Raw genomic sequence first — 57,671 nt, forward strand, 5'->3', positions numbered from 1 at the left:
GCCATGGCCCGGGGGATTGCCACCTGGCTGCCGCGCTGCCCCACCTGCCACCGCTCCAACCACCCACGCTCCTCGCGCAGCCCACCCGATCTCCCCGTCCACCCGTCGGGGCCCTGACGCAGTAGTGATACCGGGCCACCCATCAGTAGGAATGATACATAGAACCTGTTAGGTAGGGTCTACCAATGGGCCTCTCCCGTTCCGAACAGATGTCGCGGATCCGCGGCCGAGACACCTCTCCCGAGCGTCTGCTCCGGTCGGCGCTCTGGCGGGCCGGACTGCGCTTCCGCCTGCACACGCGAACTACTCATGGAAGGCCCGATGTGGTCTTCCCCAGGCACAAGGTTGCTGTCTTCATCGATGGCTGCTTCTGGCATGGGTGCCCCAAGCACTATGTGCGCCCGCGAACGCGTGACGAGTTCTGGTCCTCCAAGCTTCGAGAAAACGTCGAGCGGGACCGCCGACAAACGCTCCTCCTCGAAGAAGGTGGCTGGCGCGTCTGCCGCTTCTGGGAGCACCAGATCTTCGAGTCCCTCGCGGAAGTAGTCGAGTGGGTCCGCCAAGCACTCCAGGACGGAGAATGGACTCCATCCGCATCGTGGAGGGTCGTCCAGGTCATCCCACAGGTCGGCGAGGGCGACATGGAGCAGCGCTGGATGGAGGAACTTCGAGACGCCACCGAGACTCGAACCGTGGTCGGACGACGGAGCACGAAGAAGTGGAAGAGGCCATGAACTCCGGGCCGAAGCAGCAGATCAAGAAGTGGGATGGCCGGAGACCCTACGGTATAAGTCCGGACGGCATGGCTCCAGGCATCAGGGCGAAGCTGGATAGGATCGGGAGAGGAGAGCCGCTGCGGCTGCTGGACCTCTTTTCCGGGTGTGGGGGCCTCACGCTCGGCTTCGTCAGCGCGGGCTGCGTCAGCGTTGGAGGAGTCGAGATCGACGCGCATGCCGCCGAGTCACACGCGTTGAACTTCCACCCGCTGAAAGATCGATCAGCGGCTCCCTGGCACGCGATGTCCAAGGACATCCTGCAGCTCAAGCCCAGCTCGCTGAACCATCTGCTGAAGCGTCCCCCAAATGAGGGGGTCGACGTGATCGTCGGCGGTCCGCCCTGCCCTGCCTTCACACGCGTCGGCCGGGCGAAGCTCCGGGAAGTGTTCCAGCATCCCGAGGCCTTCAAGCAGGACCCCCGGGCAACGCTCTATGTGCAGTACCTGCAGTATGTCCAGGCGCTCAAGCCCCTGGCGCTCGTCATGGAAAATGTCCCCGACATCCTCAACTGGGGTGGGCACAACCTCGGGGATGAAATCTGCGAGTCGCTCAAGGCCATGGACTACCGCTGCGCATATACACTCCTGAATGCGGCGAGCTACGACGTTCCGCAAATGCGCGAACGGTTCTTTCTCGTCGCAGTCCACAAGGAGACCAGGAGCGACCCCAGCTTTCCCGTGCCGACGCGGAAGGTGGATTTTCCACGGGGCTATTCCAGCAGCCGCAATGTAGCCCTCAAGAACGTCCTGGCGCAGTCCTCGGACAAAGGGTCCTGGTATGTCGCACCGCCTGCCGCCCCAGCGAACGCACCTCCCGCGGTGACAGTCGCCGAGGCCCTCGCGGATTTGCCCGAATTGACGGATCATCTCCACAACAGGGATCGTCGTGGCGCGCGTCACCTCAACGGTCGTGTGCCCCATACCACGGCCCCGCACAGCGCCTTCGCACGACTGATGCGGGAGTGGCCAGGATTCGAGTCCGACGGTTTTCTCAGGGATCACGTCACCCGCTGCCTGACCAAGCGCGACTACCGGCTCTTCGAAGCCATGGAGCCCGGGGAGGACTATCCGAAGGCACATGTGCGAGCCACGCAGTTCTTCGCACAGGAATTGGAGAAGCGACGGAGATCGGGTGCTCGCCTCACAGAGGGCTCACTTGAGTACGAGGAGCTCAAAGCCGCATTCGTTCCGCCGTACAACCCCGGAAAGTTCCCCAACAAGTGGCGCAAGATGGCCGCCGATGAGCCCGCCAGAACGCTGATGGCTCACCTGGGCAAGGATACCTACAGCCACATCCACTACGACTCAGGTCAGCAGCGAGTGATTTCGGTGCGTGAGGCTGCGCGCCTCCAGTCCTTTCCCGATGGGTTCCGCTTCGCCGGAACCATGAACCCCGCTTTCCGACAGATCGGCAACAGCGTCCCACCACTCCTGGCCTGGCACATCGCGGACGAACTACTCCGTAGCCTGGGCATCACCCCGAAAGCGCGGCCGAAGCTCTCGGAGGATCCCCGAAAGACACAGGCCAAAACCCGCGTGGCGTAATGACGCCGTAAAGAACTGCAGGAGCGGCTCCAGCGCGCCCCTATGAACTGGCATCGACGGGAGCGCGGCCGTCGCTAGCGTGCGCGGCGTTGCTGGGCACTTAGAAGGATGGACGCCGAGCACCGCAGACGTCCTCTGGCGTATCGACCAGCCAGTGGTCCTGGTGGCCTCGATGTTGCGCATCCGGATCCAGCTATCACCCCGTGGCTCCATGAGCGACTCGCCGCAGAGAAACTGCGCGAGGACCATAACCTGCCTGCGCGAGGACCATAACCTGCCTGCGCTCGGGGCCACAGGCCTGGGCACCGCTGAGCTGCTGCTTGGTGCCAACACAGTGCCAGTCGCGCGTACGGCAGTTCGCGTCCTCCCGGAAGCACAAAAAACAAAGGCCCTGGAATCCTCAGCTTTCGCCAAGAACTCCAGGGCCTTCGATGGTCGGGGCGACAGGATTTGAACCTGCGACCACTTGCACCCCAAGCAAGTGCGCTACCAGGCTGCGCTACGCCCCGGCACTGCTGCTGCCGTGAAAGGGTGCGCCCTTATGCCCCCACATGACGTTCAGGTCAAGCAAGAGCAGCAGGGCACCGTCCAAAAAACTCACCCTTCCATGTCCTCCATTCCCTCTTCGTCGAAGTCCTCGCCACGGGCCTCGGCCGCGTCGGCGGCGGCTTCCTCCCGGGCGTCGATCTCCGCGTGATCCTCCGGCGGCGCCTCACCGTTCAGGGCGCTCTTCAGCACCTGGCTCGGCCGGAAGGTCAGCACCCGGCGCGCCGAGATCTCGATCTCCTTGCCCGTCTGCGGGTTGCGGCCCACGCGCGCCTTCTTCTGGCGCACCTGGAAGTTGCCGAACCCGGAGATCTTGATCTTGTCCCCGCGCTCCAGGGTCTCCTTGAGCGTGTCGAACACGAGCTCCACGATTTCGGCCGACTCCTTCTTCGAGAAGCCGACCTTCTCGTAGACACCCTCGATGATGTCCGCCTTCGTCATGCGAATCCTCGGGAAGCCCTCGGGGCTGAACGCCGGGCACTGTTGCAGCCTTCCCAAAGACGTGTCAACCCTCTGACTTCATTCAGGAATTCAGGCGCGCAAGGCAGCCCCCAGCCGCTGCTTCACCTCATCCACGATGCGCTGATGCGCCTCGTTGACCTCCACATCGGTCAGCGTCCGCTCGGCCGAGCGGTAGCGCAGCGCGTACGCCAAGTTCTTCCGACCCTGGGGAATCTGCTCACCGGTGTACACGTCGAACACCTGAGCGTCCTCCACCAGCGGCTTGCCCACCTCCAGGATCACCCGACGCACCTCGTCGTTGGGCAACTCCAGCGGCACCACCACCGCCAGGTCCCGCAGCACCGCCGGGAAACGCGGCAGCGACCGGTACGCCGGCACCAGCTTCGAGGCCGCGTACAGCGGCTCCGTGTCCAACTCGAAGACGAACACCCCGTCCGGCAGGCCCAGCGCCTTCGCCACCCGGGGGTGCACCTCGCCCACGTGGCCCAGCACCGTGCCGTCCGCCGCCTTCACCTGCGCCACGGCCTTCGGGTGGTACGCCGCTGGCCCCGCGGGCACGTACGTCACGCCCTCCACGCGGAGTGCGCCCAGTAGCCCCTCCACCGCCGCCTTCGCGTCGTAGAAGTCCGCGCGGGCATCCTTGTGCGTCCAGCTCCGGCCACCACCGCGCAGGCCCCACACCAGACCCGCCACGCGAGGCACCTCGCGCGCCGCCGGACGCTGCCCCTGCCCGCCTTCCGCGTCCTGGAAGTAGGCCCGGCCCGTCTCGTAGATGGCCACCGCCTCCACCTGGTGCCGCACGCTGCGGGACAGGTTCTCCAGCAGGCCCGGCAGCAGGCTGGTGCGCATCACCGACTGCTCGGTGCTCAATGGATTGAGCAGCGCCACCGGCTTCTCCGCCCCACCCAGCACCTCCAGGCTGCGCGGCGCGACGAACGAGTAGTTCACCACCTCGTCGAAGCCCGCCCCGGCCAGCGCCTGACGCATGCGGCGCTCGGCCTCGGCATTCGCGGGCTCCGGGGCCAGCGTGGCCAGTCCCCGCGGGAGCGTCGCCGGAATGTTGTCGTAGCCGTAGATGCGCGCGACCTCCTCCAACAGGTCCTCCTCGCGCTCCACGTCGACACGGGCCCGAGGCACCTCGTACGTCGCCTGCCCCGTCCCCTCCTCCACCGCCTTGAAGCCCAGCGCCTCCAGGATGCGGCGGACCTCCTTCTCCGCCACGGCCACGCCCAGCACCTGCTCCACCCGGGCGAAGCGCAGCGTCACCTTCCGAGGCGGCTTCGGCGCCGGGTACACGTCCACGCGGCCAGGAGCCACCGTGCCCCCCGCCAGCTCCGCGATGAGCTGTGCCGCCCGGTCAATGGCCGGCACCACGGCGTCCATGTCCGCCCCGCGCTCGAAGCGGTGCGATGCCTCCGTGTGCAGCCCGTGCCGCTTCGACGAACGCCGCACCGTGGAACCCTGGAAGTTCGCCGACTCCAGCACCAGCCGCCGGGTGCCCTCGGTCACCTCGCTGTCGCCGCCGCCCATGACGCCAGCGATGGCCTGCGCCCGGTCCTTGTCCGCGATGACCAGGTCATCCACGTCCAGGACGCGGTCCTTGCCGTCCAGCGTCTTGAGCTTCTCGCCGCGCGTCGCCGTACGGACGACAATCTCCTGACCGGCCAGCTTCTCCAGGTCGAAGGCGTGCAGCGGCTGCCCGTACTCCAGGTTCACGTAGTTGGTGACATCCACCACGTTGTTGATGGCGCGCACCCCGGCCGCCTTCAGCCGGTCCTGCATCCACTGCGGAGACGGGCCAATCTTCACGTTCTCCACCACGCGCGCCACGTAGCGCGGGCAGCGGTCCGGGGCCTCCACGCGCACCTTCACCTGCTCGGCGGCGGGCGTGCCCGACTCCGCGGGCTTCGGCTGGGGCACCTTCAACGCGGAGCCCGTCACCACGCTCACCTCGCGCGCCACGCCCAGGTGGCTGAGCGCGTCCGGGCGGTTCGGCGTGACGTTCACCTCCAGCACCACGCCATCCAGCCCCACGGCCTCCGCGATGGGCGTGCCCACGCGCGTGTCCGCCGGAAGGATGAGCAGGCCGCTGGACTCCTCGCTCAGGCCCAGCTCCTTGGACGAGCAGAGCATGCCGAAGCTGTCCACGCCGCGCAGCGCCGCCTGCTTGATGTCCATGCCGTTGGGCAGCTTCGCGCCCACGGTGGCCAGCGGCACCTTGTCGCCCACCTTGAAGTTCTTCGCGCCGCACACCACCTGGAGCAGCGCCGTCCCGCCGATGTCCACCTGCGTGACGGACAGCTTGTCCGCGTTGGGGTGCTGCACGGACTCCTTGATTTGCGCCACCACCACGCCGCGAAGGGCTTCCGCGGGGCGCTCCATTCCCTCAATCTCCAGGCCCGCGGCGGTCAGCTTGCGCGCCAGCTCGTCCTCGGACGGCGGCAGCGCCACGTAATCGCCCAGCCACTTCACCGAAATCTTCACAGGTCCACCCTCTTCATCAATCGGCTGGAACACGGGGGCCCACCAGCGGCCCCCTGGAATCTCAGAACTGCTCGAGGAACCGCGCGTCGTTCTCGAACATCATCCGCAGGTCGTCGATGCGGTAGCGCAGCATGGCGATGCGCTCCACGCCCATGCCGAACGCGTAGCCCGTCACCTCGTTCGGGTCATACCCGGCGGAGGTGAAGACGTTGGGGTGCACCATGCCGCTGCCCAGCACCTCCAACCACCCCGTCTGCTTGCAGATGCGGCAGCCCTTGCCCGCGCAGTTCGTGCAGGTGATGTCCACCTCGGCGGAGGGCTCCGTGAAGGGGAAGAAGGACGGGCGGAAGCGCGTGCGCGTGTCCGAACCGAAGAACGCCGTCACGAACGCCGCCAACGAGCCCTTCAGCTCGGCGAACGTCACGCCCTTGTCCACCAGCAGGCCTTCCACCTGGTGGAACATCGGCGTGTGCGTGATGTCCGAGTCGCGCCGGTACACCCGGCCCGGCATCACCGCGCGGATGGGCGGCTTGCGGTTGAGCATGTACCGCACCTGCACCGGGGACGTGTGCGTGCGCAGCAGCGCGGAGCTGTCCGCCTTCTTCGCGTGGCCCAGCGTGGCCTCGTCCACGTAGAAGGTGTCCTGCATGTCCCGCGCGGGGTGGTCCTTCGGCAGGTTCAGCGCTTCGAAGTTGAAGTAGTCCAGCTCGATCTCGGGGCCGCTGGCCACGTCGAAGCCGAGCCGCGAGAAGGTCCGGACAATCTCCTCCATCGTCCGCGACACGGGGTGCCGGCTGCCCAGCGCCACGCCGCGTCCGGGCAGCGTCACGTCCAGGCCCGGGCCCTGAAGCTGGGCCTCCAGCGCGGCCGCCTCGGCGCGCTCCACGGCCTCGGCGAGCAGCTTCTCCAGCTCCGCCTTCACGCTGTTGGCCACCTCGCCCAGCGAGCGCCGCTCGTCCGGGGGCAGCTTGCCCATGCCGCCCAGCACGCCGGACAGCTCACCCTTCTTGCCCAGGTAGCGGACCCGCAGTGCTTCCACCGCGGACAGCTCCGACGCGCCGCCAATCTCCCGCCTCGCGGACTCCGCGAGCGCCAGCAACCGATCCCGCATGGACTTCCGCCTCCGTTCCAGTTCCCCGCGCGCCCTTGGCGCCGAGGCAAAAAAAAGGGCCGCCCCAGAGAGGCAGCCCGTTCAAACATCCGGACAGGGTGGCCAGCTTCAGCCCACCACCCCACCCGTTCTGTCTCCAGCCTTGCGGGCTGGATGTGTCTCAGGCCGCCTTCGCGATGTTGGCGACGGCCGCAAAACCCGACGGATCCGCGATGGCCATGTCGGACAGAACCTTGCGGTCCAGGCCGATCTTCGCCTTCGCGAGGCCCGCGATCAGCTTCGAATAGGAGAGGCCCACCGTGCGGGCGGCCGCGTTGATGCGGACGATCCACAGGCGACGGAAGTCCCGCTTGCGCTGCATGCGGTCGCGGCTGGCGTAGTCCAGCGCCCGCTCAACCGCCTCGTTGGCGCGCTTGTAGCAGTTCTTCCGACGGCCGCGGTAACCCTTGGCCAGCTTCAAAATCCTATTACGACGACGACGGGCCTTGACACCCTTCTTCACGCGCATGACTGCCTCACTTCGGACTGCGTAGTTTGGAAGCCCCCCGGCGCAGGCTTACCGCCGCTCCGACGAGGCCACGTTGTCCCTGACTTCAGAACCGCGAAATCAGCCCCCGTAGGGGAACATCTCCTTGATGACCTTCTTCGCGTCCATGTCGCGAAGGTGGCCGGTCCCGCGGTTGCTGCGCTTGGACTTCGGCGTCTTCGAGAACGTGAAGAGGTGCTTCGCGAAGGCCTTGCCGTGCTTGACCTTGCCGCTCTTCTTCACGTCAAAGCGCTTCTTCGCGCTGCTGCGGGTCTTCAACTTCGGCATCGTCCTGATCCTTCCATGCCCCGTGCCGTTGGACTTGAGCGGCAGGTGCGAGAACTCTCGAAAATTGGGGAACTTGGGCAGGCTCCCCTCGAAAGTGCGCAAAGATACTTAGGTGCAACAGGGAGTCAAGGCCCGTCAGCAAGCCAACAGGCGTCCTGAACTCCCGATCACGGCAGGGCCGCTTCCTTCGCCAGCAGGGCCTCGAAGTCCGTCACCTTCATCGTCTTGAGGTCCTCGCCGCCATACCGCCGCGGCGACACGCCCTCGCCCGACACCTCGTTGTCGCCCACCACCAGGGTGAACGGCACCTTCTGGAGCTGGGCTTCGCGGATCTTCGCGTTCATCGACAGGCCGCGCTCGTCGAACTCCACCCGGTAGCCCTTCGCCCTCAAGGAGTCCCGAACCTTCCGAGCGTAGTCGTTCTGCCGGTCCGCCACCGTCACCAGCACCGCCTGGATGGGGGCCAGCCAGGCCGGGAAGGCGCCGGCGAAGTGCTCGATGAGGATGGCCGTGAAGCGCTCGAACGAGCCGAAGATGGCGCGGTGGAGCACCACGGGGCGGTGCTCGGCGTTGTCCTCGCCCACGTAGGTCAGGTCGAAGCGCTCGGGCGCCAGGTAGTCCAGCTGCATGGTGCCCAGCTGCCACCGGCGGCCGATGCTGTCCGACACCGCGAAGTCGATCTTCGGGCCGTAGAACGCGCCGTCACCCGGGGCCAGCTCGTACTCGAGGCCCAGCGACTCCAGCGCGGCCTTGAGGCCGCCCTCGGCGCGATCCCACAGGGAGTCATCGCCCAGGCGCTGCTCGGGCCGCGTGGATAGCTTCACCGCGTAGGTGAGGCCCACCGCCTTGTAGACGTGGTCCAGGAGCTTCACGAAGCGCCGCACCTCGTCGGTGATCTGCGCCTCCGTGCAGTAGATGTGCGCGTCGTCCTGCGCGAACTGGCGCACGCGCGTGAGGCCGCCCAGGGAGCCCGCCGCCTCGTTGCGGTGCAGCACGTCCTGCGTGTGGTAGCGCAGCGGCAGGTCGCGGTAGCTGTGCTTCTTGAAGCCGTAGAACAGGTGGTGCGACGGGCAGTTCATCGGCTTGAGCGAGAAGTCATGCTCCCCCGACTCGCTGTCGAGCACGAGGAACATGTTCTCCTTGTACTTGCCCCAGTGGCCGCTGGTCTCCCACAGCCCCTTGTTGAACATCAGGGGCGTCTTGATCTCCACGTAGCCGTCGTTCTGCGTCAGCTGACGCATCCAGTTCGACAGCGTGGTGTAGAGCGTGGTGCCCTTCGGGGTCCAGAAGGCGGAGCCCGGCGAGTACGGGTGGAAGTGGAAGAGGTCCAGCTCCTTGCCCAGCTTGCGGTGGTCGCGCTTCTTCGACTCCTCGATGCGCGTCAGGTACTCCGCCAGTTGCTTCTTGTCGAAGAAGGCAGTGCCGTAGACGCGCTGGAGCATCGGGTTGCGGTGGTCCCCCCTCCAGTACGCTCCGCTGGAGGAGAGGATCTTGATGATGCCGATCTTCCCCGTGCTGGGCGCGTGGGGCCCCAGGCAGAAGTCCACCCAGTCACCGTGCGTGTAGAGCGTCAGCGTCTTGGCGCCCTTGGCCGCGATGTCCTTGACGATCTCGACCTTGAACTTCTCGCCCTTCTCCTCGAACAGGCGCACGGCCTCGTCCATGGAGATTTCGGTGCGGACGAAGGCCATGTCCCGCTTCAGCTCGGCGTTCGCCTCTGCCTCGATCTTCTCCAGGTCCTCGGGCGTGAAGGGCTTCTCGCGGAAGAAATCGTAATAGAAGCCCTCCTCCGTCGCGGGACCGATGGTCACCTGCGTGCCCGGGAAGAGCTTCTGCACCGCGCTGGCCACCACGTGGGCGGCGTCGTGGCGGATCAACTCCAGGGACTCGGGGCTCTTGGGCGTGAAGATCTGCAGCTTCACGTCCTCGTCCAGCTTGCGGGCCAGGTCCATGTCCTGGCCATTCACGCGCGCGAAGAGGGCGGCCTTCGCCAGGCCGGGGCCGATGCTCTCCCGCACGAAGTCCGCGATCGTGGTCCCCCGGGCCGTCTGCTTCTGCGAGCCGTCGGGGAGCGTCACCGTGATGATGTCGGACATGCGAACCTCGGAAAAAAAACGGGCGGCAGGCTCTTTTAAAGCCGTGCCGCCCGCTGAAGTCACTCTTTGATGATGGGTCGTAGTGGGATCGAACCACTGACCCCTACCGTGTCAAGGTAGTGCTCTACCGCTGAGCTAACGACCCGTTGCAGCCGCTTCGGTGGCGCGGGGAATAACAGCGGGCTCCCCCAACTGTCAAGCAAACACAGAAGGGTTCTTCAACTCTTCCCGCGCGCCTTCGGATCCGCCGTTTCCAGCAGCGTGTGGACCCGGGACATGACGGCGTCGAACATCGCCGGGGTCAGCCGCCCCGTCTGCGTGTTCTGCTGGCTGACGTGGTAGCAGCCCAGCAGCGTCCGGCCGCCCGGCAGGCGCAGCTCCGCCCCATGCCCGAACGCGGGCCGAGGCGACGGTACCTCCATCCCCTGCCGCGCCAGGGCCACGAGCGCGGCGTTCCAGCCGATGGCCCCCAGCGCGAGCATCACCCGGCCCGGCAGCAGCGCCAGCTCGCGATCCAGGAACGGTGCGCAGCGGGCCAGCTCCTCTGGGAGGGGCTTGTTGTCGGGCGGAGCACAGCGCGCCGCCGACACGATGAAGGCGTCCTTCAGCCGGAGCCCGTCATCCCGGTGCTCGCTGAGGGCCTGATTCGCGAAGCCCGCGCGGTGCAACCCGGCATAGAGGAAGTCGCCCGAGCGGTCTCCGGTGAACATCCGCCCCGTCCGGTTCGCCCCATGGGCCGCCGGCGCCAGCCCGACGATGATGAGCCGGGCCTTGGGGTCTCCAAAGCCGGGAACGGGCAATCCCCAGTAATTCCAGTCGCGGTAGGCGCGGCGCTTTACTCGCGCCACCTCCTCCCGCCACTCCACCAGCCGGGGACAGGCCCGGCAGTCGGTGATCTCCTTGTGTAGCGACTCCAGCTTCGTCACGGCGACTTGGGCTCCCCCGTGTAGAGCCGCGTCCGGCGGTAGCGCTCCACCACCACGCTCAGGACCACCTTGAGGATGGCCGCCACCGGCACCGCCAGCAGGATGCCCACGAAGCCGAACAGCTCACCGAAGGCGAGGATGGCCAGGATGATCGCCACCGGCGCCAGCCCGACCTTCTCCCCCACGATTCGCGGGGTGATGACGAAGCCCTCCAGCATCTGCCCGATGACGAAGGTGGCCGCCACCGCCGCCAGTTGCCACGGCCCCTGCCACGACAGCATGAGCCCCACCAGCGACAGCACGATGCCCACGCCCGTGCCCAGGTACGGCACCATGTTGCCGAAGCCGGCAATCACCCCAATGACAATGGCCATGTCGATGCGCGCCGCGGACAGGCCCGCCGCATAGATGACCGACAGCACGCCGCCGACGATGAGTTGGCCGCGCACGAAGGCGGAGAGCACCTCATCCACCTCCGCGAAGCGCCGGCTCACCAGTCCCACTGCGCGCCGGGGCAGCAGGTCCTTCACCATGCCCATCAGCCGGGGGTAGTCCTGCAGGAAGAAGAAGGCCAGCACCGGCACCACCGACAGGCCCAGCAACGTCACCACCAGCCGCGCCGTGTTGCCCGCGAAGCTCGCCAGGATGCGCGCCGCCGCCGGCCCCGCGCTCTGGACCAGCTCTGACGCCTGCTTTCCCAGCTCGGTGGTGCGCTGGCGTACCAGGTCCGGCAACGAATGCCCCACCAACCCTTCCACCTTCGGCACCACCTGGGTGCTCGCGCGGTGGAAGAAGTCCGGCAGCTTCGACGCCTCCTCCCGGAACACCGGGATGAGGTACAGCACCGCGCCGACCAGCATCAGCGTCCCCACCGCGAAGACGAGCGTCGTCCCCCACGTGCGGTCCAGCCGCCGCTTCTCCAACTCGGTGACGATGGGATTGAAGATGTACGCGCCCGACAGTGCGAGCAGCACTGGCACCGCCACTCCGCCAAAGACGGAGAGCAGCGCGAACACCAGCCCCAGCGAGCCCACCATCACCCCCGACCACCACAGGTCGATGCGCCGGGCGTCCGTCTCGGACAGGGCATTCTCGGCCACCGCCACGGGCTCGGCGACCCGCGCACGGGCCGGCTCGGCCGCGGCCTTGTCCTGGCCACGCGGCGGCGGCACCTCGTGAAGCAAGGGGGCGGACCGAGCCGGCGGCGGTACGGCAGCGGCGGCGGGTTTCACGGCGGCGGGGGAACGACCTTTCCTGCGGCGTCCGATGGCGCTCTCCTCTTCAGTCCCAGCTACGGCGGCGTCATGTCCTGATTGCACTTCACGAAAGCACAAGAAACGGGCTTTCGTGGAGGCCCGCCCGCTTTACACCCAGCCCGGCGTCACTCCGAACCACCGGCCTTCGGCCCAGAGGCGCGGAGCTGGATGGTCAGCCGCGCGCGGGCCCGGCTGGGCTCGAAGTACGTCGTATAGGGCCAGTACCCCTGCTTCTTCACTTCAATCTCGTGCAGGCCGCTGCCCACTCGCAGCGCCTTGGGGGAACCCGAGAAGTCGCTGCAGAGCCCCTGCCAGACGCCATCTAGATACACCTCCGCGTCCACGGGCTCGCAGAGCAGTGCCAGGTTGCCGCTGGGATTCTGGGCTTCCGCCATCAGCTCGCGGGCCTTGAGCAGGGACTCGGGCTCCTGACGCTTCGCACACCCAGCGAACGTGGACACCATCACCAACAGCAGAACCTTCCGCATCAGCTGGCCGAGGACCTCGAAGTCACTGCGTGACGATCACGACCCGGCCCTCGGCCAGGAAGCGCGTGTTGGCCTCGACGAGCGCCTTCGCATCCTCCGAGGCGAGCACCAGGTCGGAACCTTTGGAACCCTTGGCCTTCACCACCAGGGGCTTGTCCCCCACCAGCGAGGCCTTCTTCGCCGCATCCAGGCTCTGGAACCAGGCGGCCACGGCCGTCGCGGCACGGCGCTCGCTGGCCAGCGCCGCCGCGCCGTAGAGCGCCTTGCCGCTGTCATCCAAGAGGCGGGGCGCCAGCACGGGCTGCACACCGAGCCCTCGCGCATCTACCACCAGGCCTGTGTACTTCTTCGCGCCCGCGCCGTTGATGGCGATGACGGTGTCCGCGGCGGGCGGCGCGAACAGCGACGCGGTGAGGGCCGACAGCGGCACCTCCACGTCAATCTCCACGCCACTGTCGGAGAAGAACCGCCGGGCGACGACCTTGTAGCCGCCCATCGCGGCCTCCACTCGCTTGCGGACGTCGTCGCGGGCCAGCTCGTCCGCCACGGTGCGCCCCGCGCTGATGTGGAGGCGCCCGGCCTGGTCCATGAGATTCTGGACGGCGGATCGCTTGGCGATCCGCTCGGCCCCTAGCCGGGCCTGTCCGGGGTTGGAGGCCTTCAGGTCGGGAGCACCCACTCCCGTGGCCCGCAGAACCTGCCCTTCCCAATTGACGCCCGGTGCCCCCGGTGCCGTTTTCTCGGCGGCGACGGTGGGCTTCGGGGCCTTCGCTTCCTTGCCCTGGCCGAACGCGGTCAGTGGCACGGCCAGCAATATCCCCCACAGCGAGTGCCTCACGGGAAATCCTCCAGCCCCTCGTCCGACGTCGCGGGTCGTGTCAGGGCAGAATGGCTTCCCATTCAACGGGCCTGCTTCCGGGGAAGTCAAGGCAGGCCCCTGCGGCACGGCGGGTATGCGTCAGTTCTCGTTGCCGTGACGGTCGACGTAGGCGTCGATCATCTTGCGGTGACGATCGGTGAGCAACGTGAAGCGCACACCCGAGCGCTCGCGCTTGGCCCCCAGCTCGGCCCACTCACGGACCACTTCACCCTCGGCGTAGATGATCTCCTCCGAGCCCGGGAGCTGGAACTGGAGGCCGATGCGCTTGGCCTCGTGCTGAGGCTCGAGCAGCCGGGCGAGGCTCAGCCCTTCCTGGCTGATGTCCGCGGCCCGCGACATGTACGGCACGCCACCCATGTACTTGTTCAGGTAGATGTCGAGGGGCGCCCGCTTGTTCTTCCGCTTGTCGCTCATGGCTTCTTCGCCTCCGGTCAGGTGGTGCAACAGGTTGCTCCGGGGGTGAAGCAACCTGGATGCAGGGTAGAGGCGCGCGCCGAACGCGCAAGAAAACGGACGGCGCGCGGAGGACTCGCGCGCTTGCTGTGCTTCCTCGATGAATTCTTCGCGCGGGCTTGTGTCTTTCGAGCACGCGGCCGCGCTCTATAGTGCGCCGGTTCTCATGAAAGGTGGATGCATGCGATCGATGTGGACGGCGGCCCTGGTGTTCGCGCTCGGCGCGACGGGCGCCCAGGCGCAGGACTCGAAGTCGGCGAAGAAGCCCGCGGCCAAGGCCGCACCGGCGACTCCGGCCGCCGCGCCGGCGGCGCCCGCTGCGCTGTCCGAGGAGGACCAGCAGACCCTCTACACGCTCGGTCTCTCCATTGGCCGTGATTTGTCCCTCTTCGCGCTGTCGCCCGAGGAGTTGAAGGTGCTGCAACAGGGCCTGTCCGACGGACTCGGTGGAAAGACGTCCGACATCGACCCGAAGGAGCAGGCTCAGCGGATTCAGGCCTTCGCCAAGAGCCGGCAGGCCCTTGCGGGCAAGGCCGCGCTGGAGCGCGCCGCCAAGGAGCCCGGCGCGGAGGTGCTTCCCTCCGGCGTCATCTACAAGCAGGTCCAGGCGGGAACCGGCCGCAGCCCGCGCGCCGTCGACACCGTCAAGGTCCACTACGAGGGCCGGCTGGTGGACGGCACCATCTTCGACACCTCCGCCCGCCGTGGAATCCCCGTCGAGTTCCCGCTCAACGGCGTCATCCCCTGCTGGACGCAGGGCGTGGCGAAGATGAAGGTGGGCGGCAAGGCGAAGCTCACCTGCCCTGGCAACACCGCCTACGGTGAGCGGCCGCCCTCTGGCTCGCGCATCCCGCCCAACGCCGTCCTCACCTTCGACGTCGAGCTCATCGACATCCCCGGCGACACGTCCCGGCAGCCGTAGGTCAGCGACTCAGGGCGGCCTCGGCGGCGCGGATCAGCGGCTCCGCGCTCACCGGGGCCCCGGTCGCATGAATCATCCACTGGTCCGGCGTCACCGAGCCGTAGGTGGCCATGCGTTCGAACTCGGCGCCCAGCGGTCCCTTGCGCTTCAGGTGCTCTTCAATCTGGAACGCGATGAGGTGGCCCAGCGGATAATCGGGCAGGTAGAGCGGATAGCTGATCATGTGGCTGTAGACGGCCAGCAGCGTGCTCCCCTCCCCGCCCAGCACCGGCGCGAAGTACTGGTTCCACACCTCGCGGGCAATGCCCACCACCGCCTCGCGAAGCTGCACGGGCGTGGCATCCGGGTGCGCGTACATCCAGTGCCACACCGACATGTCCACCAGCGCGATGCCCGCGCGCTCCCACGTCTGCCACAGCTCGCCGAGCACCCGCTCCCGCTCGCTCGCCGCGTCCGGCTTGCCCAGTCCGAGCAACTCCAGGTCGCGAGACTGGAACACGAAGGCCAGCGCCTCCGTGAAGGCGTTGTTGGGCACCCCCGCGAGCAGCGTGTGGTCCACGCCGTAGAGGCTGAACACCTGCTCCACGTTGTGCCCCAGCTCGTGCACCGCGATGTTGTAGCCCTTGTAGTCCATGCCCCCCTTCTCCACGCGCGTGCGCAGCCGGGGGAAGTCGCCTCGCCGAAGCGCCGGCTGTGCGTGCCCCGCTCCGCGCGACGCGTCCACGCGAATTCGCTCCGCCAGCCACGCGGCCTTCGCCTTCGTGAAGCCCATGCCCTGGAGGATGCGCGGCAGGTCCTTCGCGAACGCCTCCGCCGTGGGGTAGCGCTTGCGCGTCAGCGCATCCAGTTCGGACTCCTTCCGCTTGCCGCCCGGATTGAAGCCCGAGTACCAGAGGTCCTGCGGCTCCAGCTTCCGGCCCAGGCGCGCTTCAATCTCCTTCGCCACGCGCGGCACCAGCGGTGACTCCAGCACCTGTGTCAGCAAGGCCCGGACGCGCGCCTCAGGCAGCTCGCGGCCCAGCTCGAAGCTCCGGGCGATTCGCGTGGGTGCCACCGGCACGTAGGGGTCCGCCTGACGCGCCGCATGGAAGGTGGCCAGCAGGTGCGTGTAGCGCGTGTCCGGCTCCGGCGACGCATCCGGCTTCGTCGTGCGCGCGGGAGCATCCGCCTCCACCGTCTGCGGCGGCGCCACCGTGACGGTGTTGGTGAAGGGGTCCCAATCCAACCGCGGGTTGTCGATGACGGCCGCGGGAATCGTCTGCGTGATGATGCGCTCCATCACCTGGACGATCATCCGCTGCTTCAGCGCGCCCGTCGCCGCGTCGGAGTAGTCACCCTTCAGCTCGTCACGCAGGTTCCAGTGGCTGATGAGCCGCAGCCCCTTTGGGAAGGGGCGCCGTCCCTGCGCATCCACCAGGTGATGCATCCAGATGTTGTATTCGGCGATGTACAGGTTGGCCGCGGCGATGGCGCGCGAGGACGCCTGTTCAATCTCCGCGGGGACGCGCTGGTTGAAGCGCCCGGCCAGCCGCGTCTCGGCCCACTGCCGCCGCGTCCATGACGGCCCCTGCTCCACGCGCTCCGCCAACGTGGTGAGCGGGAAGTTGAGCAACACCACGAACCCCACGCGTGCGCGGAACAGGTCCGTGGTGACGTGGGCGGCCGGATCATACGCCGCCACCAGGGGCTCCACCGGCAGCAATGGCCCCAGGTCCAAATCCGTGTACCACTGAAGCTCGCGCCCGATTTCGTACAGGTGCCCGTCGAGCTGCTCGAACAACCGCTCCAGCCGCTGGAAGGTCGCGTCGAGCGCGTTCGGATCGGACAGGAACTGTTCACGTGCGAACGCCGCGAGGTCTCCGTCCTCCGGCCGCCACATCGCCGCCACCTGCTCCACGCCCCGCTCAATGCGGGCCCGCTGCGCCTCGCCGTGCCGCGTCACGAGCTCCGCCTTCAGGGCCGCCGCGTCGAACGTGGACGTCATGGCGGTGGGCTCCTTCTCCGGGACGTTGGCAGGGAGTGGTGCCTTGGACGACGCGGCAGGGAGGGCGGCCGGGCCCGTGCTCGACGGCACGACTGGTGTGGTGGAGCAACCCAGCGCGGCGAGAACGGGCAACAGACAGACGCGTGAGCGGCGGAACTTCGTCGACAAAGGCACGGAGCGCTCTCCAGAAAGCACGAAGGGCCCGACCCCGTGGGGCCGGACCCTCATGATGCAAGAAGCAGTTCGAACGACGCTCGGCTCAGGCCGCGCGGACGTTCTGCGCCTGCAGGCCCTTGGGGCCACGGGTCACTTCGAACTCCACCTTCTGACCCTCCTGCAGGGTGCGGAAGCCATCCATGTTGATGGCCGTGTGGTGGCAGAACACGTCCTCACCACCACCGTCCTGCGTGAGGAAACCGAAACCCTTCGCATCGTTGAACCACTTCACGGTACCAGTAGCCATTTGCTCTCTTCTTCTTTCGTCACGGACGCGAATATCCGCCGTCCGGTCCTACGAGCGAACCCGCCTAGACGGCTGCAATTTAAGCGTGGCCGCCCGGCGCGTCTACTCCAGACCGTCACCAACCGCACTTCTGGCCCTTGTTCTGCGCCTGGAGCCAGGTGCGGAGCGGGCTGAAGTAGTCGAGCAGCGGCGTGGCATCCATCTGCCGGGTTCCCGTCATGGCCTGGAGCGCGTCGGGCCACGGCTTGCTCGCACCCAGCTCCAACATGGCCTGGAGCCGCTTGCCGGCATCCTTGTTCCCATAGATGGAGCACTCGTGGAGGGCGCCCTTGTAGCCAGACGCCTCGCAGAGCGCCTTGTGGAACTGGAACTGGAGGATGCGCGCCAGGAAATACCGCGTATACGGAACGTTTGCAGGCACGTGGTACTTGGCCCCCGGGTCGAAGTCCTGCTCCGAACGGGCCACCGGCGCGGCGACGCCCTGGTACTTCTCCCGCAGCGTCCACCAGGACTTGTTGTAGTCCGCCGGCTGCACGCGGCCGGAGAACACCTCCCAGCGCCACTGGTCCACGAGCAGACCGAACGGCAGGAAGGCAATCTTCTCCAGCGCGTCCTTCATCTGAAGGTTGATGAGGTTCTTCTCGTTCTTCGGAACGGCCTTCAGCAACCCCGCCTGCTGCAGGTAGCCCGGGGTGATGGACAGCGTGAGCGCGTCACCAATGGCCTCGTGGAAGCCGTCGTTCGCGCCGGCCTGATAGAGCACCGGGAGCTGGTAGTAGTACGTGTAGTAGTAGTTGTGGCCCAGCTCGTGGTGGATGGTGACGAGGTCCTCCTCCGTGGGCTTGATGCACATCTTGATGCGCAGGTCGTTGCTGAAGTTCACGTCCCAGGCGCTGGCGTGGCAGACGACGTCGCGGCCTTCCGGCTTGGTGAACTGCGAGCGCTCGAAGAAGCTCGGCGGCAGCTCCTTGAGACCCAGCGAGGTGAAGAACTTCTCACCCAGCTTCACCATGCGCATCGCGTCATACTTCTGCTGCTTCAGCGCCGCGTCCACGTCCAGGCTGGCCTGTCCGGGGAAGGGCTCCACCAGCGGGTAGATGTTGTTCCACTCCTGCGCCCACATGTTGCCCAGCAGGTGCGCGGGAATCGGCTTGCCGTCGGGTACCTTGTCGGCGCCGTACTGCTTCGCCAGACGGCCGCGCACGTAGCAGTGCAGGTCGTCATAGAGCGGCTTCACCTGGCCCCACAGGCGCTGGGCCTCGACCTCGAACTCGCCCGGCGACATGTCATACGCGGAGCGCCAGAGCGTGCCCAGGTCGTTGAAGCCGATGTCCTTCGCGCCCTCGTTGGAGATGGACACCAGGCGCTCGTACAGCGGCCGCATGGGACGGGCCACGGAGTGCCAGCCCTGCCACGCGTCCAGCAGTTCGTCAAAGTTGCGGCTCTCCGCGATGACGTCGGACAGCACCTCCAGGTCGCGGCACTTCCCCTTCCCGTCCGGCCCGCAGTACTTGCCCTTGCCGTAGAGGCCCTCCAGCTTCGCCGCCGTGGCGGCCAGCTCGGACCGCCGCTCCGCGTCCGACGGCGCCGGCAGCGCCTGGGACACCTTGAGCAGGTGCAGCATGCGCGCGGTGTCCGCGTCCAACGTCAGGCCCTCGAAGCGCCGCGCCTCCTTGATGGCGCCGTTGACGTAGGCCAGCACCTCTTCGTTGACGAAGGCGGCGTTCTGCTCGGTGTCATCGGTGATGTACGTGGACTTGATCCACTCCGCGGTGGCTTGCTTCGTCCACAGGCTCTTGAGGTCCGCGTTCACCTTCTCCGCGAAGGCCTTCGCCTCTGCCGGCGAGGGCTGCGACGCGGCGGCGGGAGACTCGGCGGGCGTGGGCGCCTCGCGTGTCACTTGCGAATCCTGGGCACACCCCAGGAAGGCGGGCAGCACCATGACCGCGGCCGCACGCAGGAGGGAATTCAGGGGACGTTTCCGGTTCATGGCCGCGGACCGTAGAAGAACCCGCGACTGTTGACACTCCGAAACTGGGTGGTCCCCCTCCCGGTTCGGCACTGGCTCTGCCCGGCCGGGTACCGTGCGGGCGCTCCATGCCCGGCCTCCCGTGTCGCCCCACGGCGTTAAACCTTCACCCCATGTTGCTCGGACACATGAAGGCCCCCCACTGGCCCGCATCCGAAGAGGCGCTGGCGAACGCTCGTGACTTCTTGATGACGCTGAAGGATCGCCACGTCGTGGTGGCGCCCCACCCCAGTGTGGACGGGCTCGCCGCAGGGGCGCTGATGCTCCGCGCGCTCCAGGCCATGGGAGCGCGGGTCAAGGCGCAGGTACCGGCCAAGGGCGAGCATGCCCTCTCGCCAACCTTTCAGCAGCGCCTCCGCGCGGCACAGCCCGACGCATGGGTGGTGCTCGAGATGTCGTCGGATGCGATGGACGACTCCGTCGCTCCGCCGGGCCTCCCCACGCTCATCGTGGCGCCCCAAGCGGCCCCCGCTGGCAAGGCGGGCACGACCGTGCTCTCCGCACGGGGATTGGAGCCCGCGGTCAGTTGCAGCCTGCTCACCTACGCGCTCGTGTCGCCCTGCGTGGTGCCGGGCCCGTTGGAATGGCTGGCCGTCCTGGGGACCGTGGCGGACCAGGGCGTGGATGCGCCCATTCCCTTCCTCAAGGACGCCCTCCGCCGGGCGGGGCGCACCGCCGTGACGGAATCCGTGGCCTTGCTGAACGCGGCCCGGAAGTCCTCCCGGTACGCGGCACCGCTGGCGTTGGGAGTCCTCCTTCGCGCGGGCAGCGCCACCGATATCACCCGGGGCAACGTCCCTGGCGTCGACACATTGCATGACTGTCGACTGGAGGTGCAGCGCGAGGTGCTGAGGTGCTCGAAGACGCCACCGCGCATCGCCAGTCCCGTGGCGCTGTTGCTGTTCAGCTCGGAGGCCCAGGTCCATCCGCAGGTCGCGGTGCGCTGGGCCCAGCGACTCCCCGAGCACATCATCATCGCCGCCAACGCGGGCTACCTGCCGGGCCGCGTGGACTTCGCCGTTCGCAGCCGGACGCCGATGGAGCTCGGAGGGCTCCCGTTCAACGCAACCGGAGGCAGCCTCTCCCGGGAGGACTTCCTCCGCTTCGCCGCCGGACTGGGCTTCAAGGGCCTGCGCGACATTGACGTGGAGCGGCGGGGCGCGTTTCCCGGCTGATGCGGTATGACGCGGCCGTGATGCCACGCCCGCTCCTCCCCCTCCTGACAGTCCTCGCGCTCGCCGGCTGCGGCGACACTGCTCCCGACGATGCCGACGCCTGCGAGCGGTTCAGCTTTCCGCTGTCGGCGCCGAGCCCCTCCCACCACCTCGACACCTGCTCGAGCGAAGGGTGTGGCAACGGAGAGAATCCGCCCAACTCCGGCCTCCACTGCGGCAGCGTGGCCCCGTGCGGGAGCGCCTCCGAGCCCGTCTCCCCCTGCCTCTATGTCCACAACCTGGAGCACGGCCACGCGGTGTTCCTCTACAACTGCCCGGATGGCTGCCCGGACGAAGTCGCCAAGCTCGAAGCCGCGGCGGCGACAGCGCCTCGGGGAGGCAATGCCGTCCGCCGGGCCCTCGTCGCGCCGGATCCCACGCTTCCCCGGCGCGTTGCAGCGATGCTGTGGCGCCGGACGTACCTGACGGACTCCGCGGACCCCGACGCCCTTCGCTGCCTGCTGCGGCTCCAGGACGTCGACGCGCCGGAGCCGAGACTCACCTGCCCCGCGCCCTGAGCCGCACAACCTCCTCGCGCGATGTCGAACAGGTGAGGAGGTGAAAGGCCGCGGCGCGTTCCTCCGTGAACCCCGCCAACTCGCCCAATCATGACAGGAGGTGTCAACAATCCTCCGTAGGCTCGCCCCTCGTATGGACATCCCCCAGGAGGCAGGCATGCGGGACATGAAGGATTCACTGAAGGGACGCGTGGCACTGGTCGCGGGCGGCACGCGAGGAGCAGGCCGGGGCATCGCGGTGCAGCTCGGCGCGGCGGGCGCCACCGTCTACGTCACGGGCCGGACGACACGGGCCCAGCGCTCGGAGCAGAACCGGCCGGAGACCATTGAAGAGACCGCCGAGCAGGTGACGGCGGCGGGTGGGCTCGGCGTCGCCGTGCAGACGGACCACCTGGTGCCCGAACAGGTCCAGGCCCTGGTGGAGCGCATCGATGGGGAACAGGGCCGGCTGGACGTGCTCGTCAACGACATCTGGGGCGGCGAGTCCATCTTTGAGTGGAACAAGAGCGTGTGGGAGCACTCGCTCGACAAGGGGCTGCGGCTGCTCCGGCTGGGCGTGGACACGCACCTCATCACCAGCCACTTCGCCCTGCCGCTGCTCATCCGCCGCCCGGGAGGGCTCGTGGTCGAGGTCACCGACGGCACCGCCGACTACAACGCGACGAACTACCGCATCTCCACGTTCTACGACCTCGCGAAGGCCTCCGTGCTCCGGCTGGCCTGGAGCCAGGCTCGAGAGCTCAGGCCCCATGGCGCCACCGCCGTCGCGCTGACGCCGGGCTGGATGCGCTCCGAAGGCATGCTGGAGCACTTCGGCGTCACCGAGGCGAACTGGCGCGACGCGACGGTGAAGGAGCCCCACTTCGTCATCTCGGAGACGCCGGCCTATGTCGGCCGAGCCGTGGCCGCGCTGGCATCGGACGCGGACAAGGCCCGGTGGAACGGACAGTCCCTGTCCAGCGGCCAGCTCGCACGCGTCTACGGCTTCGCGGACCTGGATGGCAGCCAGCCCGATGCCTGGCGCTACGTCGTCGAGGTCCAGGACGCGGGCAAGCCCGCCGACGCCACTGGTTACCGGTAGACACTGCCCAGGGTGGGTCTTCCTGGACCACGGCTCGGGTGCTATTGATTTTCTCGCAATACTCGTTTTGCGGCCATCCCTGTCCGCGACACCCCCTGCGAGGAGACACCTTTGAGACACCTGAGAACCTCGGTCCCCGTGGCACTGCTGGGCCTCCTGGCGGCGTGCGGCGGCCCGGTGGAATCGCAGCCCGAAGTCGAGATCGCCACCACCGAGTCCGCGCTGAACTGCGACTCGATGAGCCGGGCCGTCCATCACCGCATCAAGCCGGCCAACGAAGACAGCCTCTACACGCTCAACGCGAACGAGGCCGCCAACGCCGCCACCACCTGGGGCTACACGGAAGACCGGGGCGTGGCCTTTCTCGCCGCGGCCTCCACGGGGACGGGGCTGTCCCCCGTCTACCGCATCTACAGCCCTAGCCGGCAGGAGCACTTCTGGACCATCGATGAGGCCGAGCGGAACGACCTCATGCAGAACGGGGGCTACACGACGGACGAGAACGTCGGCTTCTACGCGTCGAAGACGGCCGCCTCATGCCTCGTTCCGGTGTACCGCTTCTCCAACACCACGCTGCGCAAGCACCGCTTCGCCATCACCGAGGCCCAGCGCGACGCGCTCGCCTCCACCGGCTGGGTCAACCAGGGCATCAAATTCTACGCCGCCCCGGAGTCCGCGCCGCCGGTCGACACGAAGTTCACCTTCGCCGTCATCCCCGACACACAGAACGAGGTCCTCACCACGCCACCCACGCGACTCACGCACCGGCTCCAGTGGCTGGTGGACAACCGGAGCTCGCTCGACCTGCGCTTCGTGCTGCACACGGGCGACGTCGTGAACTGGGACACGCCGGACCACATCCAGTACGTGCGCGCCAGCGAGGCCACGGAGATTCTGGACGCCGCCGGCCTGCCCTACGTCTACGCCATTGGCAACCATGACACCGCGGCCGTGTGCCCCGGCGGCAGCGCCTGCCCGGGCAACGTCAACGCCAACTTGCGCGACACCACCACCTTCAACGCGCACTTCCCGCTCACGCGCTTCACCGCGCTGGGGGGCGTCTACGAGCCGGGGAAGATCGACAACTCCTACCACACGTTCTCCGCTGGCGACCTGGACTGGCTCGTGCTCAACCTGGAGCTGTGGGCCCGCACGGGCGCCGTGGACTGGGCGAAGACGGTGCTGGCGCAACATCCGCGTCACAACGTCATCATCAACACCCACTCCCACCTGAATGGCAGCGGCGCCATCGAGCAGAGCAACGGCGGCTATGGCAACAACAGCCCGCAATACGTGTTCGACCAGCTCATCAAGCAGTACGCCAACGTGCGGTTCGTCTTCTCCGGGCACACGGGCAATGCCGCGTACCGGACCAGCACGGGGGTCCACGGCAACACCATCCACCAAATCCTGACGTCGTACCACGAGAACACATCGAACCTGACGCGGTTGGTGGAGGTGGACACGGCGGCCAACACCTTCTCCACGCGGGTGTACTCGCCGATGACGAACGCGGAGAAACAGGACGGCTCTAAATTCGCCATCAGTAACGTGAGCTGGGTCCGCTGATGCTCTAGGGTAGGCGGGCCGTGACGTCCACGCCCGCCTCCCCTGCCCTCGTCTCCCGTGATCGCATCCGAGCCATCGACTGGCTCCGGGGCATCGCGGTGCTCTTCATGGTCCAGACGCACACCCTGGCCTTGCTCCTGCCCGAGCTGCGGCAGAGCGAATGGGTGGCGCGGCTGCTGCGCGTCGACGGGCTGGTGGCCCCCGCGTTCATCTTCTCCGCCGGCTTCGCCACCGCCCTGATGATGGTCCGCAGCGCCGCCAGCGGCGTGCTCCGCGAGCGCGTCCACCGCAACCTCCGCCGCGCTGGCGAGGTGCTCGCGGTGGCCACCCTGGTCAACTGGGCGTGGTTCCCCCTGCTGCGCGAGCCCCAGTGGCTCTTCCGCATGGACATCCTCCAGTGCGTGGGCCTGTGCCTGCTCATCGTCCTGCCGGTGGCCGCACTGCTCTCCGCGCGCCCCAAGGTGCTGAGCGTCGGCGCCTTCATGCTGGCCATGGCCACGTTCGCCGTGTCGCCCCTGGGTGAACAGGTGGATGGCCCCTGGGCCACGCTGACGGAGAAGTCCTCCTTCGCGCCCTTCCCGCTCCTGCCCTGGCTGGGCTACGCGTGGCTGGGCGTCTTCGCGGGAACGGTGGCGGGCGCCTGGGGCCGCGCCGGGCTCATCAAAGCGCTGCTGGTGCTGATGGGGCTGGGCTTCACGGGCGCGGTGCTCGGTGACTTCCTCTACGACCTCTACCCGCCCCACCGCTTCTTCGTCGCCAATCCCTCCAACGCGGCGGCGCGCTTCGGCTGGGTGAGCACGGTGCTGCTCGTGTTGACGTGGCTGGAGGCCCGGGTTCCCGTGAACGCAGCGCCGTCTCGGCTGCGGCGCTTCGTGGAGGTGTTCGGCACGTCGTCGCTGTCCGCGTACTTCTTCCACGAGATGCTGCTCTTCTATCGGCTGGGCGGCGTCTTCTCCTTCCAGCGCTTCTGGGGAGACCGCAGTGGCTGGCTCCAGTACTGGGTGCTGACGGCCGTCATCATCGGCCTCACCTTCGTGCTGTGCGTCGCCCTGGACCGGCTGGAGCGCGTGCTGCGGCCCGCGCTCCGTAATCTCTCGGGACGGCTGTTCCGGCAGGGCCAGCACGCCCCCGCCGGGCGCTGACTCAGTGACCCGCGGTGGATAGCGACTCGAAGGCGGCGATGACCTCCTTCGGCGCCTGCACCAGCTCGATGAGCACGCCCTCTCCTCCGAAGGGGAACTGCTCACTGCCCTTGGGGTGGATGAAGCAGATGTCGAAGCCCGCAGCCCCCTTGCGGATGCCGCCGGGGGCGAAGCGAAGGCCCTGGGACTCCAGCCACTGCACGGCCACGGGCAGGTCGTCCACCCAGAGGCCCACGTGGTTGAGCGGCGTCTCGTGGACGCGGGGCTTCTTCTCCGGATCCACGGGCTGCATCAAGTCCACCTCCACCTTGAAGGGGCCCGCGCCCGCGGTGACGATGTCCTCGTCCACGTTCTCGCGCTCGCTGCGGTAGGTGCCGTGGGGCGTCAAGCCCAGCAGGTCGACCCAGAGCTTGCGGAGCGGCGCCTTGTCCGCGCCTCCAATGGCGATCTGCTGGACACCCAAAATTCGAAATGGCCTGGCGGTCTGCATGGCGCGGCACCCTGTCAGACGGAGGTGCTCCAGACAAGGACGCCCGGCCCGGGTGTTCGCCGGAAAATTCATTCGGCTTTAGACCCTTTCTCGCGGGCCATGCGTTTTCGGGAGGCGACCTACTCACCGACCTTGGAGCCCTGATGTCCCCCTTCTCGCTGAAGCGCCAACTGACTGTCTGGGGAAGTGCCCTTCTCGTCGCCAGCACCCTGCCCGCGTGCCACAACCGGAGCCCCGCCGCCGACGAGCGGCCGAGCCTGGGGGCCGCACAGTCCGTTGCCAGGGATGACGACGCCGCGCACGCTCCTGAGCGAGAGGAGTACGTCGCGGACCGGGCCAGCGCCGAGCATTCCGTGGCAGCCCCGGCCCCTGCGGCTCCCCCGGCTTCCGCGCTCGCCGGGCCCGTTGCGCGCGCACCCGCGCCGCAAGCCGCCAAGAAGGTCTCCCTGGGCAAGGCCGAGCTGCACCGGCGCGAACCGCGCCCCATGAAGCCGTCCGCTGACGCCTTGGCGGGCGCGCCCCTCGAGTCCAAACCACAAGACGCCGCTCCCGCGGGCGGCAACACCTTCGAGGCCTGGAAGGCCAACGCCTTCGTCGAGACGGCCAAGGACCCGCTCTCCACGTTCGCCGCGGACGTAGACACCGCGTCGTACACGGTGTCACGCCGTTACCTCGTCAACGGCCAGCTCCCGCCCGCCTCCGCCGTCCGCGTGGAGGAGTTCGTCAACTACTTCAAGTTCCGCTACGCGCCCCCGGAGACGGGCGCCTTCGCGGTGCATCTGGAGGGCGCGCCCTCGCCCTTCGACGCCAAGCGCCACTTCCTGCGCGTGGGCGTGCAGGGCAAGGTGGTCTCGCGCTCGCAGCGCAAGCCCGCGCACCTCGTGTTCCTCGTGGACACGAGCGGCTCCATGCACTCGGAGGACAAGCTGCCGCTCGCGAGGGAGGCCATCAAGGTCGCCGTCAAGAACCTCAACGAGAACGACACCGTCGCCATCGTCACCTACGCGGGCAACACCCGGGACGTGCTGCCGCCGACGCCCGCCACCGACGCGAAGAGCATCCACGCCGCGCTCGACTCGCTCACGGCCGGTGGTGGCACGGCGATGGGCTCCGGCATGGAACTGGCCTACCGCCACGCCGTGAAGAAGGCCTCCGGCAGCGTGGTGTCCCGCGTCGTCGTCCTCACCGACGGTGACGCCAACATCGGCCGGAACGTGAGCGCCAACGCCATGCTGGACAGCATCCACAAGTACACGGCCGAGGGCGTCACCCTCACCACCGTGGGCTTCGGCATGGGCAACTACCGCGACGACCTGATGGAGAAGCTCGCGGACAAGGGCAACGGCAACTGCTTCTACGTGGACAGCCTGCGCGAGGCGAAGAAGGTGTTCGAGACTCAGCTCACCGGCACGCTGGAGGTCATCGCCAAGGACGTGAAGTTCCAGGTGGAGTTCAACCCCGCCGCCGTCCGCCGCTACCGGCTGGTGGGCTATGAGAACCGCGACGTCGCTGACCACGACTTCCGCAACGACAAGGTGGACGCGGGCGAGATTGGCGCCGGCCACAACGTCACCGCCGTGTACGAGGTGGAGCTGACGGGTGAAGCCACCGAGGCGCTGGCCACCGTCCGCGTCCGCGCCAAGGCGCCCAACGGCACCGAGGCCTCCGAGCGCGAATTCCGCTTCGAGCGCACGAAGCTGCGTGACACGCTGGCGCAGGCGTCGCCGGACTTCCGCTTCGCCGTCGCCGTGGCCGCCACCGCCGACGTCCTCCGCGACAGCCCCTCCGCGGAGGGTTGGAGCCTGGCCACGGCCGAGAAGCTGGCCGAGGGCGCCACCGAGGGTGACGCCGACCGCAAGGAGTTCGTGCGGCTGGTGACGCAGGCCCGCGCCCTCAAGGGCGCCTCCGTCCGGGGCCGCTGACACCGGGGCGCAAGCCCGCACACACGTCGGGGTGGAGGGTGCCCGGGGGCCCTTCCACCCCGATGCCGTTTTTGCGGGGTATGCTGAGTGGCCATGCACCCCCTTCGCTCGAAGTCCCGACGCTTCCTCCTCCCTGTCGCCGCGGTGTTCGTCGCCTGTGGCGGTTGCAGTGACGACCCGTCTGGCGGCGGCGCGCCGCTGGGCGAGGAGCAACAGGGCATCGCCACCTTCTACAATGCCACCGGCTCCGGCAATTGCAGCTACGAGCCAACAGGTGACTTGATGGTGGCCGCCATGAACACGCCCCAGTACGCCAACAGCGCGGCCTGTGGACAGTGCGTGGACATCACCGGCCCCAAGGGCTCGGTCCGCGTGCGCATCGTGGACCGCTGCCCGGAGTGTGAATCCGGCCACCTGGACCTGAGCCGGGAAGCCTTCGCCCGCATCGCGGAGATGCAGCAGGGCCGGGTCAACATCACCTGGACGCCGGTGTCCTGCGACGTGGCGGGGAACATCGAGTACCACTTCAAGAACGGCAGCAATCCCTGGTGGACTGCCATCCAGGTCCGCAACCACCGCCTGCCCATCCAGAAGCTGGAGTGGCGACGCGGCACCGGTGGATGGCAGGACGTCCCGCGCGAGAGCTACAACTACTTCGTCAACTTGAGTGGAATGGGCGACGGCCCCTTCTCCGTGCGCGTCACCGCCGTGGACGGCCAGCAACTGGAAGACACGCTGGACAGAGTCCTCGACAACCGCAGTGCCGAGGGCTCTGGCCAGTTCCGCTAGCGCGCGGCGCGCGGTTCAGCGCCGCAGCATGGAGCGCAACAGCTCCAGGGCCTCGGTGACGTTCTGCCAGACCTGGAGCGACTTCATGACGCCCTCGCCCTCGCCCTGGATGGCGCGGCGCGAGGCGCGCTCCAGCGGGAGCAGCACGCCCTCCACCAGCTCGATTTGACGGCTCAGCTCGGCGGGTGACGGCCCCGCGAGCGCGGTGCGCTGCAAGGCCTCCGCGGGCACGTTGGCGGACACGTTCACAGGACGCTCCGCCAGCGCGGTGATGGCGCGAGAGAGCTGCTCCATGTACGCACCGAAGTCAGGCGAAGGCGCCAGTGCCGCCATCCGCACGGTGGGCGCGGACTCCGCCGGAGGCTCCGGCGGACGCTCCGACTGCGCCGCCACCCGCTCCGTCAGCGCCTTGAGCAGGTGCGCCATGTGCTTGAGGTACGGCGTCAGGTCCGGCCCCGCGGCCACGGGCGCGGCGACCACGGGCGCCGGGATGGCCTTCGCGGCCTTCACGGACTCGCGGCCCACCTGGGCCACCTCCAGCACGGCCTCGCGCAGGGACTCCAGGCGAGGCAGCACCTCCACCACGGGCCCCGGCTGCTCGTCACGCGCCTGGCTGGCGGAGACGTGGTTGGCCGCCTGCACCACCGCGTCCCGCACCGCGCCCAGTTGCTCCTCGATGCCACTGAGCTGACCGGTGACGCGGGCCACGGGGTCGTCGTCCTTGCCGCCCATGCGCTTCACGCGCGCGAAGCCCTGCTTGATGTCCTCCCAGCGCTTCGCCTTCTCCGGCGTCAGGCGCCCGCGCATCTCCGCCAGCTTGAGCAGGTTCTGCTCCGCCGCCGTCGTCAGCGTCTGGGACTCGCCTTGGTAGTGGTCGTCGATGAGCCGCTCGAGTTCGTCGTCGGTCATCGCGGAGACAATCTTCTCCGTCAGCTTGTTCATGTTGCGGTAGCTGCCCTGCAACTTGAACGCGGGCTCGGAGCGGAAGCGCTCGTCCTGCGCCGCCGAGGCGATGTACTGCAGGTTCACCTTCAGCAGCACCGACTGGGCCCGGAACATGCGCTGGAACACCGCGATGATTTCCTGGAGCTCCGCCGCCGCGTAGCCGTGCTTCAGCTCGCCCGTCTGGACCTCCTCGCCCTGCGCCATGCGAATGAGGCGGTGCGTGTCCGCCGGGTCGCGCGTGGCCAGCGGCGCCGTCACCGTGTTCGACGTGAGCGCGTTCTCGATGTAGCTGAGCGCGAACAGGTGCTCCTTGCCGTCGAGGATGTCACCCAGGTTGTAGGTGTCCGCGCGGTTGGCGAGCATGTCCGGGATGCGGAAGCGCTCACCCGTCTCCGTGTACGGGTTGCCGGCCATGACCACGCAGAACTTCTTGCCGCGCAAGTCATAGGTGCGCGTCCGGCCGTTCCACACGCCTTCCACGCGGCGCTGGCCGTCGCACAGGGAGATGAACTTCTGGAGCAGCTCCGGGTCCGTGTGCTGGATGTCGTCGAGGTAGAGCATCACGTTGTTGCCCATCTCGAAGGACAGGTTGATGCGCTCCACCTCCTGCCGGGACGTGGCGTTCGGCGCCTCGGCCGGGTCCAGCGACTTCACGGAGTGACCCAGCGCCGGGCCGTTCACCTTCACGAAGGTGAGCCCCAGGCGGCTGGCGACGTACTCCATCAGCGTCGTCTTGCCGTAGCCCGGGGGCGACATGAGCAGCAGCATGCCCATGCGGTCCGTGCGCTTGCCCTCGCCCGCCGCGCCCAGCTGCTTCGCCAGGTTGGCGCCAATGAGCGGCAGGTACACCTCGTCGATGAGCCGGTTGCGCACGAAGGACGACAGCACCTTCGGCGTCAGCTCCTCCAGGCGCAGCTTGCGGCGCTCGCGCTCCAGCAAGTCCCTCAGCAGCGCACGGTACGCCTGGTACTGGGGCACCCGCACCTGCCGGAACTCGCCCAGGCGCGCCAGGAACTCGTCCAGGCGCAGCGGCAGCTTCCGGTCCTGGATGCGCGAATGATTGCCCAGCAGCGCGGAGACCTCGGTGGCCGTCAGCGCGCCCGCCGTCTCGCGGTCCAGCTTGGAGCCGGTGAGCAGCAGCACCGCCGTCTCCAGCGCCACATGGACGGAATCCCCCGGACCCCCCTCGCGCTGCGCGAGGTAGCCGTCCAGCCACACCCGGGCGAGATCCAGCCGGGCGCCCAGGTCCTTCTCCAGGCCGCGCAGGTCGTCCTCGAACGCGGACCGCGTCCCGTGCCGGTCGAGCTCATGCAGGAACGCGTCCCGCAGCGCCACCGCCTCGCCGCTGGTGGTGAAGCGCGGACGCTCCGCGCCCAGCTCCTCGACGAGGTAACGGCCCGCCTGCCGCGGCTCGGCCGGTGAGTGCGCCAGGCCGTTCGCAGTGAGGAACGTAGCGATGCGCTCGCCCAGTGCCTCACCCACCTCGGCCATGCTGCCGCCGGACGCGAAGGTGGTGCGCAGCCGCGCCAGGCTGCGCGCGCGCCGCTGGAACACGGTGCGGGCCGCCTCGTCCGCGTCGAAGGCCCAGTACAGCGCCGCCCAGGCGCGCGGCACCGGCGCGAAGCGCAACAGGCCGGCGCCCTGGTGCAGGCCCAGCAACTTCTCCAGGATGGAGACCGCGTCCGCGTCATGGACGCCGCGCTCGTAGCCCTCGTCGAAGCGGTCGGCCGCGTACGCGCGCACCTTCTCCAGCAGCGTGCCGCTGATGAGCGCCTCGTGCAGCGCATCCAGCGACTGGCCACGCTTGCCATCCTCCGCGTCCGCCAAGAGGCAGCCCGCGAGGTACTCGGCGCGGTAGACAGCCGGTGACTCGGAGACCAGGTGCTGCTCCCAGAGGTCGCGGTACTTCAGCAACTCCGCATCATCCACCTTCTGCGCGTAGTCCGTGCCGGTGAGCTGGAGGTACAGCTCACCGTCGCGCGGAAGCAGCGTCAGGTCCAGCGGCTGCGTGTTGACGTTGAAGCGGTACGTCCCCAGCTTGATGACGTTGTCGCCATCCGCGAACAGGTCCTGCCGGTCCCGTAGGGCGCGCAGCGCGTCCTGCTTGGCGGACTTCACGCGCGACATCACCTCGTCCGCGCGGACGCTGTCCTGAAGCTCCATCAGCTGGTCGGCCAGCTGGCGCAGCTTGAGGATCATCGCGTCGGAGGCGTAGTAGCCGTTGAGCTCGTCGTCCGTCTTGAAGGACTTGGCCCGGCGCTGCACGCCCTGGAGGATGCGCTCCGCGGCCCCGAAGAGGCTCTGCGCGCGGCGCTGCCGCTCGTCCAACAGTGACTGCTTGCGCGCGCCAAAGGCCTCCAGCAGCTCCTCGCGCTTCTGGGTGATCTGCTCCAGGAACTCGTCGAACTCGCCGAAGCGGCCCTCCAGCTCCTCCAACTGCACGGTGAGGCGGGACATCGCCTCGTCGCAGCGCTCCGGGCTGTCCGCCTGCGACAGCGAGCTTTCGATGCTCTGCCCCAGCAGCTTGAACTGCGCGCCGAACTCCGCGCGCTTCTCCCGGCCGGACAGCTCCTTGCGCTTGGCCGCGAGGCTGGCGCGCACGCGGTTGAGGCGGCTGAACAGCTCGGAGATGCCCTCCAGGATTCGCGCACGGGCCAGCGGGTCACCGACCTGGAGACCGCCAACGACCTCGCCCAGGACCTCCAGGCCGTGGGCCGTCCGCTCCACGTCCTCGCCCAGGGGCGCCAGCTCCACGGACGTCTGCACCGGCTCCAGTTGTGCCAGCAGCTCGTCCAGGCGCGAGGCCAGCGGCGCCAGCGCCTCGCCCGTCTGGAGGAACTCCACGCAGGCCGTGCTGACCCGGTCGGACGCCTCCACCACCGCGGTCTCCAGGACGTCCACGCGTCCCAGGTCCATGTAGCGGATGTCCTTCAACGTAATCAGGTGCCCGCGCTGCTTGCGCAGGTCCGCCAGCGCCTGCATGAAGGCTTCCGCGTGCGTGAGGTTCTCCGGCTGGACACGCAGCAGCAGCGTCTCCTGCTCCACCTCCGCGGCCGCCAGCGACTCGGTGGCGCGCTTCTGCATCGCGACCACCTTCTCGAACTCATCAATGATGAGCTCGGCGGTGCGCCGCAGGGTCTCCACCGGTTCCTGGAGGCCCGTCTCCTCATGGCCCAGCCAGTAGTACGCGTCCAGCGCGCGGGTGGCCGAGGACACCAGGTCCTCATACGTGCGCCGGGTGGGCTTCTCCGACTTCGCGATCCGCTGAATCGTCAGCGCGTCGGAGATGCCGCGCACCAGCTCCGCGTTGCCCACCTTGCCCAGGTAGCCCGGGGCCGGCGGCGTCCCCGCCGCGTGCTCGGCGGATACGAACGGGGTCTGCCACACCTGCATCGGGTGGACGCGCGTGGGCTCATCCGACGCGGAGCGGAAGATGACGAGCTGCCCGTCGGAGAACAGGCTCATGCCGTGCGCGACCAGGGGGTTCTGCACCTCCTTGCGCACCAGGTTGTACGGGAAGAGGACGTAGCAGCCGTCCGTCCGCCGGTGGAAGATGTAGAGCACGTCCTCGCCGTTGGGCGAGCGGATGGCGCGCTTGAACTCCATGCCTTCCGACGCCGCGGCGCCGTCGAAGACCTTGAAGTCCCCTGTCTGGAGGTAATAGCCGCCCGGGAAGACGATGCCCTGGTCCTCCGGCAGCCGCACGCACGCCTGCCCCATGGCATCGATGCGCACCACGTGCTGCGTGCGCGAGTTGAAGACGAGGTAGCGGTGCGTCTTCTCCCGGAACGGCAGCACCCGCAGCAGGATGAGCGTGCCCACCTGGGCCCAGGCGAACTCGGCATCGTCCAGCGACTGGTCCGGGTCGTCCACGGGCTCGCTGTAGATACCCATGCCGGTGGAGGTGTTGTCCTCCACCTTGATGGTGAGGTCGCCCTTCACCGTCTCCACGAACACCTGGTCCAGCACGTTGACGTGCGGGTGCTGGCCGGTGACGTAGTTGTCCCGCGTGGCCACCGTCCACTCGAAGTCGTGCGACGGCGGGAAGACGTGGTCGCGCTCGCCCTGGTTGTCCAGGTAGGTGGCGCGGCCCTCCAGGTCCAGGCTGAAGCGGAAGACCTTGATGTCGCGCAGCGACTGGCCCGTCTGGAAGACGGCCAGCAGGCGCGAGTCCAGCTTGCGAATCTGAAGGAGCTTCGCGTCCTTGTAGTACTTGTAGAGCTCGCCGAAGTCCTTCACGAAGCGCGGGTCCGCCAGGAACCCGCCGGCCTCGGAGGTGGGCGCCGCGGAGAAGTCGTACCCGTCGGCCGTCTTCTCGAACTTGTGCAGGGAGAACACGTCGGACACCGACGTCTCCCGCTTCAGGCCGATGAAGACGTTGTAGCCGAAGAGCAGGTACTTGCCGACGCTGGCGATATCGCACGGGACGCAGTTGTTCTCGGTGCGCACCCGCTCGTTGCCGATGACCGTCAGCTCGGTCCCACCGAAGAGCGCCTTGCGCCGCCCGTTGAGGTCCGTCGCCTTCGCGCCCAGCACATCCGCCTGCGACAGGAGCCGCGAACGGATGACCTCGTAGCTGCCGCCTTCCAGCGCCGCCTCGCCCGCGGGCGCCGCGCCCTTGCCACCGTCAGTTGCCATGAGTGTTCACCGGAAATGCGAAGACCCCCACCCCCGCACCCTCCCGAGCGGAGGGGCGCCACCCCGGAGGGGAGGCCGGAGTGAGGGTCGTCTTACGGCCGTGCCACCGCCGCCTGTTCACGGCGGTGGCCCATTGGGACTGTCAGCCCTGCTTGTCGACCGTGCCCGGCCGCGCCACGTCTTCCACCAGCGCCTTGAGGCCGGCCGAGGTCGCGGCCACGGGGCTGGCCGCCATCTTGTGCAGCAGCGCGGCCACGGCCAGGTTCTGCGCGTCGTTGCTCAGACCCGGCTTGGAGAGAATCTCCTTCAGGTCGGCCGGCAGGTCCTTCTCGCCGTTGAGGTAGCCGCCCAGCGCCGTCTTCAGCGCCTCGCCGTGGTCCAGCGCGCCGTCCACCGCCGTGCCGAACGACACCGCCTTGACGAAGCGCTCGAAGAACTGGCCGTCGCCACCGACGATGTTGAACTTCGCGTTGGCGAACGCCTTGGCCAGCACCTCGGCCTGCGCGTGCGCGATGTCCTTCTTCGCGCGGATGGCCTCCAGCTCCACGTCGCGCTCCTTGTTGAGCTTGAGGCGGAACTCCTCGTGCTCGCGGCCGACGCCGTCCATCAGCTTCATGGACGCGGCCTTCTCCGCCAGACCGCGGGCCTCGGCCAGCAGCTTCTCCTGGATGGCAGCGGCCTCGGCCAGCTGCTTCTCGCGCGTGGCAATGGCCTCCGCCTCGCCGCGCTTCTGGATGGCGCTGGCTTCCGCCTCCAGCACGCGCGCCTGAGCCAGGCCCTTCTCCTGCGCACCCGCGGCCTCCGCCAGCAGCTTCTCGCGGACGATGTTCGCCTCCGCGTGGCCCTGCTTCTCGATGGCGCCCGCCTCGGCTTCCTTCACGCGGACGTTGACCATGCCGAGCTTCTCCTGCGCCTGCGCGTCGGCCTCCTTCACGCGGACCTCGGCCAGGCCCTCGGCGGCGGCCTCGGCCTGGACGCCCTCGGCCAGACGGACCTTCGCCTTCGCCGTCTTGTCAGCGGCCTCCAGCTCGGCCTCGGCCAGCGTCAGCTTCTCCTTGGCGGTGAACTTGGCCACCTCGTTGGAGGCCTCGGCCGCCTTGATGTCCTTGACCAGCTTCTCCTGCGCCTGCGCCTCGGCGGTGATGAGCAGCGCGTCCTTGCGGCGGGTGGCCTCGGCCTTCACGCGCAGGTCCTTGATGCGCTCCTCCTCCTCCGCCACCGTCTTCTCCACGGCGATGCGGGCCCGCACCACGTCGGCGATGAGCTTCTTCTCGCCTTCGAGCGCCTTCTCCTTGGCGATGCGCTGCAGCTCCGTCTCACGCTCGCGGTTGATGGCTTCCAGGGCGCGGTCCTTCTCCACGCGCTCGGTCTCCACGCCCACCACGCGCTCGCGGTTCTTCTGCGCGACCTCGATCTGCCGGGCCTTGTTCTGCTCGTTGATGTTGATTTCTTCCTCGGCCTTGATGCGCGCCAGCTGGGCCTTGGCGTACTCCTCCTGCTTCACGCGCTCGGCCTCGGCCGTCTCGCGGGCCTGGATGCTGTCGATCTCGCGCTTCTGCTTCGCGGCGGCCTCTTCACGCTGACGCTCGAGGGCGAAGATGGCCTCATCCGCCTCGACGTTGCGCTTGGTGACGGCCATGCGCTCGTCCTGGCGCAGCTCGTTGGTGAAGACATTCTGCTTCGTCGTCAGCTCGGTGATCTTCCGGATGCCCTGCGCGTCGAGGATGTTGTCCTTGTCCAGCATCTCGACCGGGGTCTGCTCCAGGAAGTCGATGGCGCAGTCCTCCAGCATGTACCCGCTGAGGTCACGGCCGATGACGTTGACGACCTGGTCCTTGATCTCCTCGCGCTTGGTGTAGAGCTCCTCGAAGTCGAAGCTCTTGCCCACCGTCTTGAGGGCCTCCGAGAACTTGGCCTCGAAGAGGTTCTCCAGCGTCTCCTGGTCGGAGGCACGCGCGCAGCCAATGGTCTGCGCCACCTTCAGCACGTCCTCGCGCGTCTTGTTCACGCGGACGAAGAAGGTGACCTTGATGTCACCCCGGATGTTGTCCCGGCAGATGAGGCCTTCCTTGCCACGGCGGTCGATTTCCACCGTCTTCAAGGAGATGTCCATCACCTCGGCCCGGTTGATGATGGGGAACACCACCGCGCCGGTGAAGGTGACGACCGGCTCGTTCTTCAGCGTGTTGACGATGAGCACCTTGCCCTGGTCCACCTGCCGGTAGAGCCGGACGATGGTGAGGAGGATGCCTCCGAGAAGGATGATGCCACCGATGCCGGCAGCGACCGCGGTAATGGGGTCCATGGCCATTTCCTGATTGATGATGACAGCGGGCCTTGTATCAGGCGCCGGAGATCCCCCGCAAAAGCCCTCCGGCGTCGAATGTGACGGTCGCCCCCTCGGCGCGACCGGTAAGACTCAGCCTCGTGCCTTCACGCGAGCCAATGCCGCGGCGCGGGCCGGATCCTGGAGCTGCTCCATCTCCTCCGGCAGCAGCCAGTCGACCGGCTCCACTTCGTAGACGCGCCGCTCGGCGTCGTAGGCGAGGATCAGCGCCGGCTGCCCTCGCTTGAGTTCATTGGGCTTCGCGCAGACGACGTTGAGGATGACGCCCGCGCCGCCGTCCTCGAAGGTGGCGTGGCCCGTCTTGGCCGTCACGCTGCCGCTGGAGATGGTGCACACGCGGCCCATCAGCGCGTCGCGCCCCGGGGCGCGCCTGGTCACGAACACCGGCCGCAGGGGTCGGACCGCGAAGCCCGCCGTCACCGTCCCCGCCGCGAAGCACGCCAGCCCCAGCCCGCTGCTCAACAGCCACGACGGCATCATCCCGCCCAGCGCCTCGTGCAGCGGCTGCGCGCTCACCACCGACAGGAGCCAGGCGATGAACGCCACGAAGCTCACGGACACGGTGATGGGGATGCCCGCGAAGCCCATGGCCGCCAGGACTCCGCCACCGTCGACGTCGAAATCCGCGTCATGGGCGCCCAGCGCCTTCGCGCCGCCCAATGCCTTGCCACCACCCTCGATGGCCCCGCTCAATGCCTTGCCACCGCCCTCGATGGCCCCGCCCAATGCCTTGCCACCGCCCTCGATGGCCCCGCCCAGCGCCTTGCCGCCGCCCTCGATGGCCCCGCTCAGCGCCTTGCCGCCCGACTCCAGCGTGATGTCCCCATCGAACAGGTCGATGCCGACCGCGCCCGCGATGACGAACAGCCAGTACGTCATCACCACGCCGAGGACGATGGTGAAGATGGCGGTCGGGAAGGCCAGAATGGTGTCGAGGAAGGCGCTCATACGGCTTGCTCCCCACTCTAAACGAATGTCATTCCCATCGAAAACGCGCCTTGCGCTTTTCTGCCCTGTCCCTGGGCGGGCGGCCGGTCGGCACCTGCGTTGCCGCGCGGCCCCCCCCTGAGCACCACGGGAGGACGGCTCACATGGGGCGGGCGGGATTCCCCTGACGCAAGGCGCACGGCCCCTCACGCGGAACCAACCCGGCAGTCCCGTCCCCGGCCAGCAGCCCGGCCCGAGACGCAACTCAAGCGGATCCAGCGCGAGAGTACGGCCCCTGCCCTCCGGAGACACCGGTGGCCCGGTGAAGAAGACGGTGCTCACGAAGACCATGGTGGCCGCCGTGAAGGAGGCCGCCGAGTACCTGGGCCCCCCGCGGTGGCGCGGTCCTCGCATATCTACCCGTCCGTGCGCGCCATGTTCGAGCGCGGCCAGGTGGTGAACACCTGGTTCGACTCCGTGGACGAGCTGGCGGAGACGCGGAGCGGGAGCCTCCACTGTTCGGAGAAGGCCTTGCTGAACATGCTCGACACGTCCCGGCAGCGCCGGAGGCGGGCGGACCACTGAGCCCCCGCCTCACAGCGACCGCTGGTGGTTCAGGCCACCACGGCTTCGACGACGCTGGGCGGCATCGTCGTCGGGAAGACGTTGAACAGTCTCAGCCCCGCCTTCTCCAAGAGCGCCGTGTACTCCGGCCCCGTGCGCTCCCGGCCGCCCACGAGCACGAGCATGGCCAGATCGTAGAGGTTGCCGAAGTGGGGCACGTTGTCGCCGGGCAGCACCGTCTCCACGATGAGCAACCGCGAGTCGGGACGCATCGCCGCGCGGATGCACTTGAGGATGCGCAGGCTCTGCTCGTCATCCCAGTCATGGAGGATCTGCGACAGGATGTAGACGTCCTTGCCTTCGGGAACGATGCACTCGAAGAAGTCACCAGCGACGACGTCACACCGCGGCGACAGCCCCTGCTCGGCGATTCGCTCGCGGGCCTCCACCGCCACGTGTGGCATTTCGAAGACGGTGCCACGGACGCCGGGATTGGCCTTGAGGATGTGCGTCAGCAGCATGCCCGTACCGCCGCCCACGTCGACGATGCTGCGCGCGGAGGAGAAGTCATATCCGTTCACCACGGCGGGCGCGTTCAGCGTCTGGTACGCGGCCATGCTGCCATTGAAGATGGCGGCGACGTCGGGATGCGTCGTCATGTAGTTGAAGAACGTGTCGCCCATGAACTTCTCGACCGTGGGCTTGCCCGTCTTCAATGCGGTGACCAGGTCTCCCCACGCCTGCCACGACAGGATGTGTCCATGCGCCCGGAGCGAGCCATACACGGAGCCGGGGTTGTCCTTGCGAAGCATTCCGCCCAGCTCGGTGAGGGCCCAGCGCTGCGTGGACTCATCCTTCACGAGCACACCCAGGCCGCTGAGCAGTCGCAACAGCCGGCGCAGCGTGGGTGCATGAGTCCCACTCGCCTCGGCGAGCTCCTCGACCGTCTTGGGCGTATCACCGATGGTATCCGCGAGCTCGAGTTCCGCCATGATTTGAAGGCTTCGGGAAACCCAGAAGCCATAGACCATTTGCGTCATCTGCAGAGCGGCGGGCGGAGGCGCGTGAGAGGCTCGAGGTTGCTGGCTCATGTGTCCGTCTCCAAGGAGTTGAGTAGCATCGGCTAAGCTGCAACCTATAAGGTAGGCTGTAAAACTGCTACGGTTCTCTTATTCACCCTGAAGTCCGAGTCTCCCCGTGCGTGCTTACATCACCCGCCGAGAGGCCTTGCCCCGCAGCGCGCTTCACGAACTGCGGACCGCCCTGCTCGGCTCGCGCTTCGTGGCACGCAGTCCGTTGATGGGGACGTTCCAGGCCAGCCGGGGGTTTGCCTTCATCTTCACGCACGAGGGCCGCGCCACGTTGGAGGCCCGCTTCCCCTTCCTGGTGCCCTACCTGGCCCACGTGCTGGACCCGCTCCATGCGACAGGATTGTTGCCTTGGCATGAGCGGCTCTGGGGTTCGCGGCGGGAGCGGCCCGCCCCCAATGCATTCTATCTCAACCTCTTGTTGCTCGATGCGGGGCGCGGCGTGGGGCGACACATCGACGCGACACTGCAGGAGCCCAGCGGCGTCCCCGACGCGACGCCCCGGCACGTGAGCGTGCTGTATCTCCAGGTCCCCGAGCGCGCCCAGGGTGGTGAGCTGCGCCTTCTCCAGAATGACACCCCCGTGGGTGAAATCCGCCCACGCGAGGGCCTGCTGGTGCACTTCCGCGGCGACCTCCAACACGAGGTGCGGCCCTTCACTGGCAGCCAGGAAGGCGCGACCCGCGCCAGCCTCGTGTGTGAGCAATACGTCTTCCCGCCCGAGGCGCTCGCCCGAATCCCCGCCTTCCGCATCCAATCCAAGGCAGGCTTCGCCGCGTATCTCGACCACCAGCGCGAGCAGCCCGGTGGCAGCTCCGTTGGCACGTTGGAATAGCTTTCATCCCGAACCGAGGAGGCACCATGGCCGTCGATCCTCAGCACACCGACGTTGAACGCTTCATGCGGGAGGATCCGGGAGGCCCCGTGGTCATCCTGAACCTGGTGCGCTTCAAGGAAGGCGGCCGCGCGTCCTATGAGGCCTATGCGAGCGCGGTGATGCCCTTCATCCAGAAGGTGGGCGCCCAGCCCCTCTACGCCGGAGACGGCTCCACGGCGCTGGTGGCCGATCCCGGACAGACATGGGACGCGGTGCTCCTGGTCCGCTATCCCAGCCGCGCCGCCTTCCTACAGATGGTGGCGGACCCGGAGTACCAGCACATCGCGCACCTGCGCACGGAGGCGCTCCAAGAAGCCGTGCTCCAGGCCACCACGCCCTGGGCCACGTCGCCGGAGCCCTGAGTCAGGGCTTCGCGGGTGGGCTTCCCGCGCCAGCGTGCACCCGCAGGTCCGCCGTCTCCGCGAAGGTGGGCGGGCGGCGGTGCTTCGACGCATGTTCATAGGCATGAGCCAGCTTCAAGAGGACGGGCTCGCTCCAGGCCCCGCCGATGAAGGACAGCCCCACGGGCAAGCCGTACACGAACCCCGCGGGCACGGTGATGGAGGCATAGCCTGATACGGCCGCGGGCGTGGAGCTGCTGCCCAGCCAGTGGTCACCGTTGATGGGGTCGATGAGCCCCACGGGTGCCTGCGTCGGCGCGACCAGCGCATCCAGCTGGTGCTTCTTCATCACCGCGTCCAGCCCCTGCGCGCGCGACAGGCGGCGGCAAGCCTGGAGGGCCTTGAGATAGGCCTTGTCCGTCAGGGGCCCCTTGGCCTGAGCCATGTGGAAGAGCTCCTGGCCGAAGTACGGCAGCTCCGACGGCGCGTGCGCTTCGTTGTAGCGGATGAGCTCCGCGAGCGTGCGCGGGGCCGTCCCCTCCTCCAACGTCGCAAGGTAGGCCTCCAGCCCCGCCTTGAACTCGTAGAGGAGGACCTCCAGTTCGGGGGCGTCCACCTGCGCCACCGCGGGAATCGGCGCCGGGTCCACGAGGATGGCGCCGCGGGACTTCATCAAGGCCAAGGCCTCCTCCACGAGCGCGTCGGTGGCCGGGTGGTAGCCGAAGAAGCGCTCCCGGGGCACGCCGATGCGAGCGCCCTTCAGCCCGTCCACATCGAGGAACCGGGTGTAGTCCGCATGGGCCTTGCCCCGGCTCGCCCCCGTCGCCCCGTCCGAAGGGTCCACGCCCGCGAGCACGCTCAACAGCGCCGCGGCATCCGCCACGGTGCGCGTCATGGGGCCGGCCGTGTCCTGGCTGTGGGAGATGGGAATGATGCCGGAGCGGCTCACCAGTCCCACCGTCGGCTTGAGCCCCACCAACGCGCTGGCCGCCGCGGGCGACACGATGGAGCCATCCGTCTCCGTGCCCACGGACACGGCGCAGAAGTTGGCCGCCGTGGCCGCACCCGCCCCCGAACTGGAGCCCGAAGGCGTCCTGTCGAGCGCATACGGGTTGCGCGTCTGGCCACCCCGCGCGCTCCAGCCACTGGCCGAGCGCGTGGAGCGGAAGTTGGCCCACTCGCTCAGGTTCGTCTTGCCCAGGATGACCGCGCCCGCGGCTCGCAGGCGCTCCACGATGAACGCGTCCCGAGACGGCCGCGCGCCCACCAACGCCAGGGAACCCGCCGTCGTCTGCATCTGGTCCGCGGTGGCGATGTTGTCCTTGAGGAGCACCGGGATGCCGTGCAGCGGGCCCCGGGGTCCCTTCTCGCGGCGCTCCTGGTCGAGCGCGGCGGCCGTGGCGAGCGCGTCCGGGTTCAGCTCGATGACGGAGCGCAGCGGCAGGCGCCCGCGCGAGTCCCAGTCGGCGATGCGCGCGAGGTAGCGCTCCGCGAGGCCTTGCGCGGTGAGCTCGCCTGCCTTCATCGCGGCCTGGAGGTCCACCACGGTGGCCTCGGCCAGCTCGAAGGGCCGCGCCGGCGTCGGGGCCGCATGGGCGGGGACATCCAGTGAGGCGAGCGCCGTGGCAGCGGCCGTTCCGCGCAGGACGGTGCGGCGGCTGAGGCCCACCGGGGAGCCGGGAGAGGCTGCGGTTTTCTTCATGGTGGGGAGGCTACAGCACCCCGGCGGCACGCGAAGAGTCGCAACCCCGGTGGGGCTTCGTTAGGTTGGCGGGCCGATATGGCCTCCCACCTCACGCTCCTGGCCGGGCCGGACGCGCTCCGGCTCATTCGCGAACGAGGCTTGCGCGGGGACGACGTGGACGTCGTCCCCGGCGCCTCCGGCGGTCCGAAGTGGCTGGTGCTGGCGGGACTGGACCGGGCGCTCTTCGCCGGCCTCTTCCAGAACCGCTCGCGCCCCCTCCACCTCATCGGCAGTTCCATTGGAAGCTGGCGGCTCGCCTGCATGGCCCAGAAGGACCCGGTGCTGGCCTTGCGCCGCTTCGAGGCGGCGTACATCGACCAACGCTATCCGCCCAAGCCCACGCCCACCCAGGTGAGCGAGACCTGCGAGCGCATCCTGGATGCGCTGCTGGGCGAGGATGGTGAAGCGGAGATTCTGGACCACCCCTGGGCACGGCTGCATGTCGTCACCGCGCTGTGCCGGGGGGCGGTGGGAATGGAAGGCCCGGGGGCGCAGCTCTTCGGGCTCGTGCTCTGCGCCCTGGGCAACCTGGTCAGCCGACGGACGCTGGGGCTCCACATGGAGCGCGTCATCTTCCACACGGCCGGGGACACCAGCCCCTTCACCGGGCTCAACGACCTGCCCTCCACCCACCTGCCACTGACGCGGGAGAACCTGCGGCTGGCGCTGCTGGCGTCAGGCTCCATCCCCCTGCTCTTCAGTGGCGTGCGTATTCCCGGCGCGCCCGCGGGCGTGTTTCGCGACGGCGGCGTGGTCGACTACCACCTGGACCTGGACTTCGGCCCAGGCACGGGCCTGGTGCTGTACCCGCACTTCTACCCGTACGTGGTGCCGGGCTGGTTCGACAAGTCGCTGCGGTGGCGGCGGGCACGGCCCCAGAACTTCCGCAGGGCGCTGCTCATCGCCCCGTCTCCGGAGCTGGTGGCCCGCCTTCCTGGCGGCCGGATCCCAGACCGGGTCGACTTCGAACGGATGAAGGACGCCGAGCGCATGCGCGCCTGGAACCAGGTGGTCTCCGAGAGCGAGCGCATGGGCGACGCGTTGCACGAGCTGATGGCCACCGGACGCCTCGCGGAGCACGTGCGGCCCCTCTGAGGTCCGCGGCGCCTCGGCCCGGAAAAGTCGACGGCCGGCCCCCTTGAATCCGGGAGCCGGCCGCCAGGAAATTCATCTTCAGTCGGCGTTCCGCGGCGCCCGGACACTCACTTCATCCGGGCCCCGCGGAGGCCTCCTCCCACCCGGAGGCAGGAGGAGGACCCGCGCGTCTCAGTTCAGACGACGGCGGCGCAGCAGGCCGAGCAGCGCCAGGCCGATCATGCCGACCGGAGCGCCCGCGCCCGTCGCGGAGCAGCCACCGCTGTCACCGCCGTTGCGGGCGGAGAACTGCACGGTGGTGCTGCTCTCGGTGCCCGCGGAGTCCTTCACCGTCAGGCGGAACGAGAACGACGCCGTCTTGTCGTCGAGGTCAGGCAGGTTGACGACCGCAACCGCCTGGTCCGCGCCGGAGATGGTCGCGTTCGGGCCGGAGACCTGCGTCCAGCGGTACGTCAGCACATCGCCGTTCGCGTCGCTGGAAGCCGAGCCGTCGAGCGTGGCCGACGTCTGGTTGCCAGAGAGCACCGCGCGAGCGGACGCCACCGGCGCGACGTTCTCCTCGGTCACGCTGATGGACGTCACGTCGACGACAGTCGCCGTACCGTCGCTGACCATCAGGAGGAAGGTCAGCGGATCGGAGGAGGCCGGGGCGGTGAACGTCGGCGTCAGCGAGGACGCGTCAGACAGCGTCACGGGCGTGCCGCCGATCTGCGTCCAGACGATGACGAGCGTGTCACCGTCAGCGTCGGTCGCCGTGCCGTTGAGCGTCACAGTGGCGCCCTCCGCCACGATGGCCGACTCGCCCGCGTCCGCTTCCGGAGCAGTGTTGCTCGGGTTGGCACCCGGGTCCGCCGCCACGATGACGCGCACGGCATCGCTGGTGGTCGAGGTGCCATCGCTGACCGTCAGGATGAAGCCGAGCGTGGTACCGCTGGCCGTGCTCGGCGCGGTGAACGACGGCGTCAGGGTGTCGGCGCCCGTCAGGGTCACATCCGTGCCACCGATCTGCTCCCAGTGGTACGTCAGCGTGTCACCCTCGGCGTCGCTCGCGGAGCCGCTGAGCGTCACGACGTCACCAGCGTTCGCCGTGGCATCGATGCCCGCGTTCACGGTCGGCGCAGAGTTCGCCGGCAGAGAACCATCGATGATGGTCACCGGCACCGCCTTGGAGGCAGAGGCCGAGCCGTCCGTCGCCGTCACGGTGAACTCGTACGAACCCGGGACCGGGGTGGCGAAGGAGATGGCGGACGTGTCGGCGCCATTGATGGCGACCGTCGAACCACCCGTCTGCTCCCAGCTGTAGCTGAGCGCGTCACCATCCGGGTCGACCGCGGAGGCCGTCACGGTGACAGTGCCCGCGGCGAAGGCCACGGACGTGTCGGAGACGATGGGCGCGCGGTTCGCGTTGGTGACCGTCACGGTGACCGTGTCGTTCACCGTGGCGATGCCGTCGCTGACCGTCAGACGGAAGACCAGCGACTCATCCAGCGTGACCTCGGGCGCGATGAACGTCGCCGTCGGCGTGGTGTAGTCCTTCACCGCCACCGGCGTACCGGAGACCTGGGTCCACAGGTACGTGAGGGCATTGCCATCCGCATCGCTGGCGGAGCCGCTCAGCGTGTACTCAGCGCGCTCCTCGACGATGCCGTCGAGGCCCGCGTTCACGGTGGGCGGATTGTTGGGGAGCGCCACCGTCACGGTCACCGAGTCCGTGGACGTCTTGACGCCGTCGGAGACGGTCAGCGTGAACACCAGTGCGGTGGACTCGGTAACCTGCGGCGCCGTGAACGACGGGTTCAGGGTGTTGGCACCCGCCAGGGTGACCGCAGGGCCAGACGTCTGTGCCCAGGTGAAGGTCACCGGCTGGCCTTCCGGATCGGCAGCCGAACCGTAGAGGCTCACCAGTTCACCCGGCGCGATGGACCGGTCCGGACCGGCGTTGGCGATGGGCCAGGGGTTCACACAAACGCCATCCTCGGGCGCGATGGTGGCGAACGGAGTGTTCGTGATGCCGTTGAACTCGAGGTCGTCCAGCAGCCAGCCCGTGTAGCCGCCGCTCTCGTCCGTACCGACCCGGAAGCGGACCTGCACCGTCTTGCCGGCGTAGGCCGTGCCCAGGTCGATGGTCGCAGGGAGCATGCCCGGGAACTGAGGGTTGTAGCTGGACAGCGCGGGCTTGCCAGCCAGCGGGTTCAGGTTGCCCGGGTAGGTCTCAAGAACCGAGTTGTGGATCGGATCGCCGATGTCCACCCAGGTCTGGCCACCGTCCTCGGAGATTTCGACCGTGGCGCCGTCGTAGTCATCCTCGAAGTCCCAAGCGTGCATGAAGTTGATCACGAAGGGCTCGGTCGCGCTGACGTGCAGCTCAGGCGAGATGAGGCGAACGTCGGCGTAGGAAGCGGTGTTCTCCGCGTAGAACGTGCGGTTGCCGTCCGGGAACGTGACCACGCTGAACGCGGCCGGGGTCAGGGCCTCGTCGTACTCGGTTTCCCAAGGCAGCTTGGACGGGGAGATCTGAACGTCCTCGATGTTGGAGGAGTTCTCACGCTCGTCGAAGTGCGTCGTGAGGATGATGCTGTCCGTGATGTCGCCGGGGATCGCCTGGCCCGCATCACGCGCCGCGATGTCGATGGTCACGTCCTGCTGGCCCGTCGCGCCCGTGAGCGAGACCGGGATGGAGACCGTGGCCGTACCGAACACGGGGATGGCCGGGAAGCTTGCCTGACCACCGTTGCCGAACTCGAGACCCGAGAAGGCGGAGGACAGGTTGACGCTGGAGGCGGACGCAGGCAGTGCGCCCGCGTTGCGCACGGTGACCTCGATGCGGCCCGTCTCACCGTTGTCCAGGATGCCGTCGAGGTCGCACGAGCCAGCCTCGACGTCGTCGATGAACTCGGCCGACACAATCTGGATGGCCGAACCGACCACGAAGCTCTCCACGACACCGGCGTGGTTCGTGGAGTAGCGGTCCGGAGCCACGGCGCCGACGCCCGCGCCGCGCTTGGCGAAGGCCGTCCAGAACCGCTCGGCGTCCGCCGGGTCGTTGGCGTAGGCCGCCGCGATGACGGCGTCACGCGCCTCCAGGTACGTGGGGGCCGCCGGCGTGAGCTTGTACCCGTTCACCAGGTAGCTCTTCATCCGGTCCTGCGCCTCCTGGAACGGATGCGCGCGGAGCAGCGACGTGTAGCACTCCCACAGCATCGTCGCCCAGATCTCGCCGGAGTTGTGAACCTGCGAGTTCGGCTGACCCGTGTTGCCGTTGAACGGCACACCCGTGGGCAGCGCCACGCCGTCCATGATGTGACGGAACGACAGCGCGTTCTTGGTCTGGTCCGACGAGTACGTGCCACGGCGGATACCGAAGAACTCGGAGTTCGCGTCCGCGCGCGTGGCGTAGCCCGCGGCGGCGTAGGCGCCGTTCCAGTTCGCGTTGGACGGGACGTTGATGTCCTCGGCGCGAACCATCATCAGCAGGGCGGTGAAGTCACCCCAGCCCTCGCCCATCGAGCGGCCCTGGTTGTTCACCAGACCGGACGAGTTCGCGACAAGGCGGTTGCTGATGTAGTGGCCCCACTCGTGCGCCACGATGGCGTTGTCGATGGTGCCGTCGATCCACGCGGTCGGGCCACGCCACAGGGTGACGTTGAGCGCCGGCAGGCCGCTGCGCAGCACGTTGCCATCATCCAGGTTCACGCGAAGCGTGGGGATGGTGATGGTGGTGGAGTCGCCGCCCAGGTCGATCGTGGGACCCGCGACGTTGTCGTGGATGATGACGCCGATGGCGCCCGCGTTCTGCGCGTTGGTCACCTTGTCGACGAAGCCGCAGGTGCCGCGGTCGATGATGGCGATCTTGCCAACGACCTCGGCCGCGTTGGTCAGCGCGGTGCAGCCGTCACGGTCCGTCGGGCCGGCGGTGTTGGCGGCATCCAGCGCCGCGACCACGTCGCCGGTGACGTTGAAGGTCTGCGGACCGAAGGTGGAGGAGACGCCACCCTCGTAGTCACCCGCGACCTCCGCCGGAGCGTTCGCCGTCAGACGCGAGTTGCGCGCCCCGGCGAACAGGTACATCTGCATGCGCGGCGACGCACCGTCCGCCGGCGTGCGCATGTTGGCGTTGTCGGTGCCGCTGTAGTCCTGCGCCTGCGCATGCAGACGGTCACCGCCCACGCCGCCACGCCCGAAGTTGTCATGCTGGGCGTTGCCGGAGGCCTCGTCGAACCCGGCGTCGTAGTACCAGTCGTGGAGCCAGTTGTTCAGGAAGAACAGGCTCGTCGTCGCCGCGGCGATCTGCTCGTTGTTGGCGTTCGGCTGGATGCCGAAGTCGATGATCCGGTCGAACACGCCCGGGGCCGTGACGGAAGCACGGAGGTCGCCGGGGCTGTAGTAGTCCGGATCGGCGAGGTCCGCGTACGCGTCGACGTTGTTACCCTGCGTCTCCGTCGCGCCGTCCGGCAGCCAGGGATCGTTCCGGCTGAACGGGAGGCTCTCGAGGGTGATCAGGTTCGCCGGAACGTACGGCGACTGGTAGCCGTCCGGGTTGCCGGTCGGGTGCGGCGTACCGCCGCTGCCGATCGGACCGTCGTGCGGGGTGTACGGCGGCGTCGTGTCCGAGAACACGCGGTAGCTGAACTCCGCGTGCGCCGTCAGGTTGTTGCGCATCAGCAACTGACCGTCGGTGGCGGAGATGACGTACGCGAAGTAGTCCGAGTCCACGCTGTTCGCGCGGCTCGTGTTGATCTCCACGTAGTACGCGGGGACCAGCTTGCCAGGCAGCGGGAAGTAGACCTGCTTCGCGCGGGCGGGGATGACAAACCCCTCCTCGAGCGGACGCGCGTAGCTGGCCAGCGTGAAGTGCGAGTACTTGTCGCCCTTCTTCGCGTCGCTCACGCGGGTGAGCAGGTTGCGGTCCAGCGCGGCGCCCGTGAGGTCCTTGTAGGCCACGGCGATCGCCTCGGTCGCGGGCACGGTGAAGCGCGCCTTGCCCTTGGGGATCTCCGCGGAACCGTGCTTGGAGAGGCTGCCGGAGATGGCAACCACCTGATTGTGCTTGTTCAGCAGCACCTTCAGCGACTGGCGGAAGACCTCGATTCCCGAGGACTCCTGGGCCAGCGTCACGACCTTCACGCCCTGCGTGTTGGTGCTGACGTTGGTGACCGTCGCGCCCGCGGCCTCAAACGAAGCGAGACCGTAGAGAGGAGCGTGGGCAGAAATCTGCGCCAGCGCCGCCTTGGCGGGAGACATCTTCGCGTACTCGCCACGGAGCTTCGTCTGCTCCGAGGTCGGGTGCGTCCAGATGAACGTCGGGGAACCGGTCAGCGAGTCCTTGTGGGCGACCCGCGCCCCCTTCAGGCTGCTGTTGACCGGCTTGAATCCCGCGGCGGCACGGCCCGCGGGCTTCGCGTCCTGGAGTGCATCATAGTTCGGCAGCGTCCGGGCGACGGAACTGGTACCGGACAGTACCAGGGCAAGCCCGGACAGCGTGGCAACCAACCTTCTCACGTGGGGAAACTCCATTTACGACGGCGGGGGTGGTCGCCCTCCTTACAGCCTGGGTCCAAGGTTCCGGCCCCATCGCCGAAACTCCCAGTCACGGTCAGAAGGCGACCAAGTGACAGATTGTCACCTGGCGGAGAGATTAGTGCCCGATCGGATGTAAGTTAAAAGGCGACATGCCGCATTTTTTCCAATGGAGCGCAGAATTCCGCAATTACGGCAGGTTGCGTCGAACATGGGGGAGCCATGAGCACGGGTTATGGACGCGCAGGGCCCTGGGGAGTGGTGTTCTGGGCACTTGTGCTTGGCGCGACTGGGTGTCTGGGCACCGCGGAACGCCCGTTCCCGCGTGCCGAAGCCACCATGGACCCGGGTAAAGCGACACCTGAGTCCATGTCGCGCGGCAACGGAGGTGCGAAGGACTCAGGCAGCGCGACGCAATCCGCCTCCGAGGAGAAAAACAGCACGGCCACATCCCGTGGCTGCCCCTGGGGACATCTGCGCTGCTGTGATGATCAGTGCGCGCCCGCGACGCAGTGCGCCCTGCTGGCGTGCGACCCGAGCCCGCAGCGCACCGCCACCGAGACGCGCTGACTCCACCGAGTGTCCGCGATGCTCGCGGGCTACGGCTGTGAAGCGAGTGGCAACGTCGCCCGCGCGGATGTCGACACCATCCACCGTGCTTCAAGGAAGTCGCGCAGCGTCATGGGCCGGAGCCGCGGGTACTCGGCATTTGCCGGTTCGCGCAGTCTCCCCTTCCCCGCAAGCTGCGAGAGCAGACTCAGCTCCGCTGAAGACACCTGAACGGACACGCCTTCGGGCCGTGCGCGCACGAGCTGCCGGCGAAGGTCCTCCACACTCCCCCTGCACAGGCGGCGCAGGCGCTGACCGGTCAGCGCTTCGTACAGGGCGGCCACGTCATTCACCGTCGCCACGTCCCCCACGAACTCCAGCCGCCGGCCCGCGGCGTGAGGATCCACCACCACCTCCGCCACCCAACGCGCCGCATCCGCCATCGCGGTGACGTCGAAGGGCTCGTCCCCCGTGCCCCAGTACGAGACAACGCCGCGCTCAAAGTCGAACACCTGCGCCTGCGGCGACAGCGCCGTCTCCATGAACGCGCCGCAGAGGACGAAGGAGTGCGGCACGCCGCTCTTCACCACGGCGTCCGCGACACGGCGGTGCGCATCCATGAAGGCGTCACCCGCGTCCGCGTCGGTGTAGTCCAGCGAGTAGTCCGAAGGGATGAAGCGGATGACGCCATGCCGCCGCGCGGAGTCCAGCAACCGGAGTTGCCCTGCCACTTGCACCTCGGGTGGTCCGCTCACGGCGGAGACCACCGCATCCACGCCCTCCAAGGCCGAATCGAGCGAGCGCATGTCATCCAGCGTCCCGCTCACCAACGTCACCCCATGCTCCGCCAGACGCACCAGCGCGTCGCTGCGCGTGCCCGGACGTACCAACACATGCAAGTGGATGCCGGGACGCGCCAGCAGCGCCGACGCCAACCTGCCGCCAAAACGCCCCGTACCTCCGACCAGCAGGACATGCGTGATGTCGGCGTCCATGGACTCCTCCTCGTCGTTGTCGGCGGCGTGAGCCGCGCATCACCGGTGGGGGCAATCCCCTATGAGGAAGATGGACCGTGGTGCCGGGTACGCCTTCACCAGCGAACACAACGCGCTCGGCCGGACGATGGGCAGCCGTGCCGGAGGACAGTCGCCGCGTCGAGACGCGCAAAAGAAATCGGCCCGGCCATTCCATGAGAATGACCGGGCCGACCTGAGTTGCGGGGGCAGGATTTGAACCTGCGACCTTCGGGTTATGAGCCCGACGAGCTACCAGGCTGCTCCACCCCGCGTCATGTTTGGGTTCAGCGATTCAACGTGCAACGAGTTGCGGGGGCAGGATTTGAACCTGCGACCTTCGGGTTATGAGCCCGACGAGCTACCAGGCTGCTCCACCCCGCGACATGTCTTGAGACTCAACTACTCGAAACCTGACTGCGATTCCAATCAGACTTCGAAAAACAACGAGTTGCGGGGGCAGGATTTGAACCTGCGACCTTCGGGTTATGAGCCCGACGAGCTACCAGGCTGCTCCACCCCGCGGCAGAGAGAGGCGAGGCGGTAAGTACCGTCCCTCGCCTGGACCGTCAACACCTTTCTCCAGCGCTGACCACATCAACGAAATCAGCGCTGGAGACAGGGAATTACTTGCGCGCCTTGCTGAGCAGATCCGCGAAGGTGCCGAAGCCCTTCTTGCCCGCGCCCTGCGGCTGCTGCGTCTTCTGCCAGGCCTCCACCTCGGCGCGCTCCTCCGCGCGGATGGCGGCGGTGACGGACAGGCGGATCTTCCCGGACGCGTCGATGTCCAGGATGGCCACCTTCACCTCCTGGCCCAGCGAGTAGTGCTTGCGCAGGTCGGTGCCACGCTCGGTGCCCGTCTCGCTCGCGGGCAGCAAGCCCTTGCCGCCCGGGAACGCGAGGAACACGCCGTAGGGCTCGATGCGGTCCACCTTGCCCACGACGACCTGGCCCACCTTGGGACGGGGCGTGGCGGGCTGCGCCGGAGCGGCGGCTTCAGCGGCGGGCGCCGTGCGCTCCTCGGGAGGACGCTGCGCCTCTTCCTCGGAGATGCGACGCAGGCCGATGCGCTTCTCCTGCGTGTCGATCTTCTCCACCGACACCCAGATGGTCTCCCCTTCCTTCACCACGTCGCGCGGGTGTGCGATGCGGCGGTCGCTGAGCGCGGAGATGTGGACCAGACCGTCCACGCCCGGACGCAGCTCCACGAAGGCGCCGAACTGCTGCAGGCGGACGACCTTGCCCTGGAGGCGGTCGCCTTCCTTGATTTCGGACAGCGCCTTCTGGAACGGATCCTCCTGGCGCGAGCGCATGGACAGCGTGATGCGCTCCTTCTGCTTGGACTTGTCCGGCGAGTTGGGCTGGCCGGCCTCCATGCGGAGGATCTCGACCTCAACGTCATCGCCGACCTTCACCACGTCGCTCGGGTGGCCGACGCGGGTGTACGAGAGCTCGGAGACGGGAATCATTCCCTCCACGCCGCCCAGGTCCACGAACACGCCGAAGTCGCGCACGCCGGTGACCTTGCCCTTGACGATCTTGCCCTGGGCCAGGTTCTTGCGCGTCTCCGCGGCCAGCTGCCGCTGCTCGTCCTCCAGCAGCGAGCGGCGCGACAGCACCACGTTGCGCTCGCGGACCTCGCTCACGCGGAACTGGAGCTTCTCACCGATGAACTGGTCCGGCTTCTCCACGTAGCGCAGGTCCAACTGGCTGATGGGGCAGAACGCGCGGATGTCACCGATGGCGACCTCCACACCGCCCTTGTTCACGCTCAGCACCAGGCCTTCGACGGGCATGCCGGAAGCGCGGGCCTCGGCCAGCAGGGCCAGGTTCGCGCTGCCCTTGGCCAGCGCGCGGCTGAGCAGGATGCCCTTGGCCCCCACCTCCACCACGTGCGCGTCGATGGTGTCACCCACGCCGAAGCGCAGGATGCCCTCGTCGTCCTTCAGCTCGCGAAGCTCGATCATCGCCTCGCTCTTGGCCGCGCCTTCCACGGACACGAACGCGGTGTCCGCGCCGAGCTGGAAGATGGTGCCACGGACCTTCTCGCCCACGCGCAGGCCCTTGCGGCTGGGCGTCCCCCCCTCCTTCGCCTGAGCCTCGAACATCTCGGCGAAGGACTGGGCCTCGGGAACTTCCTCATACAGCGCGCTGGTCGGCGCCGGCGTCGGAATGACCGGACGCGGCGTGGGGGCCGGCGTCGCGGCGGAGGATTCGGCGGCGGCGGTCGTCTCCTCGGCCGTCGCGGTCGCCTCGGCGGGAGCATCCCCCACCGGGCCGCGCGTCTCGATGGCACCCGACGCCCGCTTCACGACGACCATGGGACCCGACGGACGACGGTCGCCTCCGCCACGGCGCTCGCCCCCGCCACGGGGCCCCCGCTCGTCGCGCGGCGAACCACCCGCCGGACGCGGCTGGGCCTCGCGCTCACCACGGCCACCGCCGCTGCGCTCGCCTCCTCGGCCACCGCCACGCTGTTCGCCCCGACCGCCCTCGCTGCGAGCTCCCCCGGAAGGGATGCCGAGCATCACGTCACCGAAGGTGGCCTTCGGCTTCTTGGGACCCATCCCGCCAGAATTGGAACCGTTCTTCTCGTCGCTCACTGCGAGACCTTCCTGAAGCGAATTCGACCCTGGCTTCCCGAGAAGCCGGGCCCCGGTGAAAAAGGCGGCGCACTCTACACGCGCGCCATGTCCGGAGGAAGCCAGATGACGCACATGCCGTTGACGCCAACGCTCCGACCATAACGGAGGCACCCCGTCAGAGCATCCCGGACCCGATGCTTGCAACACCAAATAGCGGCCGTTTACCAGGCAGGGAGCCAAGCAATCCCAGGTGGTTAGCGCACCAGACGCAGCTTCCGCCCCACCTTGCGCAACACCGTTCCCGCCTCTGGGATGCCCAAGGCCGCTGACATCCCGAAATAAACAGCACCGAACGGGAGCGCCACCGCCGCGAAGCCCAGAACGGGGTGCAGGCGCGGCGGCATCAGGAAGCCCCCCCCCCACTCCGCCGACACACCGGGCATCGGCCCGAGCAGCGAGGTGAGGCCCACCTTGATGCCCACCGCCACCAATCCAGCCACCACCGCGGCGCCCCACAAGCGAGGCAGCAGTCCAGACGGGACGCCGACCGGCCCGAGCTGCTTCACCAGCTTGCGGCGCAGCAGTCCCGCCTCCAGCCAGGCCACCAGGCCGCTGGCCAGGGTGAGGCCCAACGCGCCCAGGTGCTGCGGCACCCCCAGCCATCCCGGCAGCCACAGGCCCAGCACCCATGCGCCCAGGGTACCCACCAGCACGCGCACCACCGCGAAGCGCAGCGGCGTCTTCGGATCCTTCAGCGCATAGAAGGCGGAGGCATAGAGACGCCCCACCGTGGAGGCCACCAATCCCAGCGCCGCCCCCATCAGCAGGTACCAGAGGTAGCGCGAGTCCGCCGCATCGAAGCGCCCTGTCTGCAGCAACGCCGCCGCCACCATGTCCCCCAGGAAGAGGAAGGCCGCCGCCGACGGGACGACCCAGAAGCAGATGCGGCGTGCGCCTCCGTCGATGCGTTGGCGCAACCTGGCGGCCACGTCCGCGCCCTCCCCCGTGGCGCGCGACATCTCCGGCAACTCCGCCGCGGACACCGCCATCCCAAAGAGGCTCACCGGGATGAGGTAGATGGTCTGCGCGTAGAGCAGCGAGGACAGCGCGCGATTGGAGATGAGTGACGCGAAGGCCGTGTCCACCCACGCGCTGAACTGGACCACGCCGCGCCCCAGCACGACCGGCCCGAAGTTCTTCAACACCTGCCGCACCGGCTCCGCCGCCAGCGACAGCGTCGGGCGGAAGCGGCCCATCAACTTGAGGACGGAGGGCACCTGCACCGCGAACTGGAGGAAGCTGCCCAGCACCACGGCGTAGGCCAGCACCGAAACCAACGCCTCTTCCTCGTAGCGGCCTCCCGCGGCCACCAACGCGGCGATGATGACCAGGTTCCAGACGACGGGCGCCAGGTACGAAAGGAGGAAGCGCCGGTGGCTGTTGAGGATGCCCAGGCACCAGGCGCTCAGCACCAGCATGCCTGTGCCGGGGAAGAGGATGCGCACCAGGTGGACGGCCAGCTCCCGCTCCTGTCCCTGGAAACCGGGCGCGATGGCATCCACCAGCAGCGGGGTGAACACCATGCCCAGCGCCACCACCACCGCCGTGACCAGGGACAGGATGCCGAAGACGGCGCCCGCGACCCGGTCCGCCGTCTCCGTGTCCTTGCGGCCCAAGAGCTGCGCGTAGACGGGAATGAACGAGCCGGAGAGGACGCCCTCGCCGAACAGGTTCTGCAGGAAGTTGGGAATGCGCAGCGCCGCCTTGAAGACGGCCGCGACCTCCGTATTACCCAGGTAGTGGGCGAAGACGCGCTCGCGCACCAGGCCCATCAGCCGGGAAGCAAGGATGCCGGCCGCGACCAGCGCGGCGCCACCTCCAGAGCGCTCGGGACGAGGAGGCGCAACCGGCGCAATCGGCGGGGGCGGAGACTCGGGCGAAGACGTGGTCACGAGAGCGGCGGACTCTACGCGGGCCGTTCGGTGTCATGAAGCTCGAAACCCCGTCCCCCTGTTTCGCTTGACGCCGAACCCCCTGGATTGCAAGGGTCCATTCCAATGGCCGGCCCTCCCGACAGTGACTTGGACGACGTGGCGCGCATCCGCCTCGTGCTGGCACGTGAGCTGGAGACCATCAACGAGTACGAAGCCTACGCTCGTGCCTCCTCGAACCCCGAGGTCCGCGCGTTCTTCCAGCACCTGGCCGCCGAGGAGAAGGAGCACGTCTCCGAGGCCGTCCACATGCTTCGCATGTTGGACAGTGGTCAGAACGACCACTTCGCCAAGCCCTTCGTCCCCGGTCATTTCCAGGCCGCCGAGGCCCCTGCCCCCGCCACCGTCCATGTGCCCACACCGGACGGCCCGGCGTTCTCCGTCAACGGCCGCAACGGCCGGCTCCCCTCCGAGCCGCCAACGTCCCTGCCGCCCCAGCGGCTGCTGTACGGCCTGCCCGCGCCGCCGCCCGCCGTGGAGTCGCACCCGCTCACCGTGGGTTCACTGCGCCGGGGTGGCGGTGGTTCCGGCAGCGGTCGCTGAAGCATTCTTCCCCCTTCTCTAGTCGATGCCTCTGGAGCCACATTTCATGCCTGACTTCCTTGGACATGCCGAGAACCCGCTCCGCGAAGAGGAGTGGGCGCGTCTGAACGAGACTGTCATCCAGGTCGCCCGGCGTTCGCTGGTGGGCCGGCGCATCCTGGACATCTACGGGCCGCTGGGCGCCGGGGTGCAGACGGTTCCCTACGACGAGTTCCAGGGCGTTTCACCCGGCGCCGTGGACATCGTCGGCGAGCAGGAGACCGCGATGGTCTTCACCGATGCTCGCAAGTTCAAGACCATCCCCATCATCTACAAGGACTTCCTGCTGCACTGGCGCGACATCGAGGCCGCGCGCACGCACAACATGCCACTGGACGTGTCGGCCGCCGCAGGCGCCGCCGCGCTGTGCGCGCAGCAGGAAGACGAACTCATCTTCTACGGCGACGCGCGCCTGGGCTACGAAGGCCTGATGACGGCCAACGGCCGGCTCACGGTGCCGCTGGGTGACTGGACGTCGCCGGGTGGCGGTTTCCAGGCCATCGTCGAGGCCACGCGCAAGCTCAACGAGCAGGGCCACTTCGGCCCCTACGCCGTCGTGCTCTCGCCGCGGCTGTACTCGCAGCTGCACCGCATCTACGAGAAGACGGGCGTACTGGAGATTGAGACCATCCGCCAGCTCGCGTCGGACGGCGTCTACCAGTCCAACCGCCTGCGCGGGGAGTCCGGCGTGGTGGTGTCCACCGGCCGGGAGAACATGGACCTCGCAGTGTCCATGGACATGGTGGCGGCGTACCTGGGCGCGTCGAGGATGAACCACCCGTTCCGCGTGCTGGAGGCGCTGCTGCTGCGCATCAAGCACCCGGACGCCATCTGCACGCTGGAGGGCGCCGGCGCCACGGAACGTCGCTAGTTCCGGTCGCCCGCGGTCACGACTTCCACCATGGCCAAGGTCCTGGTCATCGACGACGAGGCGAACCTCCGCAAGGTGCTCGCCGCGATGCTGCGCCGGGACGGCTTCGACGTCACCGTGGCGGAGAACGGCGAGCAAGGGCTCGCCGAGTTCCACAAGAACGGCGCGGACATCGTGGTAACGGACCTGGTGATGCCCAAGGTGGGCGGCATGGAGGTGCTCGGAACCATCCGCGCCGCCAACCCGGACGTCCCCGTCATCATCATCACCGCGCATGGCACGGTGGACTCCGCCGTGGACGCCATCAAGGCGGGCGCGTTCGACTACATCACCAAGCCCTTCGATCAAGCGGAGCTGTCCTCCGTCGTCGCCAAGGCCGCGAAGACGAACGAGAGCGCCCGCCGCTCCGTGCGCCCGGACGTGAAGGCGCGCGCGGCCATCATCGGCGACTCGTCGACGATCCAGGAGGTCTACAAGATCATCGACAAGGTGGCGGACACGCCGTCCACGGTGCTCATCACCGGGGAGAGCGGCACCGGCAAGGAGCTCATCGCCACCGCGCTGCACGGCGCCTCCAGCCGCCGCGACAAGCCGTTCATCAAGATCAACTGCGCCGCCATTCCCCACACGCTGCTGGAGAGCGAGCTCTTCGGCTACGAGCGCGGGGCCTTCACCGGCGCCGTCACGTCCAAGCCCGGTCGCTTCGAGCTGGCCGACGAGGGCACCCTCTTCCTGGACGAGATCGGCGAGATTCCGGTGGAGATGCAGGTGAAGCTGCTGCGCGCGATCCAGGAGGGCGAGTTCGAACGCGTGGGCGGCATCAAGACGACGCGCGTGGACGTGCGGCTCGTGGCCGCCACCAACCGCGACCTCCAGGCGGAGATTGAAGCCGGCCGCTTCCGCAAGGACCTCTACTACCGCCTGGCGGTGGTCCCCATCTCCCTGCCCGCCCTGCGCGAGCGCCGCAGCGATGTCCCCATGCTCGCCCGGCACTTCGTGGAGAAGTACAACCGGCGCCTCAACAAGAAGATTGAAGGCATCGCCGACGACGCCATGGCCTTGCTCCAGGGCTACGCGTGGCCGGGCAACATCCGCGAGCTGGAGAACCTCATCGAGCGCGTGCTCCTGTTCGCGGACGGGCCTCTCATCACCGCCCGCGACCTGCCGGAGCCGGTCCGCCAGGGAACGGGCGTCCAGGCGGGTGCCAACCTGGCCAGCGCGGTGGCCTCCATCGACGTTCCGACGGGGGAAGTCGGCCTGAAGGACATCGTCCGGATGAAGGCCGCCGAGCTCGAGCGGGACCTCATCGTGAAGAAGCTCGAGGAGACGGGTGGCAACGTCACCCGGGCCGCTCGGTTGCTTCAAATCAGCCGCAAGTCACTCCAGACGAAGATGAAGGAGTTTGGCTTGCGCGACACCACACCAGACGGGCAGGAAGACGGTCCGGACGAATAGACCGCGAGGAAGCGGAATTCCGCTTCGCGCGCGTCGGTTCCGGGCCCGCCCACCCATTCCAACTCAGGGAGCTTGTATGCGGCCGAACCTTCCCACACTCGGTGCCCCTCCGAAGCGCAGTCCCTTCGGCACGGTGGTCGCCGTGTCACTCATCCTCGGCGGTGCCGCCGGCGGCGTGTGGTGGTGGAAGCAGCGGATGGTTCAGGCGACGGAAGAGGCCGCGGCGCAGATGCCCAACGCAGTTCCCGACGCAGGCGCCGTCGCCGCGGCGCCCACGCCGGCGCCCGTGGCCACGGACCCGGTGAAGGCCGCGGGCCTGGAGCGCATATCGGTGAGCATCAACGGCCCCCTGGAGACCGCGCTCGTCAACGCCGCTGGCTCGGACGTGGGTCCGGCGCTGGCGCAGGTGGTGACGCGCACCCTGGTGTGGTGGGTCTCCGTGCCCGGGGAGATTCTCCGCGGTGACACGCTGGAGGTGCTCTACCAGCGCCGCACCAACGAGGAGCCCCTGGTGCAGGCGGTGCGCTTCACCAGCGCCAAGCTGGGCAAGACAATGAGCGCGTACCGCTACCATGCCAACGGC

At 68.2% G+C, this 57,671-nt stretch carries 42 protein-coding genes and 5 tRNA genes (1 of these 47 running past the window's edge); 18 read left to right on the forward strand and 29 right to left on the reverse strand.

The features are described 5' to 3' along the window. Positions 1-185 precede the first annotated feature (185 nt). Together FMQ63_RS22655 and FMQ63_RS22660 are read left to right on the forward strand one after the other, a co-directional pair. Complete coding sequence (locus FMQ63_RS22655; protein ID WP_011553622.1) at positions 186-734, forward strand: very short patch repair endonuclease; 549 nt, start codon at positions 186-188, stop codon at positions 732-734. Next, positions 731-2,320 (forward strand): DNA cytosine methyltransferase, encoded by a 1,590-nt coding sequence (locus FMQ63_RS22660; RefSeq protein WP_020478297.1) that lies wholly within the window; start codon positions 731-733, stop codon positions 2,318-2,320. The genes FMQ63_RS22655 and FMQ63_RS22660 overlap by 4 nt, the downstream gene beginning before the upstream one ends. A 432-nt stretch (positions 2,321-2,752) precedes the next feature. Here the strand turns inward: FMQ63_RS22660 and FMQ63_RS22665 are convergent. From FMQ63_RS22665 to FMQ63_RS22725, 13 genes are all read right to left on the reverse strand, one after another. Beyond that, positions 2,753-2,829 (reverse strand) — tRNA-Pro (locus tag FMQ63_RS22665). An 88-nt stretch (positions 2,830-2,917) separates the two neighbouring features. Next, on the reverse strand, positions 2,918-3,307 hold the full coding sequence (locus FMQ63_RS22670; RefSeq protein WP_002639669.1) for an integration host factor subunit alpha: 390 nt from the start codon (positions 3,305-3,307) through the stop codon (positions 2,918-2,920). A 90-nt stretch (positions 3,308-3,397) separates the two neighbouring features. Beyond that, positions 3,398-5,812 (reverse strand): phenylalanine--tRNA ligase subunit beta, encoded by a 2,415-nt coding sequence (pheT, locus tag FMQ63_RS22675; protein ID WP_026113994.1) that lies wholly within the window; start codon positions 5,810-5,812, stop codon positions 3,398-3,400. Positions 5,813-5,873: 61 nt separating this feature from the next. Next, positions 5,874-6,923, reverse strand: a complete 1,050-nt coding sequence (gene pheS, locus FMQ63_RS22680; RefSeq protein WP_011553619.1) for a phenylalanine--tRNA ligase subunit alpha — start codon at positions 6,921-6,923, stop codon at positions 5,874-5,876. 160 nt (positions 6,924-7,083) lie between these two features. Further along, the gene (gene rplT, locus FMQ63_RS22685) at positions 7,084-7,431 is read right to left on the reverse strand and encodes a 50S ribosomal protein L20 (protein WP_011553618.1); all 348 of its coding nucleotides are present in this window, start codon (positions 7,429-7,431) and stop codon (positions 7,084-7,086) included. A 99-nt stretch (positions 7,432-7,530) separates the two neighbouring features. Then, entirely contained in the window at positions 7,531-7,737 is a 207-nt protein-coding gene (gene rpmI, locus FMQ63_RS22690) for a 50S ribosomal protein L35 (RefSeq protein WP_011553617.1), read from the reverse strand. 167 nt (positions 7,738-7,904) lie between these two features. Then, positions 7,905-9,833 (reverse strand): threonine--tRNA ligase, encoded by a 1,929-nt coding sequence (gene thrS / locus FMQ63_RS22695; RefSeq protein ID WP_011553616.1) that lies wholly within the window; start codon positions 9,831-9,833, stop codon positions 7,905-7,907. A gap of 73 nt (positions 9,834-9,906) precedes the next feature. Continuing rightward, positions 9,907-9,978, reverse strand: a tRNA-Val gene (locus tag FMQ63_RS22700). Positions 9,979-10,051: 73 nt separating this feature from the next. Next, positions 10,052-10,759 carry a uracil-DNA glycosylase gene (locus FMQ63_RS22705; protein WP_011553615.1) on the reverse strand — a complete coding sequence of 236 codons (708 nt, stop codon included), beginning with the start codon at positions 10,757-10,759 and terminating at the stop codon, positions 10,052-10,054. Beyond that, positions 10,756-11,991 (reverse strand): AI-2E family transporter, encoded by a 1,236-nt coding sequence (locus FMQ63_RS22710; RefSeq protein WP_228556469.1) that lies wholly within the window; start codon positions 11,989-11,991, stop codon positions 10,756-10,758. The genes FMQ63_RS22705 and FMQ63_RS22710 overlap by 4 nt, the downstream gene beginning before the upstream one ends. Before the next feature lie 149 nt (positions 11,992-12,140). Continuing rightward, on the reverse strand, positions 12,141-12,503 hold the full coding sequence (locus tag FMQ63_RS22715; protein ID WP_011553613.1) for a PEGA domain-containing protein: 363 nt from the start codon (positions 12,501-12,503) through the stop codon (positions 12,141-12,143). A 22-nt stretch (positions 12,504-12,525) separates the two neighbouring features. Then, entirely contained in the window at positions 12,526-13,449 is a 924-nt protein-coding gene (locus FMQ63_RS22720) for a hypothetical protein (RefSeq protein WP_011553612.1), read from the reverse strand. Positions 13,450-13,461: 12 nt separating this feature from the next. Further along, positions 13,462-13,797 carry a PilZ domain-containing protein gene (locus FMQ63_RS22725; protein ID WP_171410519.1) on the reverse strand — a complete coding sequence of 112 codons (336 nt, stop codon included), beginning with the start codon at positions 13,795-13,797 and terminating at the stop codon, positions 13,462-13,464. A gap of 220 nt (positions 13,798-14,017) precedes the next feature. Between FMQ63_RS22725 and FMQ63_RS22730 the strand changes: the two genes are divergently transcribed. Beyond that, on the forward strand, positions 14,018-14,758 hold the full coding sequence (locus FMQ63_RS22730; protein WP_026113996.1) for an FKBP-type peptidyl-prolyl cis-trans isomerase: 741 nt from the start codon (positions 14,018-14,020) through the stop codon (positions 14,756-14,758). A 1-nt stretch (position 14,759) separates the two neighbouring features. Here FMQ63_RS22730 and FMQ63_RS22735 read toward each other — a convergent pair whose 3' ends face one another. The 3 genes from FMQ63_RS22735 to FMQ63_RS22745 all read right to left on the reverse strand — a co-directional run bounded on the left by FMQ63_RS22735 (position 14,760) and on the right by FMQ63_RS22745 (position 19,195). Next, a complete protein-coding gene (locus tag FMQ63_RS22735) occupies positions 14,760-16,970 on the reverse strand; it encodes a hypothetical protein (RefSeq protein ID WP_011553609.1) in 2,211 nt (736 codons plus the stop codon). Positions 16,971-17,001: 31 nt separating this feature from the next. Then, positions 17,002-17,205: a cold-shock protein gene (locus FMQ63_RS22740; protein ID WP_011553608.1), complete on the reverse strand. Its 204-nt coding sequence runs from the start codon at positions 17,203-17,205 to the stop codon at positions 17,002-17,004. A gap of 115 nt (positions 17,206-17,320) precedes the next feature. Further along, positions 17,321-19,195, reverse strand: coding sequence for a M2 family metallopeptidase (locus FMQ63_RS22745; RefSeq protein WP_011553607.1), 1,875 nt, complete (start codon positions 19,193-19,195; stop codon positions 17,321-17,323). 152 nt (positions 19,196-19,347) lie between these two features. On the opposite strand from FMQ63_RS22745, the gene FMQ63_RS22750 reads away from it, so the two are divergent. From FMQ63_RS22750 to FMQ63_RS22770, 5 genes are all read left to right on the forward strand, one after another. Continuing rightward, on the forward strand, positions 19,348-20,409 hold the full coding sequence (locus tag FMQ63_RS22750) for a hypothetical protein (RefSeq protein WP_228556470.1): 1,062 nt from the start codon (positions 19,348-19,350) through the stop codon (positions 20,407-20,409). Further along, the gene (locus FMQ63_RS22755) at positions 20,409-20,966 is read left to right on the forward strand and encodes a DUF3105 domain-containing protein (RefSeq protein WP_011553605.1); all 558 of its coding nucleotides are present in this window, start codon (positions 20,409-20,411) and stop codon (positions 20,964-20,966) included. The genes FMQ63_RS22750 and FMQ63_RS22755 overlap by 1 nt, the downstream gene beginning before the upstream one ends. Positions 20,967-21,132: 166 nt before the next feature. After that, the gene (locus FMQ63_RS22760) at positions 21,133-22,047 is read left to right on the forward strand and encodes an SDR family oxidoreductase (protein WP_026113997.1); all 915 of its coding nucleotides are present in this window, start codon (positions 21,133-21,135) and stop codon (positions 22,045-22,047) included. A 111-nt stretch (positions 22,048-22,158) separates the two neighbouring features. Then, the gene (locus tag FMQ63_RS22765; protein ID WP_011553603.1) at positions 22,159-23,616 is read left to right on the forward strand and encodes a metallophosphoesterase; all 1,458 of its coding nucleotides are present in this window, start codon (positions 22,159-22,161) and stop codon (positions 23,614-23,616) included. A 20-nt stretch (positions 23,617-23,636) separates the two neighbouring features. Next, entirely contained in the window at positions 23,637-24,758 is a 1,122-nt protein-coding gene (locus FMQ63_RS22770) for a heparan-alpha-glucosaminide N-acetyltransferase domain-containing protein (protein WP_011553602.1), read from the forward strand. 1 nt (position 24,759) lies between these two features. Here the strand turns inward: FMQ63_RS22770 and FMQ63_RS22775 are convergent, their stop codons facing one another. Further along, complete coding sequence (locus FMQ63_RS22775) at positions 24,760-25,248, reverse strand: VOC family protein (RefSeq protein ID WP_026113998.1); 489 nt, start codon at positions 25,246-25,248, stop codon at positions 24,760-24,762. 143 nt (positions 25,249-25,391) lie between these two features. Between FMQ63_RS22775 and FMQ63_RS22780 the strand changes: the two genes are divergently transcribed. Then, positions 25,392-27,170, forward strand: coding sequence for a von Willebrand factor type A domain-containing protein (locus FMQ63_RS22780; protein WP_011553600.1), 1,779 nt, complete (start codon positions 25,392-25,394; stop codon positions 27,168-27,170). 93 nt (positions 27,171-27,263) lie between these two features. Further along, positions 27,264-27,959, forward strand: coding sequence for an expansin EXLX1 family cellulose-binding protein (locus FMQ63_RS22785; protein ID WP_216609154.1), 696 nt, complete (start codon positions 27,264-27,266; stop codon positions 27,957-27,959). Positions 27,960-27,974: 15 nt separating this feature from the next. Here the strand turns inward: FMQ63_RS22785 and FMQ63_RS22790 are convergent, their stop codons facing one another. From FMQ63_RS22790 to FMQ63_RS22800, 3 genes are all read right to left on the reverse strand, one after another. Continuing rightward, positions 27,975-33,542, reverse strand: a complete 5,568-nt coding sequence (locus FMQ63_RS22790; protein ID WP_011553598.1) for a DNA repair ATPase — start codon at positions 33,540-33,542, stop codon at positions 27,975-27,977. A gap of 142 nt (positions 33,543-33,684) precedes the next feature. Further along, on the reverse strand, positions 33,685-35,847 hold the full coding sequence (locus FMQ63_RS22795; protein ID WP_171439636.1) for a hypothetical protein: 2,163 nt from the start codon (positions 35,845-35,847) through the stop codon (positions 33,685-33,687). Between the two features lie 114 nt (positions 35,848-35,961). Next, positions 35,962-36,837, reverse strand: coding sequence for a hypothetical protein (locus FMQ63_RS22800; RefSeq protein WP_020478301.1), 876 nt, complete (start codon positions 36,835-36,837; stop codon positions 35,962-35,964). A 405-nt stretch (positions 36,838-37,242) separates the two neighbouring features. On the opposite strand from FMQ63_RS22800, the gene FMQ63_RS22805 reads away from it, so the two are divergent. Continuing rightward, positions 37,243-37,401 carry a hypothetical protein gene (locus FMQ63_RS22805; protein ID WP_228556472.1) on the forward strand — a complete coding sequence of 53 codons (159 nt, stop codon included), beginning with the start codon at positions 37,243-37,245 and terminating at the stop codon, positions 37,399-37,401. Between the two features lie 29 nt (positions 37,402-37,430). On the opposite strand, the gene FMQ63_RS22810 is transcribed toward FMQ63_RS22805, so the two are convergent. Continuing rightward, positions 37,431-38,471: a methyltransferase gene (locus FMQ63_RS22810; protein WP_231405823.1), complete on the reverse strand. Its 1,041-nt coding sequence runs from the start codon at positions 38,469-38,471 to the stop codon at positions 37,431-37,433. Positions 38,472-38,577: 106 nt separating this feature from the next. Between FMQ63_RS22810 and FMQ63_RS22815 the strand changes: the two genes are divergently transcribed. Together FMQ63_RS22815 and FMQ63_RS22820 are read left to right on the forward strand one after the other, a co-directional pair. Next, a complete protein-coding gene (locus tag FMQ63_RS22815; protein ID WP_011553594.1) occupies positions 38,578-39,303 on the forward strand; it encodes a 2OG-Fe(II) oxygenase in 726 nt (241 codons plus the stop codon). Positions 39,304-39,329: 26 nt separating this feature from the next. Next, complete coding sequence (locus FMQ63_RS22820; RefSeq protein ID WP_011553593.1) at positions 39,330-39,707, forward strand: DUF1330 domain-containing protein; 378 nt, start codon at positions 39,330-39,332, stop codon at positions 39,705-39,707. A gap of 1 nt (position 39,708) precedes the next feature. Here the strand turns inward: FMQ63_RS22820 and FMQ63_RS22825 are convergent, their stop codons facing one another. Continuing rightward, positions 39,709-41,388: an amidase gene (locus FMQ63_RS22825; protein ID WP_026113999.1), complete on the reverse strand. Its 1,680-nt coding sequence runs from the start codon at positions 41,386-41,388 to the stop codon at positions 39,709-39,711. Between the two features lie 78 nt (positions 41,389-41,466). Here FMQ63_RS22825 and FMQ63_RS22830 point away from each other — a divergent pair, with 78 nt between their 5' ends. Further along, on the forward strand, positions 41,467-42,525 hold the full coding sequence (locus FMQ63_RS22830; RefSeq protein ID WP_011553591.1) for a patatin-like phospholipase family protein: 1,059 nt from the start codon (positions 41,467-41,469) through the stop codon (positions 42,523-42,525). 171 nt (positions 42,526-42,696) lie between these two features. Here the strand turns inward: FMQ63_RS22830 and mepA are convergent, their stop codons facing one another. The 7 genes from mepA to murJ all read right to left on the reverse strand — a co-directional run bounded on the left by mepA (position 42,697) and on the right by murJ (position 54,141). Next, positions 42,697-48,039, reverse strand: a complete 5,343-nt coding sequence (mepA, locus tag FMQ63_RS22835; protein WP_011553590.1) for a myxosortase-dependent M36 family metallopeptidase MepA — start codon at positions 48,037-48,039, stop codon at positions 42,697-42,699. 602 nt (positions 48,040-48,641) lie between these two features. After that, positions 48,642-49,586 carry an aromatic alcohol reductase gene (locus tag FMQ63_RS22840; protein ID WP_011553589.1) on the reverse strand — a complete coding sequence of 315 codons (945 nt, stop codon included), beginning with the start codon at positions 49,584-49,586 and terminating at the stop codon, positions 48,642-48,644. Between the two features lie 219 nt (positions 49,587-49,805). Continuing rightward, positions 49,806-49,879: transfer RNA gene (locus FMQ63_RS22845), tRNA-Met, on the reverse strand. A gap of 35 nt (positions 49,880-49,914) precedes the next feature. Further along, positions 49,915-49,988, reverse strand: a tRNA-Met gene (locus tag FMQ63_RS22850). Between the two features lie 67 nt (positions 49,989-50,055). Further along, positions 50,056-50,129, reverse strand: a tRNA-Met gene (locus tag FMQ63_RS22855). A gap of 101 nt (positions 50,130-50,230) precedes the next feature. After that, positions 50,231-52,171, reverse strand: a complete 1,941-nt coding sequence (locus tag FMQ63_RS22860; protein WP_044277756.1) for a S1 RNA-binding domain-containing protein — start codon at positions 52,169-52,171, stop codon at positions 50,231-50,233. A 272-nt stretch (positions 52,172-52,443) separates the two neighbouring features. Continuing rightward, positions 52,444-54,141 carry a murein biosynthesis integral membrane protein MurJ gene (gene murJ, locus FMQ63_RS22865; RefSeq protein ID WP_011553587.1) on the reverse strand — a complete coding sequence of 566 codons (1,698 nt, stop codon included), beginning with the start codon at positions 54,139-54,141 and terminating at the stop codon, positions 52,444-52,446. Positions 54,142-54,246: 105 nt separating this feature from the next. Between murJ and encB the strand changes: the two genes are divergently transcribed. The 4 genes in view from encB to FMQ63_RS22885 are tightly spaced (at most 46 nt apart) and all read left to right on the forward strand, a layout consistent with a single transcriptional unit that may run on beyond the window. Beyond that, positions 54,247-54,723: an encapsulin nanocompartment cargo protein EncB gene (encB, locus tag FMQ63_RS22870; protein WP_026114000.1), complete on the forward strand. Its 477-nt coding sequence runs from the start codon at positions 54,247-54,249 to the stop codon at positions 54,721-54,723. Positions 54,724-54,769: 46 nt separating this feature from the next. After that, positions 54,770-55,633 carry an encapsulin nanocompartment shell protein EncA gene (gene encA / locus FMQ63_RS22875; RefSeq protein WP_026114001.1) on the forward strand — a complete coding sequence of 288 codons (864 nt, stop codon included), beginning with the start codon at positions 54,770-54,772 and terminating at the stop codon, positions 55,631-55,633. Positions 55,634-55,663: 30 nt separating this feature from the next. Beyond that, a complete protein-coding gene (locus tag FMQ63_RS22880; RefSeq protein ID WP_011553584.1) occupies positions 55,664-57,088 on the forward strand; it encodes a sigma-54 dependent transcriptional regulator in 1,425 nt (474 codons plus the stop codon). Further along, on the forward strand, positions 57,036-57,671 hold the 5' portion of the coding sequence (locus FMQ63_RS22885) for a peptidoglycan DD-metalloendopeptidase family protein (protein ID WP_011553583.1). Its footprint extends 531 nt past the window's final position; only the first 636 of its 1,167 coding nucleotides appear in the window; its start codon is at positions 57,036-57,038; its stop codon lies beyond the right edge, outside the window. The genes FMQ63_RS22880 and FMQ63_RS22885 overlap by 53 nt, the downstream gene beginning before the upstream one ends.

The organism is Myxococcus sp. CA005 (assembly GCF_006518205.1).
Taxonomy (GTDB): Bacteria; Myxococcota; Myxococcia; order Myxococcales; family Myxococcaceae; genus Myxococcus; species Myxococcus xanthus.

Coding starts and splice junctions, on each gene's coding strand:
- FMQ63_RS22655 (WP_011553622.1), top strand. CDS start 186: ATGGGCCTCTCCCGTTCCGAACAGATGTCGCGGATCCGCGGCCGAGAC.
- FMQ63_RS22740 (WP_011553608.1), bottom strand. CDS start 17,205: ATGGCTACTGGTACCGTGAAGTGGTTCAACGATGCGAAGGGTTTCGGT.
- FMQ63_RS22735 (WP_011553609.1), bottom strand. CDS start 16,970: ATGAGGGTCCGGCCCCACGGGGTCGGGCCCTTCGTGCTTTCTGGAGAG.
- FMQ63_RS22750 (WP_228556470.1), top strand. CDS start 19,348: ATGTTGCTCGGACACATGAAGGCCCCCCACTGGCCCGCATCCGAAGAG.
- FMQ63_RS22660 (WP_020478297.1), top strand. CDS start 731: ATGAACTCCGGGCCGAAGCAGCAGATCAAGAAGTGGGATGGCCGGAGA.
- encB (WP_026114000.1), top strand. CDS start 54,247: ATGGCCGGCCCTCCCGACAGTGACTTGGACGACGTGGCGCGCATCCGC.
- FMQ63_RS22785 (WP_216609154.1), top strand. CDS start 27,264: ATGCACCCCCTTCGCTCGAAGTCCCGACGCTTCCTCCTCCCTGTCGCC.
- FMQ63_RS22715 (WP_011553613.1), bottom strand. CDS start 12,503: ATGCGGAAGGTTCTGCTGTTGGTGATGGTGTCCACGTTCGCTGGGTGT.
- FMQ63_RS22860 (WP_044277756.1), bottom strand. CDS start 52,171: ATGGGTCCCAAGAAGCCGAAGGCCACCTTCGGTGACGTGATGCTCGGC.
- FMQ63_RS22795 (WP_171439636.1), bottom strand. CDS start 35,847: ATGGACCCCATTACCGCGGTCGCTGCCGGCATCGGTGGCATCATCCTT.
- FMQ63_RS22825 (WP_026113999.1), bottom strand. CDS start 41,388: ATGAAGAAAACCGCAGCCTCTCCCGGCTCCCCGGTGGGCCTCAGCCGC.
- rplT (WP_011553618.1), bottom strand. CDS start 7,431: ATGCGCGTGAAGAAGGGTGTCAAGGCCCGTCGTCGTCGTAATAGGATT.
- FMQ63_RS22800 (WP_020478301.1), bottom strand. CDS start 36,837: ATGAGCGCCTTCCTCGACACCATTCTGGCCTTCCCGACCGCCATCTTC.
- FMQ63_RS22775 (WP_026113998.1), bottom strand. CDS start 25,248: ATGCAGACCGCCAGGCCATTTCGAATTTTGGGTGTCCAGCAGATCGCC.
- FMQ63_RS22745 (WP_011553607.1), bottom strand. CDS start 19,195: ATGAACCGGAAACGTCCCCTGAATTCCCTCCTGCGTGCGGCCGCGGTC.
- FMQ63_RS22840 (WP_011553589.1), bottom strand. CDS start 49,586: ATGGACGCCGACATCACGCATGTCCTGCTGGTCGGAGGTACGGGGCGT.
- FMQ63_RS22830 (WP_011553591.1), top strand. CDS start 41,467: ATGGCCTCCCACCTCACGCTCCTGGCCGGGCCGGACGCGCTCCGGCTC.
- FMQ63_RS22760 (WP_026113997.1), top strand. CDS start 21,133: ATGAAGGATTCACTGAAGGGACGCGTGGCACTGGTCGCGGGCGGCACG.
- encA (WP_026114001.1), top strand. CDS start 54,770: ATGCCTGACTTCCTTGGACATGCCGAGAACCCGCTCCGCGAAGAGGAG.
- FMQ63_RS22730 (WP_026113996.1), top strand. CDS start 14,018: ATGCGATCGATGTGGACGGCGGCCCTGGTGTTCGCGCTCGGCGCGACG.
- FMQ63_RS22880 (WP_011553584.1), top strand. CDS start 55,664: ATGGCCAAGGTCCTGGTCATCGACGACGAGGCGAACCTCCGCAAGGTG.
- rpmI (WP_011553617.1), bottom strand. CDS start 7,737: ATGCCGAAGTTGAAGACCCGCAGCAGCGCGAAGAAGCGCTTTGACGTG.
- FMQ63_RS22780 (WP_011553600.1), top strand. CDS start 25,392: ATGTCCCCCTTCTCGCTGAAGCGCCAACTGACTGTCTGGGGAAGTGCC.
- FMQ63_RS22755 (WP_011553605.1), top strand. CDS start 20,409: ATGCGGTATGACGCGGCCGTGATGCCACGCCCGCTCCTCCCCCTCCTG.
- FMQ63_RS22790 (WP_011553598.1), bottom strand. CDS start 33,542: ATGGCAACTGACGGTGGCAAGGGCGCGGCGCCCGCGGGCGAGGCGGCG.
- thrS (WP_011553616.1), bottom strand. CDS start 9,833: ATGTCCGACATCATCACGGTGACGCTCCCCGACGGCTCGCAGAAGCAG.
- mepA (WP_011553590.1), bottom strand. CDS start 48,039: ATGGAGTTTCCCCACGTGAGAAGGTTGGTTGCCACGCTGTCCGGGCTT.
- pheS (WP_011553619.1), bottom strand. CDS start 6,923: ATGCGGGATCGGTTGCTGGCGCTCGCGGAGTCCGCGAGGCGGGAGATT.
- FMQ63_RS22670 (WP_002639669.1), bottom strand. CDS start 3,307: ATGACGAAGGCGGACATCATCGAGGGTGTCTACGAGAAGGTCGGCTTC.
- FMQ63_RS22820 (WP_011553593.1), top strand. CDS start 39,330: ATGGCCGTCGATCCTCAGCACACCGACGTTGAACGCTTCATGCGGGAG.
- FMQ63_RS22725 (WP_171410519.1), bottom strand. CDS start 13,797: ATGAGCGACAAGCGGAAGAACAAGCGGGCGCCCCTCGACATCTACCTG.
- FMQ63_RS22810 (WP_231405823.1), bottom strand. CDS start 38,471: ATGAGCCAGCAACCTCGAGCCTCTCACGCGCCTCCGCCCGCCGCTCTG.